47 protein-coding genes and 6 pseudogenes are annotated in these 57,671 nt (G+C 42.7%); 35 read left to right on the top strand and 18 right to left on the bottom strand.

Going from position 1 to position 57,671, the window contains the following annotated elements:
* Positions 1–211 precede the first annotated feature (211 nt).
* A complete protein-coding gene (locus tag HXY43_RS00915; protein ID WP_290878813.1) occupies positions 212–667 on the bottom strand; it encodes a hypothetical protein in 456 nt (151 codons plus the stop codon).
* A 788-nt stretch (positions 668–1,455) separates the two neighbouring features.
* On the opposite strand from HXY43_RS00915, the gene HXY43_RS00910 reads away from it, so the two are divergent.
* Complete coding sequence (locus HXY43_RS00910; protein ID WP_290878896.1) at positions 1,456–2,571, top strand: ferrochelatase; 1,116 nt, start codon at positions 1,456–1,458, stop codon at positions 2,569–2,571.
* Between the two features lie 88 nt (positions 2,572–2,659).
* On the opposite strand, the gene HXY43_RS00905 is transcribed toward HXY43_RS00910, so the two are convergent.
* The gene (locus HXY43_RS00905) at positions 2,660–3,205 is read right to left on the bottom strand and encodes an NADPH-dependent FMN reductase (protein ID WP_290878812.1); all 546 of its coding nucleotides are present in this window, start codon (positions 3,203–3,205) and stop codon (positions 2,660–2,662) included.
* A 426-nt stretch (positions 3,206–3,631) separates the two neighbouring features.
* Between HXY43_RS00905 and ftsH the strand changes: the two genes are divergently transcribed.
* The 3 genes from ftsH to HXY43_RS00890 all read left to right on the top strand — a co-directional run bounded on the left by ftsH (position 3,632) and on the right by HXY43_RS00890 (position 6,822).
* A complete protein-coding gene (gene ftsH, locus HXY43_RS00900) occupies positions 3,632–5,536 on the top strand; it encodes an ATP-dependent zinc metalloprotease FtsH (RefSeq protein ID WP_290878810.1) in 1,905 nt (634 codons plus the stop codon).
* A gap of 243 nt (positions 5,537–5,779) precedes the next feature.
* Positions 5,780–6,166 (top strand): hypothetical protein, encoded by a 387-nt coding sequence (locus tag HXY43_RS00895; RefSeq protein WP_290878808.1) that lies wholly within the window; start codon positions 5,780–5,782, stop codon positions 6,164–6,166.
* Positions 6,167–6,387: 221 nt separating this feature from the next.
* A complete protein-coding gene (locus HXY43_RS00890) occupies positions 6,388–6,822 on the top strand; it encodes a DUF4870 domain-containing protein (protein ID WP_016871697.1) in 435 nt (144 codons plus the stop codon).
* 114 nt (positions 6,823–6,936) lie between these two features.
* On the opposite strand, the gene HXY43_RS00885 is transcribed toward HXY43_RS00890, so the two are convergent.
* Positions 6,937–8,247, bottom strand: a complete 1,311-nt coding sequence (locus HXY43_RS00885) for a lipid-A-disaccharide synthase (RefSeq protein ID WP_290878802.1) — start codon at positions 8,245–8,247, stop codon at positions 6,937–6,939.
* 320 nt (positions 8,248–8,567) lie between these two features.
* Here HXY43_RS00885 and HXY43_RS00880 point away from each other — a divergent pair, with 320 nt between their 5' ends.
* Positions 8,568–12,575 carry a magnesium chelatase subunit H gene (locus HXY43_RS00880; protein WP_290878800.1) on the top strand — a complete coding sequence of 1,336 codons (4,008 nt, stop codon included), beginning with the start codon at positions 8,568–8,570 and terminating at the stop codon, positions 12,573–12,575.
* A 424-nt stretch (positions 12,576–12,999) separates the two neighbouring features.
* Here HXY43_RS00880 and HXY43_RS00875 read toward each other — a convergent pair whose 3' ends face one another.
* Positions 13,000–13,464: a hypothetical protein gene (locus HXY43_RS00875; RefSeq protein ID WP_290878798.1), complete on the bottom strand. Its 465-nt coding sequence runs from the start codon at positions 13,462–13,464 to the stop codon at positions 13,000–13,002.
* Positions 13,465–13,620: 156 nt separating this feature from the next.
* On the opposite strand from HXY43_RS00875, the gene HXY43_RS00870 reads away from it, so the two are divergent.
* On the top strand, positions 13,621–13,833 hold the full coding sequence (locus tag HXY43_RS00870; protein ID WP_290878797.1) for a type II toxin-antitoxin system HicB family antitoxin: 213 nt from the start codon (positions 13,621–13,623) through the stop codon (positions 13,831–13,833).
* A 189-nt stretch (positions 13,834–14,022) separates the two neighbouring features.
* On the opposite strand, the gene HXY43_RS00865 is transcribed toward HXY43_RS00870, so the two are convergent.
* Both HXY43_RS00865 and HXY43_RS00860 read right to left on the bottom strand, forming a co-directional pair.
* Positions 14,023–14,214: a PIN domain-containing protein gene (locus HXY43_RS00865; protein WP_290878795.1), complete on the bottom strand. Its 192-nt coding sequence runs from the start codon at positions 14,212–14,214 to the stop codon at positions 14,023–14,025.
* 338 nt (positions 14,215–14,552) lie between these two features.
* Entirely contained in the window at positions 14,553–14,747 is a 195-nt protein-coding gene (locus HXY43_RS00860; RefSeq protein ID WP_290878793.1) for a hypothetical protein, read from the bottom strand.
* Positions 14,748–14,939: 192 nt separating this feature from the next.
* Between HXY43_RS00860 and HXY43_RS00855 the strand changes: the two genes are divergently transcribed.
* From HXY43_RS00855 to HXY43_RS00825, 7 genes and pseudogenes are all read left to right on the top strand, one after another.
* The gene (locus tag HXY43_RS00855) at positions 14,940–15,398 is read left to right on the top strand and encodes a hypothetical protein (RefSeq protein ID WP_290878791.1); all 459 of its coding nucleotides are present in this window, start codon (positions 14,940–14,942) and stop codon (positions 15,396–15,398) included.
* 417 nt (positions 15,399–15,815) lie between these two features.
* On the top strand, positions 15,816–16,151 hold the full coding sequence (locus HXY43_RS00850) for a type II toxin-antitoxin system HicB family antitoxin (RefSeq protein ID WP_290878894.1): 336 nt from the start codon (positions 15,816–15,818) through the stop codon (positions 16,149–16,151).
* A gap of 271 nt (positions 16,152–16,422) precedes the next feature.
* Positions 16,423–16,674, top strand: coding sequence for a hypothetical protein (locus HXY43_RS00845; RefSeq protein ID WP_290878789.1), 252 nt, complete (start codon positions 16,423–16,425; stop codon positions 16,672–16,674).
* Between the two features lie 446 nt (positions 16,675–17,120).
* Complete coding sequence (locus tag HXY43_RS00840) at positions 17,121–18,554, top strand: deoxyribodipyrimidine photo-lyase, 8-HDF type (protein WP_290878787.1); 1,434 nt, start codon at positions 17,121–17,123, stop codon at positions 18,552–18,554.
* 108 nt (positions 18,555–18,662) lie between these two features.
* On the top strand, positions 18,663–22,580 hold the full coding sequence (locus HXY43_RS00835) for a DUF2157 domain-containing protein (protein WP_290878786.1): 3,918 nt from the start codon (positions 18,663–18,665) through the stop codon (positions 22,578–22,580).
* 84 nt (positions 22,581–22,664) lie between these two features.
* Positions 22,665–22,787 (top strand): annotated as a pseudogene (locus HXY43_RS00830) (DUF2887 domain-containing protein); the annotation flags it as partial.
* 96 nt (positions 22,788–22,883) lie between these two features.
* Positions 22,884–23,096, top strand: coding sequence for a hypothetical protein (locus HXY43_RS00825; RefSeq protein WP_290878784.1), 213 nt, complete (start codon positions 22,884–22,886; stop codon positions 23,094–23,096).
* Between the two features lie 385 nt (positions 23,097–23,481).
* Here the strand turns inward: HXY43_RS00825 and HXY43_RS00820 are convergent, their stop codons facing one another.
* Positions 23,482–24,063, bottom strand: coding sequence for a type IV pilin protein (locus HXY43_RS00820; protein ID WP_290878781.1), 582 nt, complete (start codon positions 24,061–24,063; stop codon positions 23,482–23,484).
* A 289-nt stretch (positions 24,064–24,352) separates the two neighbouring features.
* Here HXY43_RS00820 and trxB point away from each other — a divergent pair, with 289 nt between their 5' ends.
* The 4 genes from trxB (at position 24,353) to HXY43_RS00800 (ending at position 28,125) form a co-directional block, all read left to right on the top strand.
* A complete protein-coding gene (trxB, locus tag HXY43_RS00815; RefSeq protein WP_290878892.1) occupies positions 24,353–25,720 on the top strand; it encodes a thioredoxin-disulfide reductase in 1,368 nt (455 codons plus the stop codon).
* Between the two features lie 229 nt (positions 25,721–25,949).
* Positions 25,950–26,846 carry an ABC transporter permease gene (locus HXY43_RS00810; RefSeq protein WP_290878779.1) on the top strand — a complete coding sequence of 299 codons (897 nt, stop codon included), beginning with the start codon at positions 25,950–25,952 and terminating at the stop codon, positions 26,844–26,846.
* A gap of 95 nt (positions 26,847–26,941) precedes the next feature.
* Positions 26,942–27,139 (top strand): hypothetical protein, encoded by a 198-nt coding sequence (locus tag HXY43_RS00805; protein ID WP_290878775.1) that lies wholly within the window; start codon positions 26,942–26,944, stop codon positions 27,137–27,139.
* 74 nt (positions 27,140–27,213) lie between these two features.
* Positions 27,214–28,125, top strand: coding sequence for an ROK family protein (locus HXY43_RS00800; RefSeq protein WP_290878773.1), 912 nt, complete (start codon positions 27,214–27,216; stop codon positions 28,123–28,125).
* A 91-nt stretch (positions 28,126–28,216) separates the two neighbouring features.
* Here HXY43_RS00800 and HXY43_RS00795 read toward each other — a convergent pair whose 3' ends face one another.
* Positions 28,217–30,421: a CHASE2 domain-containing serine/threonine-protein kinase gene (locus tag HXY43_RS00795; protein WP_290878772.1), complete on the bottom strand. Its 2,205-nt coding sequence runs from the start codon at positions 30,419–30,421 to the stop codon at positions 28,217–28,219.
* Between the two features lie 385 nt (positions 30,422–30,806).
* Between HXY43_RS00795 and HXY43_RS00790 the strand changes: the two genes are divergently transcribed.
* From HXY43_RS00790 to HXY43_RS00780, 3 genes and pseudogenes are all read left to right on the top strand, one after another.
* Positions 30,807–31,997, top strand: a complete 1,191-nt coding sequence (locus HXY43_RS00790) for an AGE family epimerase/isomerase (protein ID WP_290878770.1) — start codon at positions 30,807–30,809, stop codon at positions 31,995–31,997.
* Positions 31,998–32,070: 73 nt separating this feature from the next.
* A pseudogene (locus HXY43_RS00785) lies at positions 32,071–32,351 on the top strand (BrnT family toxin).
* Positions 32,335–32,565 (top strand): hypothetical protein, encoded by a 231-nt coding sequence (locus tag HXY43_RS00780; protein ID WP_290878768.1) that lies wholly within the window; start codon positions 32,335–32,337, stop codon positions 32,563–32,565. The pseudogene HXY43_RS00785 and the gene HXY43_RS00780 overlap by 17 nt, the downstream one beginning before the upstream one ends.
* A 714-nt stretch (positions 32,566–33,279) precedes the next feature.
* Here HXY43_RS00780 and HXY43_RS00775 read toward each other — a convergent pair.
* Positions 33,280–33,615: a XisI protein gene (locus HXY43_RS00775; RefSeq protein WP_290878766.1), complete on the bottom strand. Its 336-nt coding sequence runs from the start codon at positions 33,613–33,615 to the stop codon at positions 33,280–33,282.
* Complete coding sequence (locus HXY43_RS00770; RefSeq protein ID WP_290878764.1) at positions 33,603–34,022, bottom strand: XisH family protein; 420 nt, start codon at positions 34,020–34,022, stop codon at positions 33,603–33,605. The genes HXY43_RS00775 and HXY43_RS00770 overlap by 13 nt, the downstream gene beginning before the upstream one ends.
* 176 nt (positions 34,023–34,198) lie before the next feature.
* On the opposite strand from HXY43_RS00770, the gene HXY43_RS00765 reads away from it, so the two are divergent.
* The 4 genes and pseudogenes from HXY43_RS00765 to HXY43_RS00750 all read left to right on the top strand — a co-directional run.
* Positions 34,199–35,317 (top strand): aminoglycoside phosphotransferase family protein, encoded by a 1,119-nt coding sequence (locus tag HXY43_RS00765; protein WP_290878890.1) that lies wholly within the window; start codon positions 34,199–34,201, stop codon positions 35,315–35,317.
* Positions 35,314–35,661, top strand: a pseudogene (locus HXY43_RS00760) (DOMON-like domain-containing protein); the annotation flags it as partial. The gene HXY43_RS00765 and the pseudogene HXY43_RS00760, both read left to right, overlap by 4 nt.
* A 20-nt stretch (positions 35,662–35,681) precedes the next feature.
* Entirely contained in the window at positions 35,682–35,849 is a 168-nt protein-coding gene (locus HXY43_RS00755; RefSeq protein WP_290878763.1) for a hypothetical protein, read from the top strand.
* A 434-nt stretch (positions 35,850–36,283) separates the two neighbouring features.
* Positions 36,284–36,753, top strand: a pseudogene (locus tag HXY43_RS00750) (response regulator transcription factor); the annotation flags it as partial.
* On the opposite strand, the pseudogene HXY43_RS00745 reads toward HXY43_RS00750, so the two are convergent.
* The 5 genes and pseudogenes from HXY43_RS00745 to HXY43_RS00725 form a co-directional block, all read right to left on the bottom strand.
* Positions 36,725–37,030, bottom strand: a pseudogene (locus tag HXY43_RS00745) (SDR family NAD(P)-dependent oxidoreductase); the annotation flags it as partial. The pseudogenes HXY43_RS00750 and HXY43_RS00745 overlap by 29 nt on opposite strands.
* A 51-nt stretch (positions 37,031–37,081) precedes the next feature.
* Complete coding sequence (locus HXY43_RS00740; RefSeq protein ID WP_026733295.1) at positions 37,082–37,699, bottom strand: methyltransferase domain-containing protein; 618 nt, start codon at positions 37,697–37,699, stop codon at positions 37,082–37,084.
* Between the two features lie 41 nt (positions 37,700–37,740).
* Positions 37,741–39,060 carry an APC family permease gene (locus tag HXY43_RS00735; RefSeq protein WP_290878887.1) on the bottom strand — a complete coding sequence of 440 codons (1,320 nt, stop codon included), beginning with the start codon at positions 39,058–39,060 and terminating at the stop codon, positions 37,741–37,743.
* 585 nt (positions 39,061–39,645) lie between these two features.
* Positions 39,646–40,869, bottom strand: a complete 1,224-nt coding sequence (locus tag HXY43_RS00730) for a sorbosone dehydrogenase family protein (protein WP_290878759.1) — start codon at positions 40,867–40,869, stop codon at positions 39,646–39,648.
* A gap of 548 nt (positions 40,870–41,417) precedes the next feature.
* On the bottom strand, positions 41,418–42,179 hold the full coding sequence (locus HXY43_RS00725) for a hypothetical protein (RefSeq protein WP_290878757.1): 762 nt from the start codon (positions 42,177–42,179) through the stop codon (positions 41,418–41,420).
* A 533-nt stretch (positions 42,180–42,712) separates the two neighbouring features.
* Here HXY43_RS00725 and HXY43_RS00720 point away from each other — a divergent pair.
* Together HXY43_RS00720 and HXY43_RS00715 are read left to right on the top strand one after the other, a co-directional pair.
* Entirely contained in the window at positions 42,713–43,291 is a 579-nt protein-coding gene (locus tag HXY43_RS00720; RefSeq protein ID WP_290878756.1) for an FAD-dependent oxidoreductase, read from the top strand.
* Positions 43,225–43,746, top strand: a complete 522-nt coding sequence (locus HXY43_RS00715; protein WP_290878754.1) for a (2Fe-2S)-binding protein — start codon at positions 43,225–43,227, stop codon at positions 43,744–43,746. Before HXY43_RS00720 ends, HXY43_RS00715 begins: the two co-directional genes overlap by 67 nt.
* Before the next feature lie 81 nt (positions 43,747–43,827).
* Here the strand turns inward: HXY43_RS00715 and HXY43_RS00710 are convergent, their stop codons facing one another.
* Together HXY43_RS00710 and acsF are read right to left on the bottom strand one after the other, a co-directional pair.
* Positions 43,828–44,520 carry a hypothetical protein gene (locus tag HXY43_RS00710; protein WP_290878752.1) on the bottom strand — a complete coding sequence of 231 codons (693 nt, stop codon included), beginning with the start codon at positions 44,518–44,520 and terminating at the stop codon, positions 43,828–43,830.
* 334 nt (positions 44,521–44,854) lie between these two features.
* The gene (acsF, locus tag HXY43_RS00705) at positions 44,855–45,937 is read right to left on the bottom strand and encodes a magnesium-protoporphyrin IX monomethyl ester (oxidative) cyclase (protein WP_290878751.1); all 1,083 of its coding nucleotides are present in this window, start codon (positions 45,935–45,937) and stop codon (positions 44,855–44,857) included.
* A gap of 851 nt (positions 45,938–46,788) precedes the next feature.
* Here acsF and HXY43_RS00700 point away from each other — a divergent pair.
* The 9 genes and pseudogenes from HXY43_RS00700 (at position 46,789) to HXY43_RS00660 (ending at position 55,725) form a co-directional block, all read left to right on the top strand.
* On the top strand, positions 46,789–47,355 hold the full coding sequence (locus HXY43_RS00700) for a chromate transporter (RefSeq protein ID WP_290878750.1): 567 nt from the start codon (positions 46,789–46,791) through the stop codon (positions 47,353–47,355).
* 15 nt (positions 47,356–47,370) lie between these two features.
* On the top strand, positions 47,371–47,904 hold the full coding sequence (locus HXY43_RS00695; RefSeq protein ID WP_290878748.1) for a chromate transporter: 534 nt from the start codon (positions 47,371–47,373) through the stop codon (positions 47,902–47,904).
* 5 nt (positions 47,905–47,909) lie between these two features.
* The gene (locus tag HXY43_RS00690; protein WP_290878747.1) at positions 47,910–48,722 is read left to right on the top strand and encodes a hypothetical protein; all 813 of its coding nucleotides are present in this window, start codon (positions 47,910–47,912) and stop codon (positions 48,720–48,722) included.
* A 38-nt stretch (positions 48,723–48,760) separates the two neighbouring features.
* Positions 48,761–49,486 (top strand): annotated as a pseudogene (gene cysC / locus HXY43_RS00685) (adenylyl-sulfate kinase); the annotation flags it as partial.
* A gap of 129 nt (positions 49,487–49,615) precedes the next feature.
* Complete coding sequence (locus HXY43_RS00680; RefSeq protein ID WP_367161444.1) at positions 49,616–50,746, top strand: citrate/2-methylcitrate synthase; 1,131 nt, start codon at positions 49,616–49,618, stop codon at positions 50,744–50,746.
* A gap of 168 nt (positions 50,747–50,914) precedes the next feature.
* Complete coding sequence (locus HXY43_RS00675) at positions 50,915–52,579, top strand: amino acid adenylation domain-containing protein (protein ID WP_290878746.1); 1,665 nt, start codon at positions 50,915–50,917, stop codon at positions 52,577–52,579.
* A 115-nt stretch (positions 52,580–52,694) separates the two neighbouring features.
* Positions 52,695–53,585: a TauD/TfdA family dioxygenase gene (locus tag HXY43_RS00670; RefSeq protein WP_290878745.1), complete on the top strand. Its 891-nt coding sequence runs from the start codon at positions 52,695–52,697 to the stop codon at positions 53,583–53,585.
* A 134-nt stretch (positions 53,586–53,719) separates the two neighbouring features.
* Positions 53,720–55,396, top strand: coding sequence for an FAD-binding protein (locus tag HXY43_RS00665; protein ID WP_290878743.1), 1,677 nt, complete (start codon positions 53,720–53,722; stop codon positions 55,394–55,396).
* Positions 55,393–55,725, top strand: coding sequence for a 4Fe-4S binding protein (locus HXY43_RS00660; protein ID WP_290878742.1), 333 nt, complete (start codon positions 55,393–55,395; stop codon positions 55,723–55,725). Before HXY43_RS00665 ends, HXY43_RS00660 begins: the two co-directional genes overlap by 4 nt.
* A gap of 85 nt (positions 55,726–55,810) precedes the next feature.
* Here the strand turns inward: HXY43_RS00660 and HXY43_RS00655 are convergent, their stop codons facing one another.
* The gene (locus HXY43_RS00655) at positions 55,811–57,427 is read right to left on the bottom strand and encodes an iron uptake porin (protein ID WP_290878740.1); all 1,617 of its coding nucleotides are present in this window, start codon (positions 57,425–57,427) and stop codon (positions 55,811–55,813) included.
* Positions 57,428–57,671 lie beyond the last annotated feature (244 nt).

Below are 57,671 nucleotides of genomic sequence, written 5' to 3'. Positions count from 1 at the left end.
CTTGTGTTTTCCAGCTTGGGGAAAATTGCCATTGACTGAGCGAGAGGATTTAATGATGTAGATTTACTCATGAAGGGAAGCAGCAAACTTCATGGCTTCACGTCAGTAATTTTACTAGCTTATACCAAGTTGCAGTCAAAGAAGTAATCTGTCATGTTAGAAAGCAACTTGGCATTAGACAGCGATCGCTGCTCAATTAAGTATGATTTGGCTAATCAAATCTAATAGTAGCGGCAGCCCAATCTTTTAAATCAGGTGCTAGCCAAACTAATTTTCGCAAGATTTCATCGTTTACCCACAGCACCAAGGGAAACTCAAACCGTTTGGAAAGCTCATCCCGCATCAAATTTGTAGATACGATCAGCTGATTAATTGCCACCACAGATTCTAAACCCTGTACCATCAAAGCTTCGGGTTGAGTAGAACCGAGGGCGCTGGTAATAGTTGTATAAAGCGTTTCCGCAGAAGCAGGGATAGACAATTCTGTGATTGCAAGTGGTAAAAATTCATTTAACAAACTCAATAATTGCTGCTGCTTGTTTGTAGAGTTACAGCAGGCTAAAAGCAGTGAAAATTGCCCTTGGGAAAGCATTATTGCCCTTGCTAACCTCTGGGTGGCAGTGGTAATGTTTATTTTGCTGTCTTGGTTATTAATTAGGCTTATCATTATAAACTTTGAGTTTAGTTTTAATAATTATTTACTATATTCAGCAAAATCACTCAGTGTCTTAAGCGTTATTGCAGCCATTGAGTAGTGTTGGGGAGATTTCGATGGTTTGTATTCCACAATTTTACTTACAGTATATTTCTCTATTTTGTTCTATTTTGTGGTGTATCATCTCATAAGCATCGATAGTTTACGTAATTTTGCTAAAAATACACAATAAATAAACTTTAGTTAAAATTTTCTACAAAAATTGAGTCTATTTTTCTACGTAAGTGTAACTAGACGTAAATAAGTAAGATTATTATGGTAGTTGGTAGAAACTGAGATCTATCTTGAAAGTTGGGCATAGGGCATGGGGCATTGGGCTTTGGAAGAGAGATTTTCATTCTTTGCTGTGCGCCCCGGTGCATGGGAGTCTTGCACCCTTGTTTGAGGGCTATTGCATAGGCGTGAAAGATGTGAATAGAAATTGGTTTAGCTAGATATTCCAGTCTTTTGGTACCACAACAATTAATTACTGAAATAATTACTGAAAATCTTTAATCCCCCATCCCAGGTATGAAATCAAAGCCATGTATTTGTTGTTATATTTATCCTATCCCCCGGGATAGGATAGTATTCTAACTAGTGCAGTGCGGCAAAAATAACCATACAGGTCGAAAGAACGCAGCCATTTTAGGCTACCAGACGAGCATTATTCCCTTATACTTTCTGCCTTCTGACACTAGTAAGACAAACAAAAAAGCTTGCCAAAAGCTTTCTCATTTGGTTGCATTGAGGAACTAATTGTGGTTGCCACGCCGGAAAAACTAGAACACACCCACGAGAAATTGCCAAGTCAACAACGAGTAGCCGTATTACTCATGGGCTATGGCGAAGTTGAAAGCTACGAAGATTTCGCTAACTATAATGAACAAGCTTTACATTTACTAACAGCAAAATTCGCACCAGTACCAACTTGGATTTATCCTCCTTTGGCAAAAATTTTGGCGCTATTTGATCGCCATGAGTGGGGACACCAACACAATGATTTTATTTCTCCGCACAATGCTATCTTTGAAAAGCAGCGTGCTGGTATTGAGAAGAGTTTGCAACAAAAGTGGGGCGATCGCGTCCAGGTATTCAAAGCTTTCAACTTCTGCGCCCCCTTTCTTCCCAAACAAGTCTTGGCAGAAATCAAAAACCAAGGTTTTGACAAGCTGTTAATTTACCCGCTGTTGGTAGTTGATTCTATCTTTACTAGTGGTATTGCGATCGAGCAAGTGAATAAAGCTTTATCGCAGATGTCTGATGGTAATGAACACTGGGTAAAAGGGCTACGCTACATTCCTTCTTTTTACAACGAACCCGCCTATATTGATATGATGGTTCGTCTGGTAGAAGAGAAAATTGCTAGCAACTTAGCCACCGCTTACCTACCTGCGGAAATAGGTATTGTCTTGATGAATCACGGTTGTCCCCACAAAGCCAAAGGCTTTACCTCCGGGATTACTGAAAGTCAAGCACTCTACGATTTGGTACGGGATAAATTAATTAATCGCTATCCTCTGATTTCTGTAGGTTGGTTGAACCACGACACACCCCTAATTGAATGGACACAGCCAAATGTCGAACAAGCTGCAAAAAACCTGATTCAATTGGGTGCAAAAGCGGTGATGTTCATGCCTATTGGCTTTGCCACAGAAAACCATGAAACTCTGTTGGATGTACACCACATTATTCATGCGCTACAGAAAAAGCATCCCACTGTAAACTACATCCAAATGGCCTGTGTCAACGATCGTCCAGAATTCTTGGAGATGGCAGCCGAATGGGCAAATCCTCATATTGCTGAGTTGTTATCAGAACAGGCGATGACGGTTAACCCGCAGCTAGCGGTAGCCCATCATCACCACCATCATTAAGAAGAGGGGGAGATGGGGAGAGGGGGAGAAAGAAGAATTATTTTCTCTCCCACTCCCCCACTCCTACACTCCTCCACTTTCCCACTCTTTAATTCACGCCTCGTAGCTTGCGGCTATTGTCAACTAAACTTTGAGCAAATTGATCAAACCTTTGAGAAAGCTTGTCATCTAACAGCTTACCTTCAGCATTGAAAGCTTTCCACGCTTGTCCAATTGCTACTTGTTCTGGAATTACCCAAGCATGAACCCATCTGAGAATTACTCGTAAATCATTCAAAGCGTTGCTGTTAGGCTGTCCCCCCAACACACTGATTAATCCTGCTACTTTACCAGACAGCTGATCAAAACTCATCAAATCCAAGGCATTTTTCAAGACACCACTGACGCTACCATGATACTCTGGTGTCGCCAAAATTAACCCATCAGCACTACTAACAGCATCCTGCAACCGCTTCACATCAGGGTAATCTGGATATTCATCTCCGCCATCGCAAAACGGTAACTGCATCTCGCGCAAATCCAGGATTTCTACCTCTGCACCTAAAGCTTCTACACGTTGAACTGCCAAACGCAAAGCCATCTGACTGTAAGAGCCAGGTCTTAAACTACCACCGATGCCAACTATTTTCACCATGATTCATTAACCAAGCACTAATTAACTTTAATAACCAGCTACGCTATCTCAAGACAGATTTTTGCAATACGGAATCATTACGACTATGAATAAATTCTAGCTATTTATGACGTAATATGTCAAATTCCGGTTAGACCTCAAATTTTCTAGTAGGAAGATAAAAAATCACCTGACTGCAAGAGGATTTTTGTAAAAAAATTACTAATTATCTACATGTGTGCCAAGTAAAGCGATCGCCCTCCACTTCCTTAAAGGTGAATCAAGAGTCTGAACTCAAAGCAGCATTCAGCGACCTAAGCCGAGAAATTTGGGAATGAGTTTTTATGAAAGCTACACTAGAGTGAGAAAAGGTTATTTCAACTATTTCTAGAAAAAAGCCATAAAAATCAGCGCTCAGCTTATTGCAGCGGACAAAGGGTAATTCTTATGAACAGTTTTGAGAAAAAACCACCGATGAAACAGCGATCGACAAAGCGAGCAGCTTTGACAGGAGCATTGGCAGCCAGCTTGATGATGTTGCCAGGATTTGTTGGGGGTACTCCCGCCTTGGCACAAAAAGCAGAGCGTGACTCCCTTAGCTATGGCGAATTGTTGCAAAAAATTGAGAACAGAGAAGTTCAAAGAGTAGACCTAGATGAAACAGAACAGATAGCAAAGGTTTATCTCAAAGGACAACAGCCAGATGCCCAACCGCAACAAGTGAAGCTTTTCGAGCAAAATCCAGAGTTGATTGCTGCACTCAAAGCTAATGATGTTCAATTTGATGAGGTTTCCTCTGCTAATAGTAGAGCTGCTGTTGGACTTTTGATTAACCTAATGTGGATTTTGCCACTGGTTGCTTTAATGTTATTGTTTCTACGCCGCTCTACGAATGCTTCCAGTCAAGCAATGAACTTTGGCAAATCCAAAGCTCGCTTTCAAATGGAAGCCAAAACCGGGATAAAATTTGACGACGTAGCGGGCATTGAAGAAGCGAAAGAAGAACTCCAAGAAGTTGTTACCTTCCTCAAGCAACCAGAAAAATTTACTGCTGTCGGCGCACGCATTCCTAAAGGAGTACTATTAATAGGGCCTCCGGGAACTGGTAAAACTCTATTGGCAAAAGCGATCGCTGGCGAAGCAGGTGTTCCCTTCTTCAGTATCTCCGGTTCGGAATTCGTAGAAATGTTTGTAGGTGTGGGTGCATCCCGCGTCCGTGACTTGTTCAAAAAAGCTAAAGACAACGCTCCTTGTTTGATATTTATCGATGAAATTGATGCTGTCGGTAGACAAAGGGGTGCTGGTATTGGCGGCGGAAACGATGAAAGAGAGCAAACCCTCAACCAGCTGCTGACCGAGATGGACGGTTTTGAAGGTAACACCGGCATTATTATTATTGCTGCTACCAACCGCCCAGATGTATTAGATGCAGCCTTGCTTCGACCGGGACGCTTCGATCGTCAAGTGATTGTTGATGCACCTGACCGCAAAGGCAGGTTGGAAATTTTAAAAGTTCATGCGCGGAACAAGAAAATAGATCCGTCTGTTTCTTTAGAAGTTGTTGCGCGTCGGACACCAGGTTTTACAGGCGCAGACTTAGCTAACCTCCTCAACGAAGCAGCAATTCTGACAGCACGGAGACGAAAAGATACAATTACCCAGATAGAAATTGACGACGCTATTGATAGACTAACAATCGGATTAACGCTGAATCCACTCTTAGATAGCAACAAAAAGCGATTGATTGCTTATCATGAGGTCGGACATGCTCTTTTGGCTACACTTTTGCCACACGCAGATCCTTTAAATAAGGTGACAATTATTCCCCGTTCTGGTGGAGTTGGTGGTTTTTCTCAACAGATTCTCAATGAAGAGATGATTGACAGTGGTCTTTACACTCGCACTTGGATACAAGACAACATTACTATGACTTTGGGAGGAAAAGCTTCAGAAGCAGAAGTTTTTGGAGAATCTGAAGTTACGGGTGGAGCCAGCAATGATTTAAAAATGGTAACAAATCTAGCCCGCAAGATGGTGACTATGTATGGTATGTCTGACTTAGGGCTAGTAGCTTTAGAAACTCAAAATAGTGATGTGTTTCTCGGTAGAGATTGGGTAACTCGGAATGAATATTCCGAAGAGATGGCGACTAAAATTGACCGAAAAGTGCGAGAAATTGCAGTTTATTGTTACCAAGAGGCTCGTCGTATTATCCGTGAAAACCGAGCGCTGGTAGATAGACTTGTAGAATTGATAGTAGAACAGGAGACTATCGAAGGAGAGCAATTCCGACAAATTGTTGCTGAATATACCAAGTTACCTGAGAAACAACAATTAGCAGTGTTTAGTTAGAGTTAGTTAGTGGTTAGTGGTTAGTGGTTAGTAGTTAGTAGGGGCGCAAGGCTTTGCGCCCCTACAGTGGTTGTTGGTTTTTGGTTAGTTATGAAAATCAACAATCTATTTTTTTATTAAGGGCATTAGCTTTGGTTTGATGATGAGTAGAAATACTATTAACTTTAGGATTAAAATTTCTGAAGAGGTTAAGTGAGCTTAAATAGAAGCTAAATTTCACCCTTTGCAGGACTCACACAAACCATGCTGACTGATATGTTGCCTTTTAGCTTTGAGTTAGATACAGTGGCCATTGCTGGAGCAAGTTTATGGTCATTGGCGCTATATCTGGGTTTTTCGCCAGTCAGTGAATGGGTGATCGAGCAACTCAACCGCTGGTTTAACTTTGCGGAGCGATCGCTTTACACTAGTAAGTCAGAATTTGAAAAGACTCGTCAGGCGAGAGAATCACAAAATGCTTTTTACGCCTCAGTGTTTAGCATAATTCCTTTTCTTGCGTTTGGTGCTTTATGTAACTGGGGTGTAGAAGTAAGTTTAGGTCGCAGCTGGGCGATTAGTATGGGGATACTCGCCTGTATTGGTTGTGGTGTTTACGAACTGGGACGACGGGACGGCAATTCTTCTGACTAAAAAACAGATAAGTACATAATGCGACCCGGAGAAATAAAAATCTCCGTGTCTTTGTGTCTTGGTGTTTAAAAGGTGAAAATAGAAATAAACACCATGAATATTAATATATATTACAAAAATTACAATTATTACCAATCACTAACTGAAAAATATATGTAGATGATCTTTATTGATTAACTCTATTTGCATCAACTCTTTAGCATCAAAAGGCAATTATAAAGATGCATAACCCACTTGATGAAACAACTCGTGCTTGGGGAATGGCTTGTCATCTTTCTGCACTAGGAGGGTTTATTATCCCATTTGGCTCGGTTTTAATTCCCCTAATTATTTGGCTGACTCAAAAAGAGAAGCACCCATTTATTGATGAACAAGGAAAAGAATCTGTTAATTTTCAGATTTCACTGATAATTTATTTATTATCATTTTGCTTGATTTTAGTTTTGTTAATAGTACTAATACCTTTCATATTAGGTCTTTTATCAGAAGATAATTCACTGAGTTTTTTATATTTATTTATACCTTTGCAAATCTTACCAGTATTTGTTGTTATGGCTGTGATGCTTTTTCAGTTAATCATGGCGATTATTGCAGGAGTTAGAGCATACAACGGTCAATCTTACCGCTATCCTTTTAATTTACGACTTTTGAAGTAGTCACTTAAATATAATTGTTTTTCCATAGCAATCCTAAATCATTCGTGAGAGGCGAGATCCCTGACTTCTCTAAGAAGTCGGGGTATGAGAATCAAATCCAAAAATTTTAATCACCTAGCCTTTTATTTCTTCATACACCAATTTTGCTAGTTTATCGGCTGCACCTGTTTCTCCTCTAATGCTTTGTAGTTTTGCTCGCATTTTGTCCAATTTTTCTGGGTGATTTAAATAATCAAGAACAATTTCCCCAACTTCTTCAGGTTGAAGTTTTCCTACTAATTCTGGAACAACTTCTGATTTTGCCCAGATATTAGGCCATGCTAATAAGCCTTTACGCTGTAAAAATATCCAGTTAATTAATTTGGCAAAACTTGAACCTACTCCTGGTAAATTTGCCAAAATTCCCGGTAAACCATCCCATGATTTCATAGCATCCAGTTGTTGAGTTGGTAGTAAGACAATCATTGGTACAGCTAAAGAACCGAGTTCGGCTGTATTTGCGCCTACTGTAGTTAAGCAAATATGACACTGGGACAATTTGTCGTAGGCTGGATGATTGGTGATTAATTCCACTGTTAAACCACTTGAGGTTTTCAGTATGGGAGGTTGAGAATTAATTAGTTCGGCAGATATACCACCGAAAGTTTTTACGTAAGGGTTTTTATCAGGATTGCCAAAACTAGCTAAAGTTTCTAATTCCAAAGTCGGTGCAACAGGAATAAAAAACTTTGTTTGCGGTCTTTTTGCATGAACATACTCTGCGATCGCCAAAGTCAAAGGTACTCCCTGGGATAATTTTGCAGGCTTTGATCCAGGGAGTAAACCAATCAATTCGGTCATTTGTCCTACCCTGCGGGAAGCTGCTAGCGCATCTATGTCATTTGTTATTTGTTCTTGGTCTTTTACCAATGACGAATGACCAATGACTGATGAAGCAGACGCAGCTGCTTCAGCCATCAAATCTCCCACAACTGTAAATTTGTGAGCATATTTAGGTGCTACTCCGGCAGCAACTTCTGGTTTCATCACCCCAAAACGGTCAATGAGATTATGCCAGCGTGCTTCCCATTCTGCATAAACAACAGTGCGATAACCTAGTCTTTTGGCGATCGCGACAGCAAAAAATTGGTCGCCGCCAAGAAAAACAACTACGCCACGACTTCTCCAATCCCAGTTTTCCTGAGTTTTTCCCCAGAGCAAAAATCGCCAAAAATGCTCTGCTGACTGGACTCTGTCTACTTCTGGGTAAGAACTAACTATATCTGCTTCTTTGCCACTAGCGTTTGGGCAAGGGGATAAAACTACTGAGATTCTAACTTGCGATCGCTCTTGTGGAAGTTTTTGCCTTAATGCCTTTACTACCGGGCGAACCCACGTAGTTACCTCTCCAGGCCCATTTGAGAGAATCAAAATGTCAAAAGTCATTGGTCATTAGTCCTTAGTCATTGGTTAGTGGTTAGTGGTTAGTGGTTAGTGGTTAGTAGTTAGTGGTTAGTGGTTGGTGGTTAGTGGTTAGTTGTCTCCACATCTCCCCATTTCCTGATATTTTGTAAAGAAAAATTTACATTTATGTGAGCATATACTTGTTAATTTTGTAAAAATTTGTAACAAAAAATTTCATTGTTTATATCGTTTTGTGTCAGATAGGCGACAAAATCACCATCCAGTAAGCTTTTTCTGATAAAAAAAAGACTGAAGATTTCCTAAAGAAGAGTCAAGAACACGCATCAAAGGAGCCTATCTGCATGTTCACCCACGTCAAGTCCACCATTAGACACATAGCTCCTGATAACCTAAAGGGGCGTCATTTAATCAAGGTGGTCTATGTCGTGTTAGAGTCCCAGTACCAGAGTGCATTGTCACAAGCGGTCAGGGCAATTAACGCAAACAATCCCAACGTGGCGATTGAAATCAGTGGCTACTTGATAGAGGAACTCCGTTCGCCAGAGAACTACGATGAGTTCAAAAAAGATGTCGAGAGTGCCAATATCTTCATCGCCTCACTAATTTTTATAGAAGACTTAGCCCAGAAAGTAGCAGCAGCAGTACAACCGCATCGCGATCGCCTTGACGTTGCGGTAGTTTTCCCATCGATGCCAGAAGTAATGCGCCTCAATAAAATGGGCACCTTTTCAATGGCACAGTTAGGGCAATCTAAGAGTGCGATTGCCCAATTCATGCGTAAGCGCAAGGAAAAATCCGGCGCTGGGTTTGAAGACGCGATGCTCAAGCTACTAAGGACTCTGCCCCAAGTGCTAAAGTTCCTACCGATGGACAAAGCACAGGATGCCAGAAATTTCATGCTCAGCTTTCAGTATTGGCTGGGGGGTTCGCCAGAGAATCTGGAAAACTTCTTGCTGATGCTAGCTGATAAATATGTATTGAAAAATGTAGAGACGTTAAATTTAACGTCTCTACAATACGATGCACCGGTTGTTTACCCAGATATGGGAATTTGGCATCCTTTGGCAACAACAATGTACGAGGATGTCAGAGAGTATCTCAACTGGCATAACAGCCGCAAGGATATTCCCAAAGATTTGAAAGACCCCTTAGCACCCTGTATTGGCTTAGTGTTGCAGCGCACTCACCTAGTTACAGGTGATGATGCTCACTATGTGGCAATGGTGCAGGAATTAGAAGCGATGGGGGCAAGGGTAATTCCTGTGTTTGCTGGTGGTTTGGACTTTTCCAAGCCGGTAGATGCTTATTTTTATGAACCCACTACCAAGACACCCTTAGTAGATGGTGTAGTATCTTTAACTGGTTTTGCTCTGGTAGGCGGCCCGGCACGCCAAGACCATCCCAAAGCAATTGAAGCCCTCAAGCGCCTAAATCGTCCTTACATGGTAGCTTTGCCCTTGGTATTCCAAACTACTGAAGAGTGGATGGATAGCGATTTAGGCTTACACCCAATTCAAGTGGCGCTGCAAATAGCCATTCCTGAATTGGATGGGGCAATTGAGCCGATCATCTTATCAGGAAGGGATGGGGCAACAGGAAAAGCGATCGCTCTCCAAGACCGGATCGAAGCAGTAGCACAACGCGCTTTAAAATGGGCGAATCTGCGTCGCAAACCCAAGCTACAAAAGAAAGTTGCCATCACAGTTTTTAGTTTCCCACCAGATAAGGGTAATGTCGGAACTGCTGCTTACTTGGATGTATTTGGTTCCATCTATGAGGTGATGAAAGCCCTCAAGAACAACGGGTACGACGTGCAGGACTTGCCAGAAAATGCCCAGGCGCTGATGCAAGAAGTTATCCACGACGCCCAAGCACAATACAGCAGTCCAGAATTGAACATTGCCTATCGGATGTCAGTACCTGAGTACGAAGCACTTACCCCTTATTCCCAACGCTTAGAGGAAAACTGGGGGCCACCACCCGGACACCTCAACAGCGATGGGCAAAACCTGCTGGTTTATGGTAAACACTTTGGCAACGTCTTTATCGGTGTCCAGCCTACCTTCGGTTACGAAGGCGATCCGATGCGGCTGTTATTCTCTCGTTCCGCCAGTCCCCATCATGGTTTTGCAGCTTACTACACCTACCTAGAACAAGTTTGGAAAGCTGACGCCGTGCTGCACTTCGGGACGCATGGTTCCTTGGAATTCATGCCAGGTAAGCAGATGGGCATGTCTGGAGAATGTTACCCAGATAACTTGATTGGTACAATTCCCAATCTGTATTACTACGCAGCTAACAACCCCAGCGAAGCGACAATTGCTAAGCGTCGCGGTTACGCAGAAACTATTTCTTACCTAACTCCGCCTGCGGAAAATGCCGGACTGTATAAAGGTTTGAAGGAACTCAGGGATCTAATTGCTTCTTACCAAACCTTGAAAGACACCGGACGCGGTATTCCCATTGTTAACACCATCATGGATAAATGCCGGATGGTGAACCTGGACAAAGATATTAACTTGCCAGAAATCGACGCTAAAGATATGTCTGCTGAGGAGCGGGATAATATCGTTGGCATGGTGTATCGCAAGTTGATGGAGATAGAATCGCGACTGTTGCCTTGCGGTTTACACGTAATCGGCAAACCGCCGAGTGCAGAGGAAGCAATTGCCACGCTTGTTAATATTGCCGAGTTGGATCGTCCAGAAGGTGTAGAGACGTTAAATTTAACGTCTTTACAAAGCTTGCCCCGGATTATTGCTAATAGTGTTGGACGGGACATCGACGAGATTTATAAGAACAGCGACAAAGGTGTTTTAGAAGATGTCCAGCTGCTGCAAGACATCACAATGGCAACTCGCACCGCTGTTTCCGCCCTTGTTAAAGAGCAAACCGACGCTGAAGGACGAGTTTCTTTCGTTTCCAAACTCAACTTCTTTAATATGGGCAAAAAGGAACCTTGGGTGGAAGCATTGCATCAAGCAGGTTACACCAAGGTTGATCCTGCTGCACTCAAACCGCTGTTTGAGTATTTAGAATTCTGCTTGCAGCAAGTTTGCGCTGATAACGAACTCGGTGGATTACTCCAAGGTTTAGAAGGTGAGTACATTCTTCCCGGCCCTGGTGGCGATCCCATCCGCAACCCGGATGTATTGCCTACAGGTAAAAATATACACGCTCTCGACCCGCAAGCCATCCCCACTACTGCGGCGGTACAGTCAGCCAAAATCGTTGTAGACCGACTGCTAGCACGCCACATGGTAGAAAACGGCGGCCAGTATCCCGAAACCATTGCCTCTGTGCTTTGGGGAACCGATAATATCAAAACCTACGGAGAATCGCTGGCACAAATCATGTGGATGGTGGGTGTGCGTCCGGTTCCCGATGCCTTGGGACGGGTGAACAAGTTGGAATTGATACCTCTAGAAGAGTTGGGACGCCCAAGAATTGACGTGGTGATCAACTGTTCTGGCGTATTCCGCGACTTGTTTATCAACCAGATGAACCTGCTGGATCAAGCAGTAAAAATGGCGGCGGAAGCGGATGAGCCTGTGGAAATGAACTATGTCCGCAAACATGCTTTGCAACAAGCTGAGGAAATGGGGATCAACCTGCGTCAAGCAGCAACTCGTGTATTTTCCAATGCATCTGGTTCTTACTCGTCAAACATCAACTTGGCGGTAGAAAACAGCACTTGGGAAAGCGAAGCTGAGTTGCAGGAAATGTACCTGAACCGCAAATCTTTTGCCTTCAGTGCCGATAACCCCGGTACGATGGAAGAATCCCGGCAGATTTTTGAACGCACCTTAAAAACTGCTGAGATGACTTTCCAAAATCTCGACTCTTCCGAAATTAGCTTAACGGACGTTTCCCACTACTTCGACTCCGATCCCACCAAAGTTGTAGCAAGTCTGCGCGGTGATGGCAAAACACCAGCATCTTACATTGCAGATACAACCACCGCCAACGCCCAAGTACGGACACTATCAGAAACCGTACGTTTGGATGCCCGTACTAAATTATTAAATCCCAAGTGGTACGAAGGGATGCTGTCTCACGGTTACGAGGGTGTGCGGGAACTCTCCAAGCGATTGGTAAATACAATGGGTTGGAGTGCAACTGCTGGCGCTGTTGATAACTGGGTTTACGAGGATGTGAACACCACGTTTATCCAGGATGAAGAGATGCAAAAGCGGTTGATGAACATGAACCCCCATTCTTTCCGCAAGATTGTATCAACTTTGTTGGAAGTGAATGGACGCGGTTATTGGGAGACGAGTGAGAGTAATTTGGAAAAGTTACGGGAGTTGTATCAGGAGGTTGAAGATCGGATTGAGGGAATTGAGTAGGTTATAACTGTGTAGAAACGCCCAATGTAGAGACGCGCCATGGCGCGTCTCTACACCAACCCCAAACGCAGCCAATAGACCAATCCAATAAATTCGCCCCTCTAAAACCTGGTTCATTACAGGCTATTATTAACGCCTATAAATCATCTGTAACCCGCTGGTGTAGAAAGAATGAGCAACAAAATTTTGGCTGGCAATCTAGATTTTATGACCACATTATTCGTGCTGATGGTTCTTTAGATCGAATTCGAGAATACATTGTCAACAATCCTATCAAATGGGAAGATGACAAGGATAATCCAGCAAATTTGTGGATGTGACCAATGAACAGATGTCGATTATCAATACAGAAAATTTTGTAGAGACGTGCCATGGCACGTCTCTACATTTTTATCGTATACAAAAAAATTAATTAAGCCTATTTTCAAGATAAATTGAGTATAGTACAAACATGATTTTTAAACTTATCGAAACCATCGTTAGTATTCCAATACTTCTGAAAGGTAGGCAGAGTTTTTAACTCCATTACATCACCACTCTCATATCGAAGAACTTCATCGTAGCCAAATACCTGATTTGCTTTAGCTGAAGTAGGTGGACTTTCCCAGTTAATAGCCCAAATTGTTTCAACAATTCGATATATGTTAAAATCGCCTGGCCAAATATCATATTCTGATTTGTAATCTAGAACTTTTACCAAGTGAGTAACGTGACCTCTTTGTCTCAACAGAATTAAATCATCTTTTTGAGGTTTATCAGCGTTGGTTTTATTGTCTCTCCAATGGAGTTTGAAAAGATATCCAGCATTAAACTTTGAGTAAGCCCACCACTCATTGCCTTGAGGTGTTACGTTTTTAGTCCACTTTAGATTTTTTAAGTCCATCATCATCAAATCCTAAGATAAAAAAGATTCCCTTTATAGATAGTTCCCAAGTTTGGGTATGTAGCTAACTAGAGAATCCAAAAAATTAAATCAGGTTTAATAGCTTAAAAATACGTAATATAGTTGCATACAGAGAAATCAACTTAATCCAGGGACATAAATATGACGCTTCGCTATGAAATAATTCTCTACTGGAGTGAAGAAGATCAAGCATTTATTGCCGAAGTACCAGAATTACCAGGTTGTGCTGCTGATGGCGAAACCTACCAAGAAGCACTACACAATGTAGAAATTATTATGCAGGAATGGATAGAAACTGCTCAAGAATTGGGGCGTTCTATTCCTGAACCAAGACAGCGTTTGATGTCTGCCTAATTGATGAATACTAAAGTGCGATCGCTCTTCTTTCCCAAAATGCGATCGCCTTGTTTTTGAGGTTTTCTGCAAGGCGATCGCAGTATTAGGTATCGAAGCATAAAATCCAAGCATGACCTAACAATAGGGTATTTTTTGCGATCGCTCATCTTCCCCACAACGCGATCGCATTTTTACCACAAAATTAATTCAAGGCAAAATCTCAAAACTATCGCAATCTTTAGGTCTAAATAATCTAAAATCACGCTGATCTAAAGTCAGTATTTTTGTAATACCATAGCGTTCAGCTACAGCCATAACAGTTGCATCTACAAAATCAATCCGGGTATCTCCATAATCTTCCAATATTTCCGCCACACGCATTACATCTTGATCTGTCATTGGCAGTTGCAAATAAGCCTACTAATGGGTCAGAATCAGACGTAACATTCGATTTTGGCGATTCGGTTTCCAGGTATAGCTTAACCGCTTCATTGACTATTGATTCAGGAGATTGACCTCGTTGATGAGCAAGAGTGATTAATTTTTCTAGTAAAGTCTGTTCTGGTTTCCAGTTAAATGTAGCGTCCACAAGATAAACTTTTTTTCACTAACAACAAATTGATCATAACAATAAGGCAAGATGAGAGCGATCGCTCTCATCTTCTCCAAAATGTGATCGCCTCAATGAAATAAATCTAATTTCTTCCACCTTGAAGGCTCGTTCAGAGTTGGGGATGCTAGCAACTTATTTCGGCAGTCGCAATTATTGATTGTGTGAGTGCCATTGCTATTTCAGCGATCGCCATTGCTATTTCGACAGTCGCAATTATTGATTGTGTGAGTGCCATTGCTATTTCGGCAATTGCATTTATTGATTCAGCGATCGCCATTGCTATTTCGGCAATCGCATTTATTGATTTTGTGAGTGCCATAATCATTTCGGCAAGTGCCGTTACTGATTGTGTTCATCCCGAAACAACAAATCGACACAGATGAATGTGTATAAACACAGACAAATTCCCAATCATTGCGTTAAACCGTAGATTATTAAATCCACAAAACTACTCATCTCAGGTACAAGGGTATCCCATTATCTTGAAAGAGATGATTCAAGGAATACTCCCATGTCTCTAAAAACTCGCGGTTCTGCTGCTGTGGACAAAGCCCAACGTCGTCTCGCCCTGCTTAAATCCATTGATGAGCATCTGGATTTCGGACACGGATTAACCATTGAAGCCTACAGCCGCCTAATCGATGCCACCCGTGCCATGCTGGAAGCCCATAATACGCTGCTGTCCAATCTTGATGAATCTCGTAAGACGTTAACCCAGATGGACAAAGCACTCTCGCAAATGTCTGAACGGATGCTGAGTGGAGTCGCGACTATCTACGGCAAAAACAGCATCGAGTATGCAAAGGCAGGCGGTTCTAATCGCAAGCGGAGTAAAAAATCTATTTCACAAGTTCCTCCAGTTGTAGCGGTTCTTGCCACTCAATCAGCCCAAACTGCAACTGCGAACAAGTTAACTGACGGCAACGGCAGCTTGGGCGATCGCTCCGTCAGTCATGCGGATTCGGATTGAAAGGTTACGTGCCAAGCATTGACTGAGTTGTTGCGCTCAAGAATTAGGGCGTTCAATTCCTCAACCAAGACAAAGTTTGATGTCTGCTTAATTGATGAATACGAAAGTGCGATCGCTCTCATCTTATCCAAAATGCGATCGCTCTTGTCAAGATATCATATTGTGATATCATTTAATTAACTAGTAAAGAAACGGATAAAGGAGCAGTTAAATCGGTGAGAGAATTTTTGATCGAAGCAGGAATTGAACCTTTATAAATTTATGGCTAAACCTTGAAAATACTGAAATATAGTAACATACGTTAAACATTGCCCATATTCATAAAATTTTTAAAGCTTATTTATCTCATACAAAACGCTCAAAAATCAGAAACATTCCACAAATTCAGATAGATTTTTATTTACTGATAAAGCCATGATGACTTACAAAGGATACACAGCCAGTATTGAAGTAGATATAGAAGCCGGAATCCTTTTTGGACGTGTATTAGACATTAAGGATGTAGTGACATTTAAGGCGAAAACTATTGACGAAGCGCGTCAAGAATTTGAAAATTCTGTTGATGATTATCTAGCTTTTTGCGAAGAATTAGGAGAAGAACCTGATAAACCTTTTTCTGGAAAACTTCCCTTTCGTACTACCCCTGAAAAACACCGAAAAATTTTTATTGCTGCCAAAAAGGCTGGTACAAGCATAAACGCTTGGATGGATCAGGTTTTGACAGTAGCCGCAGATCAAGCCATTAATACTTAGTACAGCTTTGCATAAAATCGTAGCTTTTTTAAACGCACGCCTGTAGCGGAGTAAGCGCACTAGGGCGTGTTTTCAAACTCTTAGATCCCCCCTAACCCACGGCAGTCGCTCATGGGGGAAACCCCCTGTTCTGCGCGCTGCCTCCCCTTCCCAAGGGGGATTTAGGGGGATCTGAAAATCTGGGATAGTGTTAGGAGTAGTTTGAAAACAGACCCTAGGGGCGCAGAGTCTTTCTTTGACCTAAATTTGAAATAATTGAAGAGGTCTGAACATGAAAACCAAACGCGAGAGAGAAGAAATTAAAACTATTAACGAAAATCTTAGAGCTATTGCCTACAGTATGGACTTGCTAATACCAGGATTTTATTTTTGGTGTCCATATTTCACTATTAGAATTGGCGGTGCAAGACCCGATGATAACCCTTACAGATATCCCGGCAAAATTCACAGTTCTGTAGGTATCGGAATAGTGCTACCAGGATACAAAATATTTACGACGTACCAGGGTAGCTATGACGCTTGATAAGCACACGATACAAGGTTTAGCTGCATTTACGAGTAAAACTTTATCGTCAAACGAGTTTGAAAAACTGATGGTTAATGCTGGATATTTTGAAATAGGAACCGCACCCGCGCAAGGTGGAAGAATAAAAATATGGTGGTCACACGATAGTTATCCAAGAGTCGAATCTATCTACAGTCCCGATAAAAGTACTGTAATAAAAATATGAAAAATCCTAGTGTTCCATTTGTTTGTATTTACTGTAATAGTCCAAATTTTGAATACATACAACGCGAAAATATTAACTGGCAAATGCGAACGTTTATCCATCTAATCACATTGATAAAGCTATGATGACTTATATTGCGATCGCCCTACCCCCAACCCAGTAGAATTTTCCAACAGACTGATGCTAACTAGCACTATTAAGTCTAATCTAGTACAGGTGAACTATGTAATGTAAATGCATGTCTGACTTAATTCTGTTTTGGCATCGTCGCGATTTACGTATCTCTGATAATACAGGACTTGCTACTGCACGACAACGCAGTGCAAAAGTTGTGGGTGTGTTTTGCCTCGATCCAAATATTCTCGAACGGGATGATGTAGCGCCTGTGCGAGTAACTTACATGATTGGCTGTTTGCAGGCACTACAAAAGCGATATGCTCAAGCTGGTAGCCAGTTGTTGATACTCCACGCCAACCCGACGCAAGCAATTCCTGCACTGGCGGCGGCATTGGGTGCAAAAGCTGTATTCTGGAATTGGGATGTTGAACCCTACGCCCAAGAACGCGATCGCAGTATCATTGATGCACTCCAAGAAAAAGGAATCGAGTTTCTAGAGAATAACTGGGATCAGATTTTGCACCCACCAGAAGATATCCGCACTGGTTCCAATCAACCTTACACTGTTTATACTCCCTTCTGGAAGAATTGGATTAGCAAAGCAAAAGCGAAACCAGTAGAAACTCTGGAAAATGCCGAGGGTTTAACGGAAGCAGAAAAAGAAATTGCCAAGACTGCTGGAGTGATTGAACTGCCTTCAGCCAAAGACTTAGGATTTGTCTGGGATGGAGAATTAATTATTGCCCCAGGGGAGGAAGCCGCGCAAGAACGTTTAGAGGAATTTTGCGATCGCGCTATTAATGAATATCAAGAACAGCGGAATTTTCCAGCGATTGATGGCACATCGCGACTGAGTGCAGCATTAAAATTTGGGGCGATCGGCATTCGTACTGTCTGGCAAGCGACACAGGAAGCCTTAGAAAACAGTCGCAGTGAAGAAACAGAAACTAACATTCGCACCTGGCAACAAGAACTGGCGTGGCGAGAGTTCTATCAACATGCTATGTATAACTTCCCAGAATTAGCAGAAGGTGCTTTCCGCGATACTTTCAAAAACTTTCCTTGGGAAACTAATGAAGAACATTTCCAAGCTTGGTGTGAGGGTAGAACAGGTTATCCTATCGTTGACGCAGCGATGCGTCAGTTGAATGAAATTGGATGGATGCACAACCGTTGCCGAATGATTGTTGCCAGTTTCTTGACAAAAGATTTGCTGATTAATCCTCAAATGGGTGAAAAATACTTTATGCAGAAACTCATTGATGGGGATTTATCTGCAAACAACGGCGGTTGGCAATGGAGTGCTTCTAGTGGGATGGACCCTAAGCCAGTACGTATTTTTAACCCTGCCAGTCAAGCGCAAAAATTCGATCCAGAAGGTGAATATATTCGGCAATGGGTTCCTGAATTAGGTTCTCTGGATACAGAATACTTAATTACTGGTAAAATTACACCTTTGGAGCGTCGAGCTATTGATTATCCCCTTCCCATTGTGGATCACAAACAACAACAAAAACTGTTTAAAGAACGTTATCAACAGCAAAAAGCTGGATAACGAGTTTGGAAATAATCATTAAGTCAGCGGCACAAGTGGCACAGCTAGAGCGAAAATATAGTTGGAGAAAATGATGATTTAAGTATCTTAGCTGCATTGCTACTACTTATGTCATCCCCCCTTGACCGCTCACTCAAAATTGAAGTCAGGCTGCTATCCTACCATCCGCAGTTATTGCAAGGACTTGATATCTGGCTGCGCTTGGGCTTGATATCTGATGCCCAAGTTCGGCAGCTATGTCGAGAGTTTCTTGTCTGTGCAGTGGTGTTAGAACCTCGGGTGCAACCGGAACCTGAAAAAGCAACTGTTACTTCCGAATCTGTAATTTCGCCACCAGAACCGACACAACCCAATGTCCTAGCAGAAATATTGCAGTCACTGGTTTCAGAATTAAGTGTCCGCTGGCTGCTTTTTTTAGGGGTATTTCTGGTAGTGCTGTCTTCTGGGGTACTTGCAGCCAGCCAGTGGGAAAGATTCCCTGCATCAGGACAGTATGGCGTTTTGTTCGCTTATACCCTGAGTTTCTGGGGAATGAGTTTTTGGACAGCTAAGCAAAGTAACCTGCGATTAACGGCGCAGACATTGCTGATTGTCACGCTTTTATTGGTGCCAATAAATTTTTGGGCAATGGATAGCTTCGGGTTGTGGCAGAATCCTGTGAACTGGATAGTAGTGGCGATCGCTTCTATTTGCCTAACAGCTATTACAGTATTTACCAGCAAAATTCGCTTGTTGGCTGCTAATTTCCCCAATCAGAAATTATTTTTGGTAAACATTCTTGGACTGAGTTATCTGCACTGGGGTTGGAATTTACCAGGATTTCCCTTTATTTCCCTTTATTTGGCAGTGGTGGGAACTACTCTCATTACTGTTTATCAAACTCGTTTGCCATCACAACAAATAGATAGACAGAGTGGTAATGGTATTAGTTTGCCTGCCTCTGTCGTAATTTATGCATTACTAGTGTTGCTAGCCCGGGGGATTTTTATTGCCCACGTAGATGTTACGCGGTTGGGTTTAGCTGTTGGTATTTGCGGTTGGCTGCTAACTTGGTTGGCACTATCGAAAGGTGTAGAGACGCGCCATGGCGCGTATCTACAAGCCCCATCTGTACCTTGGCAACTCATCGGCGGTATTTTATTATTCCTCGGTTGGTTAATTACAGTAGCATCTCATCCTTGGCAGGCAATAGGTGTAAGCGGTTTGAGTTTGTGGTTTTTCAGTCGTCGCTTGCAACTGTATAACCTCAAATGTGACTTTGTAGCTATTTTTGCCATTGGTTTAGAGACACTTTGGCTGGGTTGGCGGTTAGTACCTTACGGAGTGCAAAAATGGGCGATCGCCACTGCAACTCAACTCACCAATTCGCACAATCATCCTTGGGCGTTACTAAGTATTGCTTTATTTCCCTATGTAATTTTAATGGTGGCGTTGACAGATAAGCTGTACTGCACTCGTAGAAGAGAAATAGCTAAGTTTGGTGAACAGCTAACATTGGCTTTTGCCTCTGCGTTAACCGTAATTGCTTTAGTTAACCCAGCATTGCGATCGCTAAATCTACTTCTATCCACAATTACTTTAGCAATTGTCACACAAAGGTACATGTATCGCGACAGAGGAACAAGGGAACAAGCAGATATTGTTGCAGATCCCTCATCTTTGTCCTTCCCTGTCTCCCCAACCTTAATATTTCTCACTCATATCACCGGAGTGTTGACGCTGTGTTCGATCGTTGATTGGGTGTTCCCAAATCTGAGTAATGAAATCTGGGCAACTATTTTATTAGTCATGATGGTAGCCGAGTGGCTATTTAGTCTTGGTTATGGTTGGTGGCAACGTAGTGCTTGGTATATTGGGTTGGGACTAGCTGCAATTAGTTTTTACCTACTTTGGGTAAATGCTGACTTAGCCTGGAGAAACTATGCTGCTAGTAACGCCAGTTGGGGGTTGATTTGGTTGATTACTCCCCTAACTCTTACAGGTGTCGCTAGTCGTAGTGGTGGAGAAAAGCGAGATTTTACCACTGTCTTGAGTGTCATCGGGTTGGGAATTACCCAGTTACTAACTTTACCTGTAGCTACAGCCAGATTAATCGGTTTGACAGTTGCTGCGGCTTTGATGTTTGTCAATACTAGTTTTTTAAGAAACAATCGCTTTGCGGTAATTACAGTTGGCTTTGTTCTGAGTGCGATCGCCACCTTGCTGTGGGAAGGCGTACCCGGTTTCCCGAAACTATCAGTACAAGGGTGGTTTGTAGTCGGGGCAATAACTATCTTATGTTTATGGTTGACTCGCACAGCACTGCGGCAAAGAAGTAATGAATTAGCAAATATTTATGCAGTTGCCACAGATAGATTGGCGATCGCATTAACTGGTGTAGAGTTATTGAGTTTGACACTGCACTCTGTCTGGGTTTACCAACAAGTTACAACTCCTGGATTGTTGTATGTAGCTGCTAATGTCATCATGCTGGCAGCCATAATTTATCGCAGTTGGCGAGAACCAACAAATTTTGCCTTTTATGGCATTGGTTGGTGTTTAGAATTGATAATTGCCGAGTTGCTTGCTTTTGGTGAACGTTCGACTATTCAAATTGCGATCGCTAATATTGCTTTAGGTTTGATAACTCAGCTATTTGGAGAATGGTGGCAAAGGCGACACCGCTTAGATAACCTTCCTAGCAGCTTTCACATTCTACCCCTCATCTATGCAGGCTTTAGTATAGTCCTGCGCTTGAATACGTTTACCAACTGGACGGGTTTGGCTTCTTTGGGTGTAGCTGTAATTGCGATCGGGGTAGGGCGACGCCGCCAAGAATTTAAACCTCTGGTGTACCTAGGAGTTATTGGCATATCAATTTCTGCCTATGAACTTTTGTTCTATCAAATGCTGCAAGCTTCGGGGGGTGCGTGGGGCGATGGTTTAATTGCGATGTCAGCTTTAGGCACAAGCATCATGTATGCCTATCGTATATTGTCCCCTTGGCTGGTCAATTATTTACGACTGACACGACAAGAATTAAAAGTGATTGCCCATCTGCATTGGGCTTGGAGTAGTTTTTTGCTAATAGTTGCGATCGCCGCACCCATCCAAGTTAACCGCCTCTTGGGTTTAGGAACAGGCATATTTTTGATTCGTTACGCCATCTTTCAAGGAAGATTTCCACAGCCAAGAGAAAACAACAGTAACTTTGCGTCAGTCGTTACACCTGATGAAATCTGGGTTTACCTGGGGTTATTAGAAGTAGCTGCGATGAGGGTTTTTTGGCGAGAAACGGCTGTGGGACAATGGTTTGCTGGGCCGTTAGTACCTTGGAATGCTGCGATCGCCTGTGTGGTTGCCTATTTCCTCTACATCTTACCTTGGGAAACTTGGGGTTGGTCGAAAAGACCTTGGCAAAGAGCCGCCTACATCATACCACTAATACTTTTATGGGAAACCAGGCTGCTAATTCATCCAATTGCTTTGCTGTTAACAGCTGGGTTTTATGCCTTCCTCGCCAAATTTAGCAATCAATTCCGTGTCACTTACATCAGCGTAGCGTTGATTGATTGGGCTATTTTCCGCTGGTTTGCTGAGTTGGGTTTGAATGATAGTTTATGGTATGTGACAGTAATCGGCTTATCCCTACTATATGTTGCCCAATTTGATCCCCAACTAAGACAACCAGAAATGAAAGCCAGCCGTCACTACTGGCGATTGCTAAGTAGCGGCTTAATTTGTGGGTGGGCAATTTTATTTCATCAAGATACAGCCCTGATACCAGGAATCTTCAGTCTGATCGCCATCTTTGCAGGCTTAGGTTTGCGAGTGCGGGCTTTTCTTTACGTTGGTACAGCCACATTTATCATCACCGCTTTTTATCAATTGGTTCTTTTTAGTTTGCGCTACCCATTCTTTAAATGGATTATTGGCTTAGTAGTAGGTATCATGCTAATTTCCATCGCCGCCAACTTTGAAACTCACCGCGCCCAGTTAAATTCCCTACTTCGCAGTACCAGCGATAAATTTCAAGATTGGGAGTAGGTGAATAAATAGACAACTGCTGCATCAAATCAAACATCAAGTAAAATCAAAAGTTATGCCACAAACCCCATCCGATCGAGCAACGTGAAAACAGATACAATATTTTATCGCTTGTTCCAAAGCTTCCCCAGTATTTTCTTTGAACTCATCAACCAACCACCCGAAACTGCGATCGCTTACCAATTTTCAAGCGAGTTAAAGCAAACCAAGGTTTATCAAGAAGCCAAATTAGAGGGTAATACCGATTTAATAAATGTTTACAACACATCCTGATGTAGAGACGCGCCATGGCGCGTCTCTACAATGTCTATTTGTCGCATTATTTTTTCAAAATGGTATAAGTTAGAGGGCAAGTTAGAGGGTAAGTTAGAAGCAGTTCCTTTTATGTTGAGCTTAGGTGCAACCGTAGAACAAATAGCAGAGGCACTAAAGTTAGATATAGAGTCAGTGAGACAGGTAGCAGAATCTACAAAAACAATACAGGAAAAAAGTAGCCAGTCGGACACTGCTAAATAATTCATCTTTGCTTATTCGTCTTTACATCTAGAATAGGCTTTTGAACTTGGTGTAAAAAATTTTTAGCCAAGACGATAGTTTTTGGATAGGGGTAAGTACCTTCATGACAAAAGACTTGTTGGTACTTAAGTCTTTATCCCAGGTTGGACACTGTAAAATGAAAGATTTGGCATGGTTTTTTGCCCATTGATTCCCCAGTGTGAGGGAAATAAAATTGAGTGAGCAGTCTACACTACCCACTCTACTGAAAAACTTATTTTCAATTAAATGCTACTTATGTAGTTAATAAGTAGTATGGTTAGTATTCAAGAGTCAAGGATAATATTTGGACAGTGGATTTTTGGTTATTGACTCCAGATAATGATGTTTATTGACTCCCATTTACTTACTTAACTGTTTTCATCTTAGGAGTTGCAAACTTACTACAATCTCCTGCCCCAAAGTCAGGTACAGTTACTGTCTCGGGTTTTTTATCTTTATCTCCTGCGTATGGGGTGTCAGCCTCACATACGGATGCTTGAGTAAGTGGTTCTTTGATACCATTTACATCCTGCTCTATGGTATAAAGCAAGCCAACGTAGGACTTAATTTTAGCAGCTCTAGAAGCAGCTACATTAGCAGCAGCTTTTGATGCATCTTTAGTAGCGCCAAGGTCAATGGTGTATTTATAGTTATCAGTCTCTTGTTTAAGACCAATACCTAACAGCTCAAACTTATCGGCGAATTGATTAGCATTCTCCAAATAGTATGCCTGCTGGGCTCGGTTCATAGCACCAACGTTCTGCTTGGCTTCCGACTGTCTGGCTTTGCTAACTTGGTTGAGTAGCGAGGGCAGAGCAATAGCCGCTAATACACCGATAATAATTACTACCACCAATAATTCAATAAGTGTAAAACCTTCATCGCTTTTTTTCTTACGGCCGTTGAGATGTTTCAGGAATTTGGTTTGCAGTTCTGGCTTGAGCATGTGTTTCTCCTTACAGTGGGTATGTTATAGGCGATTGCTGTGTTATAGATGTAACTTACCCACGCGCGATCGCTTTCATATCACTGTGGTAAAAAATATTTCACGTCACCGCGGAAAAGGGAGATGGGGGAGGTGGGGAGATGGGGGCTGTGAAGGTTGGGGGAGTGTGAGGAGTAGTAAATAACCAACCAACAACTAACCACTAACCACTAACCACTAACCACTAACCAAAATCTTTTGTTATGATAAATTATACGTAGTCGTCATGAGTTTGTTTATTTTAGCCATCATGACCAACCCAAATGTAGAAAACGTGGTAATTATAGGTTCTGGGCCAGCAGGGTATACAGCTGCTATATATGCGGGACGCGCCAACCTGAAACCAGTTGTATTTGAGGGCTTCCAAGCCGGGGGTTTGCCTGGTGGACAGTTGATGACAACGACTGAAGTTGAGAATTTTCCTGGGTTTCCCCAAGGGATTACCGGGCCGGAACTGATGGATCAGATGAAAGCTCAGGCAGAGCGTTGGGGAGCCGAGCTATATACTGAAGATGTGATTGAAGTAGACCTACGCCAGCGTCCGTTTACTGTTCGCTCAGAGGAACGAGAATTTAAAGCCCACAGTTTAATTATTGCCACAGGTGCAACGGCAAAACGGTTGGGACTACCTTGTGAGGGACAATTTTGGAGTCGGGGTATTTCTGCTTGTGCGATTTGCGATGGTGCTACGCCGATTTTCCACGGAGCTGAATTGGCTGTAGTGGGTGCTGGCGACTCAGCAGCAGAAGAAGCGATTTATCTGACCAAGTATGGTTCTAAGGTAAATTTGCTGGTACGTTCCGACAAGATGCGGGCTTCTAAAGCCATGCAAGACCGTGTTTTGAGTAACCCAAAAATCCAGATACACTGGAACACCGAAGCCGTGGATGTGTTCGGTAACGGTCACATGGAAGGGGTGAAAATCCGCAATAATAAAACCGGCGAAGAAAGCGAATTGCACGTTAAGGGTTTATTTTACGCGATTGGTCACACTCCCAATACTTCTTTGTTTAAGGGACAATTAGAACTGGATGAGGTGGGTTACGTTGTTACCAAGCCTGGTTCACCAGAAACAAGTGTAGAAGGCGTTTTTGCTGCTGGCGATGTGCAGGATCGCGAGTATCGTCAGGCAGTTACCGCTGCTGGTAGTGGTTGTATGGCGGCGATGTTGGCAGAACGTTGGTTGTCTGCTCATGGTCTAATTCAGGAGTTTCATCAGGTGTCGCAAACTCCAGATAATGAATTACAGCCTCAGCCAGCTGCAAACAAAACTCCCACTGACACCGAATTTGATATTAATGCGACGCGCCATGAGGGAGGTTATGCTCTCAGAAAGCTTTTCCACGAAAGCGATCGCCTTATTGTTGTCAAATATGTCGCCCCTGGTTGCGGCCCTTGTCACACCCTCAAACCCATATTAAATAAAGTGGTAGATGAATTTGACGGCAAAATTCACTTTGTCGAAATTGACATCGACAAAGACCGAGATATTGCTGAGAATGCAGGTATCACTGGCACACCAACAATCCAGTTCTTTAAAAATCAGGAACTGTTAAAAGAACTCAAGGGGGTAAAGCAAAAGAGCGAGTATCGGCAGTTGATTGAAAGTAATTTGTAGCCGCTGCGCGGAGTCAAGAATCAAGAGTCAAGAGTCAAGATTTGAGGCTCTTGACTTTTTACTGTATCTGTATTGTATGGTGGTCGAATTTTATTAAAACAGAAATGAAGGTGCGTTAAACTTCGTTAACGCACCCTACTTTATACTTGACAAAATTGCTCTCAAGCCTCAACACTCATAACTCAAATCTGATTTTTCAGACGCGTCATGGTGCGTCTTTCCCAAACCTATGACTGTTGTAAAAACTCAACTGCCAAGATTTTTTAGTTTTGTTAAGAATCCCAACCTTTCTCAGCAATTGATGCTTGTGGGGTTAGTAATAACAATTTTATTTATATTCCTGGCGGTGTTTGCTCCTCTATTTCAGGCTTGGGGATGGCTGCAAGATCCCACAGATTTCTTAAGTAACCCCATTCACAGCCCACCTTCATCCAAGCATTGGTTTGGTACCAGTCGCCTTGGCTATGATGTTTTCTCGCGTACGCTATTTGGCGCACAAGCAGCATTGCAAGTGGTTTCGCTGGCAACAGCGTTGAGTATGGTTGTTGGTGTGCCTTTGGGCATGGTGAGTGGCTATGTTGGCGGTAGATTAGATAAGATACTGCTGTTTCTGATGGATAGCATTTACACTCTACCGGGGCTACTACTTTCGGTAACGCTGGCATTTGTGGTGGGACGAGGGATATTCAATGCAGCGATCGCCATTAGTATTGCTTACATTCCCCAATACTACCGTGTCGTTCGCAATCACACGGTGAGCGTGAAAACAGAAGTATACATAGAAGCTGCCCAAGCGATCGGCGCTAACACCTGGCAGGTGCTTTCTCGCTATCTATTTTTCAACGTCATTCAAAGCGTACCCGTACTATTTACCCTCAACGCCGCCGATGCAATTCTGGTTTTAGGAGGTTTGGGCTTTTTAGGTTTAGGATTACCGGAAGAATTCCCAGAATGGGGACGCGACTTAAAACAAGCTTTAGAAGCCCTACCTACAGGGATTTGGTGGACTACCCTCTTCCCTGGATTAGCGATGACATTGATGGTGGTAGGGTTATCACTACTAGGTGAGGGGTTAAATGAATTTGTCAATCCTCGTTTAAGGAAAGAAAATGGAATTCGGAAATAGTCAAGGGATTGGGGATCGCGGATCGGTTATTTTCTTTCCAATCCCCAGTCCCCAGTCCCTAATCCCTAATCCCTGTATATTTGTGAGAGATGCTTGTGAAAGATAACCTTTCTTTAGTTGCTGCCGCTGCTGGTGGTTTTATGCTTTCCGTCGCTCTAGCTGGTATCTTACGAGGAGCACCAGTTACATCTTGGCAGGTGCAAGCAAATGTCGGTTCAACTCCAGTAATGTATGTAAGTCAAGCTGAACCAATTAAAAACGAAATTAGTCATAAAAAGAGTAACCACAAATAGTTGCTTGTTGTTCGTTGATTGTTGTTTGGATAACTAACCACTAACTACTAACCACTAACTACTAACCAAAAAGTGTGGTGATACCAGAAGTAATTGGCATTGACTTAGGGGGAACGGCGATTAAACTGGGGCGATTTACGGTTGATGGCACTTGCCTAAAATCTTTAACTGTAGTGACTCCCCAACCAGCAACCCCAGAAGCAGTAATAGCAGTGATGCTAGATGCGATCGCGCAACTCGATCCCGAAAATCAAGCTGTTGCCATTGGTGTTGGTACTCCTGGGCCTGCGGATGCAGCTGGACGCATTGCCAAAGTCTCCATTAACCTGCCAGGATGGCACGATGTCCCCCTTGCTGATGCTTTAGAAGCGAAATTTGGCAAACCTGCTATTGTTGCTAACGATGCCAATTGTGCAGGTTTAGGGGAAGCTTGGTTAGGAACCGGTCGCCACTTTCAAAATTTCATCATGCTGACTTTAGGAACAGGCGTTGGTGGTGCGATTATCCTTGATGGCAAATTGTTTATAGGGCATTACGGAGCAGCTGGCGAGTTAGGTTTAATCAGCTTCAACCCTGATGGCCCAATATGTAATAGTGGCAACCAAGGTTCTTTAGAACAGTATGTCTCTGTCACCGCAATCCGCCGCCGCACCGGCAAAGAACCAGCCGAATTGGGAGCTTTAGCAAAAGCAGGAGACGCCAAAGCTTTAGCATTTTGGCAAGAATACGGTAGAGATTTGGGTATCGGTTTAACAAGTTTAATGTACGTGCTGACACCAGAAGCGATCATCATTGGTGGCGGTGTCAGCGCTAGCGCCGAATTTTTCTTACCAGCTGCCAAAGCCGAAATTGAAAAGCGAGTTTTGCCCACCTCTCGCGTAGGTTTACAAATCTTGCCAGCCGAGTTAGGTAATTGTGCGGGCATGTTGGGTGCAGCGAAATTGGCATGGCAAGTGGTAGAGATGGGGAGATGGGGAGACAACTAACCACTAACCACCAACCACTAACCACCAACCACTAACCACTAACTACTAACCACTAACCACTAACCACTTACCACTAACCACTAACCACTAACTAATGACCATTGACCAATTCAATTTTTTGCAAATCTTGCAGTACTTCGGTGGCTGATTGATAGCGATCGCTAAAATGGTAGCGCACCATCTTATCTAAAATCGCTGCCAATTTTTCGCTAACTTTCGTCCCATGACGCCATTCTATAGTGCCAGTTTCGGGATGGGGATGAAGTTCGTGTGGCATTATCCCGGTTATTGCTTGAATGGCAATCATCCCCAAAGCGTAAATATCGCTGCACAAGCGGGGATGACCTGCAAATTGTTCTGGTGGTGCATAACCCCGCGTACCAATAGCTACTGTTGCCAATTCGGTCTGTTCCGCTGTTGGTGGTTGCATCATCTTGACTGCACCAAAGTCAATTAGCACCAAGCGATTATCTGTATCGCATCTAATAATATTACTCGGTTTGATATCTCGATGAATGACGCGATGTTCGTGAACAAACGCCAGAACTTCTAAAATCCCTTTAAGCATCTCGATGACAAAAGTTTCATTTTGTACGTCATGATTTGGTGGTAATTCTTCACTGAGGGCATGTCCAGAAATATATTCTTGTACTAAATAAAATTCATGATTTTCTTCAAAATATGCCAGTAGTGCTGGAATTTGATGATGTTTACCCAAAACTTCTAAAATTTCTGCTTCTGCATCAAATAATCTTCTGGCAACTTGCATAAATTTTGTATCTCGGCGGGCTGGCATTAGTTGTTTCACAACACAAACAGGACTGCCTGGACGCTGCGTATCTTTTGCTAAATAAGTACAACTAAATCCACCCGAACCGAGTACTTTTGTGATTTGGTAACGTCCACCTAAAATAAAGTCACCAGTTGTTTTTTCCGTGTTATCAAGCGTGGCAGAAGAGTGAACGTGCTTGTCGTAGATGTGTGTAGTTTCTTTTAATAGTGTATTTAAATGTTCTATGGCTTCTTTTTGTTTTTCAACTTGCTGGATAATTACTTTAGTTTGTTGTTGAGTTTGGTAGCTAGTGTAAGCCATAACACTAACACCACCCAAGACAACAGCTAGGGCAGGCGGTATCAAAGGCATCCACACCCCTTGCAAAAACAACAAATAGCACACACCCACCAAGCCACTCAAAGATACGCCACCAGCCAAACCCAGGCGCAAGGGATATTGCAACTGCCATGCTAAGACACTACCCACTAATGCCCAGCCTAAAATCCATACAGCTTCTACCCAGTCGGGTAAGTACCAAATAAGGGGTCGCTCATTCAGTACTGCACTGATAATCTGACTCGCCATCTGTGCATGAATGAAGACAGCTGGCATTCTCGGTGGATGCTGTGGTGAAGCGCTGTAGGGTGTATAAAAGCCCGGATGGAGGCTACGGGCAGTAGTACCGACGATAACGAGACGATCTTTTACCCAATTGGGATCTACCCGACCTTGCAAAACTTGTGTAACAGTTACTTGTTGGGCAAAATGAGAGGGATCGCGGTAATTTAGAAGTATTTGATAGCCCCTTGCATCTATGTTTTCATAGCCACCTGAATTCTCTTGCAAAGGTGGAAATGAATTTTTACCCAAGTAAAAATGTCCTGTGTCGGTAAAATCGAATTCGATACCTTGTCTTTCTAAATAATTAATTGCTAGTAAGGCAGCAAATGAAATTTGTGTTGTACATTTTTTGTCATTGGAACCAGCAAATAACAAACTGCGACGAACAACGCCATCATCGTCAGAAATTACATCGCTAAAGCCGACTTGGTTAATTGGGAAATTTGGCGGCGGTGGAATTTCTGAGCTATCTATGCTGCTGAATGTACAATAAGTAATAACGTTATCCAGATTTTTAAGACTAGCCCCCAAATTTTTCTGTTTAGAACGGTCGATACTTAACCCAATCACACGCGGTTGATAGGATTGTAATTTCGCCAACAATTGATTGATAGTGTTATCTGGCAGAGAAATAGCTTCTGACTTTAAATCATCTTCAGTAACGGTAACTAATAAAATCCGAGGGTCTAATGCTTCAGGGGGGCGTAGCTGCAACATCTGGTCATAAGCGCTTAATTCCCAAGCCTGCAACCATTTTAGATGGCGAACACCTAGTATTAACATGGTGACTCCCACACTGGTTACAAGAATAGTTTGCAGCCAGTTTTTAGTGGTAGTGTCCTGAGGACGCTTATCTTTTGTGAAAGTAGCATGAAATTTCCTGAATAGTCCTGTAATCACAGTTTTGTGGCAAGTAGCCCAAATTTGGTAGATGGTGCAGACAGGGAATTACCCCAAGTATTCTCAATGTAGCAAGTTGTTGGTGGTTAGTAGTTAGTGGTTAGTTGTAGAGACGTGCCATGGCACGTCTCTACATTGGGTAGTGGTTAGCAATTGGCCATAATATCAAGTCTGGATAATCAATTTATGTTCCTACTGCGATGCTCCGAAGGAGCGGTCTTTGACCATCGCAACTATTAGGTAATACCCCAATTACCAATTACCCATTACCACACGGGCGGATAGTATAAGTGTTCAAACGGACATGATATCAGTCACTTGTAGTCTATCCACAGCAAGGCGATAATTAATGCTGTTGGTTTTGGCACAAAAAGGGAGAAAATTTATGGAGCACGACTTTAAAGCGCTGGCTGAACTTTACAAAAACGCGCTCCTCAACGACGTACTCCCATTTTGGGAAAGACACTCGCTCGACTGGCAGCAAGGCGGCTATTTCACCTGTCTGGATCGTGAAGGCAAGGTTTATGACACAGACAAATTTATCTGGCTGCAAAACCGCCAAGTTTGGACTTTTTCCATGCTTTGCAACCAGCTAGAAAAGCATGAAAATTGGTTAAAAATTGCTAGCAACGGTGCTAATTTTCTCGCCCAACATGGCAGAGATGCCGATGGCAACTGGTACTTTGCCCTAACTTGTGAAGGCAAGCCACTGGTTCAGCCCTATAATATTTTTTCTGATTGCTTTGCCGCAATGGCATTTAGTCAATACGCCCTCGCCTCTGGTCAAGATTGGGCTAAGGATGTGGCTATGCAGGCTTACAACAACGTTTTGCGCCGCAAAGACAACCCAAAGGGCAAATATAACAAGAGCTATCCCGGTACACGCCCGATGAAATCATTGGCTGTGCCGATGATTTTAGCCAACCTGACTCTGGAAATGGAATGGTTGCTGTCCAGCGAAACTCTTGAAAATGTTCTAGCTGCAACTGTTCAAGAAGTGATGACCGATTTTCTAGACCAGGAACGGGGACTGATGTACGAAAATGTTGCTCCTGATGGTTCGCACGTTGATTGTTTTGACGGACGGTTAATTAACCCTGGTCACGGCATTGAAGCGATGTGGTTCATCATGGATATTGCCCGTCGGAAAAACGACACCAAAACTATTAACCAAGCCGTTGATGTGGTGCTAAATATCCTGAATTTTGCTTGGGACAGCGAATACGGCGGATTATATTATTTTATGGATGCAGACGGTCATCCCCCGCAGCAACTGGAATGGGATCAAAAGCTGTGGTGGGTGCATTTAGAATCTTTGGTTGCCCTGGCAATGGGTTATCGCCTGACGGGACGTGAGGCATGTTGGGAATGGTATCAAAAGATGCACGATTACGCTTGGTCGCATTTTGCCGATGCAGAATATGGTGAGTGGTTTGGCTACCTTAATCGGTGTGGGGAAGTGCTGTTGAATCTCAAAGGTGGTAAATGGAAGGGATGTTTTCATGTGCCGCGTGCAATGTATCTTTGTTGGCAGGAGTTTGAGGCGTTGAGTGCAAATTCTGGAGTGTTATTTTAGACGACCAAGATTTTCGATCAAGTAGTATTTAGCTGATAAGCTGATTCCAGCAATGACTAATGCACCTTTGGGCATGGAATTTGAGTGGAATCCTGATAAAGCTGACAGAAATCTTAAAAAGCACGGCGTTTCATTCCAGGAAGTTGCCACTGTCTTCGGCGATGCCTTATCGATAACCTTTCCAGATCCTGACCACTCGATAGCAGAGAGCCGATACGTTACTATACTATAGGATTATCCAGGCATGGTCGCTTGCTACTGGTTTCTCATACTGACCGAGATGAGCGTATCAGGATTATCAGTGCAAGAGAAGCAACACGGCAAGAGCGGAGGTTTTATGAGGAAGGAGATTGACAACGAGTTTGAGGATGAGCTACGCCCTGAATACGACTTTTCCAAAATGACAGGTGGTGTTCGGGGAAAGTATGCAGAACGCTACAAAACTGGAACTAATCTCGTGTTGCTTGATCCTGATGTAGCACAGGCATTTCCAACTGATGAATCTGTCAATGAAGCATTACGTTTATTAATGCAAATAGCTCAACGCCAACGCACCCAACACCAATAAGCCTTAAGACTTTGTGCGAGCGTATTCTAACACTTCGTTGTACGGGCAAAAGCTCAGGTATTTGTTAGTGCGATTTAGTGCGATCGCTTTTTCTAGAGTGAGTTAAGCTACGTAGGTCTTGCCTTCCAATAGCGCAACCCAACACCCCAAAAGCCCGTATATTGAGCATTAATTATTAGAGTAAGCTGATGTGCATTTAAGTTGTATAATCAGGGCGGGCGAGACGCCCACCCCACAAGAGTTTGATTTTTTTGAGAATGCAAATTAAATGCCTTTTAGCTTATGAATTATTATTGAAATCCAATATGATGCTTAGTCTCAAAGAAGCAGCCAAAAGGTTAAATGAAAGGTTAGGATCTGAAACTCATGAGTTTACCTTAAGTAAAGTTACTGATTTAGCTAAGAGCGGGAAACTTCCCGGTGCTTATCAGAAGAGATTTGGGGGGTGGTAGATTCCGAAAGAAGCTATTAATAACTACATAGAAGAACAAGAGAAGCAAGCAGTAACGCAATCACGACAGCAGAGATGTAAGTTTGTTAATGTAACAATAGTTGTAATATTTACAATGTTGGCAGCAATTCCAGCATTTCAGTATTTGCATCTATTTCAAGCGGGTAGGTGATAAAGCGAGCTAAAGCTAGTTGGATATTATTGATGCGATCGCAGATTATAGTGTTGCTTAAGAAAGGAAGTTGTACAATATTTGGTTACTTCTACGCCACACCATACCCTGTATATTCTCTTGCATAGGCGGGCTGTAAGCCCAATACAATATCGTTCTTTGGCACACCCATTGCTACTAATTCATCAGCAAGCAACTTATCAGTCTGATTGCGTTGAATCCAGATTTTACCGTCTTTAATATCCAAATGCATCACGCAATTATATATACGGCGATGTTTATCCCATCCCAAATCAACAATTTGATAATGGTCGTGTTCTGTATCAAAAATTGTTTGCACCTCTATTTCGCCATTTATGGGTGTACTTTTACTATATTCAGTTAATAGTTTTTGAATACACTGACGATAAAATGCTAGCTTATCCATCTGACTATTACCTCATCCACAGGATCGTATACAATTAGCTTGACTTGATATTGCCGTATTGATGCTTGGGGTAAATCACGTTGAAAAAACGACTCATAAGCGGCAATTGGTACTGCTAAATATAAGGTGCGTTCCTTTTCACTTCCTTCTAAAACTAAACGGTAATTCAAAAATTGACCCAACGCCATGTGAAAATCAAACAATGCTGAGTCACTCAAAAAACTTTTGACTTCTACTGCTATCTTTTCTCCTGCTTTTTCAGCTGCTAACAGCCGTTCTGCACCCAAATCAATTCTAACTTCATCCTCCTCGCCAAACTCAATCCTCAAAGGGTCATGCGTAATCACCCATTGCTCTTTCTGAAGACCTTTTTTGACTCCTTCATGAAATCGGTCTTTTGCTGACATTTCTCCTCACACACTTATTAACCTGATTTTAAATCAGTAGCGTATCGCAAGAATCTTTGACTCAGCCCTAGGATGTGAGTGCTTTATTTATACAGACCTGATGCGACACTTACGCTACGATATCCCCTATTACCTTCGTGCGATCGCGTGGGGAGTAGTACAGGTCAAACATGAACATGACGGAAAATCTCAAAATACAAGACACCGATCATCTTGTTGCTATTGCCGAGCAATTCACCCGATTGGAAAACGTTACAGGCATTCAAGCATTTGGAAGTGGCAATATCAATGATACCTTCCTAGTCACACTGGATTGTCCAGAGGAAAAGCATTTTGTCCTGCAACGCATCAACACGCAGGTATTTGTTCAGCCCCAACTGATTATGCATAACATGCGTATCTTCACTGAGCATGTTCGGGAACGCCTGCAACGCACCCCCCTCAACCGTCGTTGGGAAGTGCCGCGCGTGTTATTAACCAAGGATGCTCAAGACTATTGCACCGATGCTAAAGGCTCTTTTTGGCGGGCGATTAGCTTTATTGCAGACTCACAATCTTTCGATACGATGCGTGATACAGAACATGCGAAAGAAATCGGCTACGCCCTAGGCATGTTCCACAATCTGATCAGCGATCTACCTCCAGAAAAACTTGCCGACACCCTGGAAGGATTCCATATTACCCCGCTTTACCTTCAGCAATACAACGAAGTTCTGGCCAAAACCAGTCCTCGCCAATCCCCAGAAGTAAATTATTGCTTGCAGTTTGTTAGCGATCGCCAAACTTTTGCCCATGTTCTGGAAAATGCCAAAGCTACAGGCAAGTTACCGATGCGTCTGATGCACGGCGATCCCAAAATAAATAATGTTATGTTTGATACTGTTACCAAGCAAGCCGTCAGTGTGATAGACCTCGATACTGTTAAGCCTGGTCTAGTACATTACGACATCGGCGACTGTTTGCGCTCGGGTTGCAACCCCGCCGGAGAAGAAACCGAGCAGTGGCACAGCGTTTATTTTGATACTGACTTGTGCCAGGGAATTCTTCAAGGCTATCTCTCCGTAGCAAAAGCATTTCTCACCGAGAATGACTATGCCTACATGTACGACGCCATCCGTCTCATCGCCTTTGAGTTAGGACTGAGATTCTTTGCTGACTATTTAGCAGGAAATGTTTACTTCAAAGTCAAGCACCCGGAACACAATCTTACCAGGGCGATCGTCCAGTTTAAGCTCACTGAGAGCATCGAATCCCAGGAAACAAAGATTCGCGCCATTATTCAAGACATGAAATGAACGAACAGACATTTTCTCTGCAACCTTTTCCCTCTACCAAGCCGCTGCCTAATTTGAAAATAGCAGGCTGTATCGCCCGACACGCTAATCAACTTAATCTCCGCTACACGCTTTTCGGCGATCTAACAGAAGTCGCGATCGCCCCATCATCAGACACACCAATGCGAAAGCACGAATTGTGGGAAGATACCTGCTTCGAGTTCTTTCTTGGCATTAAGGATTCCCAACGGTATTGGGAATTCAACCTCTCCCCCGCTGGACACTGGAATGTCTATCGCTTTGACGGGTATCGTCAAGGAATGCAAGAGGAAACAGCCTTTATGAGGTTCCCGTTTAGCGTTCAGAAGCGGAAGCTCAAGCTGATTTGCAGCAAGCGCAAGCTGACTTAAGGCTAGCTCAGCAAAATTACGATCGCTATCAGCAAATAGCCGCAGCTGAAATCGCTCAAGCACAGAGCCAAGTTGCATTTGCTCAAGAAAAGTATGATAAAGACAAGCAAAGGAAACCGCAGCAGTATTGGAGTGGTAAATAAATATGGTTTTTCTAAAAAACTGGCTCCCAAGTACAAGAAATACCCCCGAAATACTCCCGATTTACTCTCGGTTTTTTAACTTCTTAAGAATAAAGTCAGATCTTACGTTGTAGAACTTCCGCCTGTTGGCGTTTTACCATCTGACGATAGATGTGTGGATTGGAGAAATCAAAAAGTGGGTTTTCGGACATTGGCTATAGAGTTAGTATTTCATAGTATAGTAATCATATTTGATTAATGAACTTTCTCATGATGATAGGGAATGGGGAACGGGGAACTTTTAACAGAAAGTGTACTCAGTTCTATTCAAAAATAAAATAGGAGTCCTAATTTTTATAAAAAATGTAGCTTATACTATTTTAGATTTTTGAGCCGCTGTGTTGGAGGGGTCTCCCCCCAATCCCAAGGATTCCAAAGCAAAACTGCGCGATCGCAATTTCACTATACCTGTACTGATGCTAACAGCTCGTGACACCGTTGCCGATAAAATCATTGGCTTAGATGCTGGTGCTGATGCATACATGGTAAAACCCTTTGACTTGGAAGAACTGATGGCTCAGGTTCGTGCCCTTTTGCGACGAAGAGTTAATGGGGCTAGTTCTAAGCTGTGTTGGGGAAGTCTATGTCTGAATCCAATTACCTATGAAGTTACGTATGATGATAAATTTTATACTTTACTCCCAAAGAGTATGCCTTGCTGGAGTTATTGGTTACGAATGGGCGGCGAGTATTAAGCAGACCGGGAATTATTGAGCGTCTTTGGTCAGTAGATGAATTTCCCACCGAAGAAGCTGTGAAAACCCATATCCGAACTTTGCGTCAGAAACTGCGATCGGTTGGTGCGCCCGGTGATTTCATAGAAACTGTTCATGGGCTTGGCTATCGAATGAAGCGACTCGAATAATCCCCCCGATTTCTCCCCGATTTCTCTCCGAATTTTTGACTTTATCTTCTTCCTTGGAGACATCGCCCTGTACCAGCATTGACTTAACACCACAATTTTCGATATCTCCACAGGCTTTTTGCAAAGCCATTTCTTCAGTATCTTCCGCAGCTTCGGGACTTTTACGATAGTTAATGGCAATATTACAACCTTCTTGGGCAAGACGGATGGCGATCACCTGTCCAATACCTGAACTAGCACCTGTAATCAGGGCACTTTTACCTTTTAATCCTTTCATTGCATTTTCCTCCATCAACAGTAACAAACCAACTATTTCTATGATTTATATCTATGAGCGTAAATTTGCCGGAACTTGCTCCGGAACAACCCACAGATAGATAGTTCTGCCGTCCACCCGTTCCACTTGCTGTGGTTTCCACTCACCCATGTCGAAGGCATGGGAAACAATGCGAGTGCCTGGTTTAAGTTCCTGCAATAGTTTGGGACGAAGCTTGAGATTGATATCGGGTAGTAAGTAGAGCGTTACTACTGTGGCTTCACTCAAATCAGTTTGAAACAAGTCTTGCTGGCGGAATTCCACCTGGTTTGTTACTTTTGCTTTTTGAGCATTGGCGTTTGCTTCTCGAACACGTTGAGGGTCAATGTCTACACCAACACCTCTAATACCGTATTTTTGCGCCGCAGTAATCGGAATCCGTCCATCACCACTACCCAAATCGTAAATCACATCATTCGGCCCGACGTTTGCCAGTTTCAGCATGGCGTCTACCACAGGCTGTGGTGTTGGTACATAGGGAACATCAGCAGGACGTTCTTGTGGTGCGGTTGTCGGAGCAGATACTTGTGCGTCTGCCTCAAAGTTGCGTGTTGGCGTACATCCCGCAAATCCTAGACTAGCAAAACTTATACTTGCAAGAATTCCAAGTAGTATTTTGTGTAGGTGCATATTTTTCTCCTTTATTATTTGTCCTTTGTTAAAGCCAATGACTAATTAGGGCGTTGTCGGTAACGATTCCATAGCAACAAGGGAATACCTGCTGCTACAACCAAAACACCCATAGTTGCCCCTACTCCCGTATACGCCAAGCTGGAGTAGAGTAGGTAGCCGCAAATCAGACAAAACAGCAGTGGTGTCCAAGGATAAAATGGCACTCGGAACGGACGCTGTACGTGGGGTTCCCGTCTTCGCAGCACAAACAACGATATGCCCGAAAGCAGGAAAAAGAACCAAAACACTGGGGCAGTATAATCCACCATAGTTTCAAAACCTTTGCGGGTGAAAGTACCGACCAACACCAGTGCTAGAGCAATCCCGGTTTGCAGTATAAATGCTTCTTTAGGCGCGCTGGGGCGTTTCTGCCAGCGTCCCATAAAGGCAAACACAGAAAAATCTTGCCCCAGAGCGTAGTTAGTGCGTGCCCCAGTAAAGATAGTAGCGTTGAGTGCCCCCAAGGTAGAAACAGCAATGAGTAAGCTAACGAATACAGCTCCGCCTTCACCCCAAAGACGGCGCATTAAATCTGCTGCCACGGCTTCTGATTGTGTCATACCTGCCAATCCCAGTCCGCGCAGGTAAGCAAGATTGATCAGCAGGTAAATAGCAGTGATAATACCAATACTTGCAAGTAGCGATCGCACTATATTACGTCTGAAATCCTGAATTTCCGCTGATATGTAAGCTGCCTCGTTCCATCCACCGTAGGATAATAGGACGAATACCATCGCCAGTCCTATCGCTCCTCCAGAGGAAGTATCAGGAACAGAGGGAACTTCTGAAGCAGAAACTGTCAATCCAATTACCACGATCAAGAGCAAGCCGAGGACTTTAGCTGCGGTGAGCAAATTTTGTGTCCACTTGCCCTGCTGCAAACCGATGATATTTAAAGCGGTAAGGAAGAGAATTGCCGTTGCAGCATAAACTGAGGATGAAAACCCACCCAGTCGCCATATTTGCGAGGCATAATCGCCAAAAACAAATGCCAGCAAGGCAATAGAACCTGTTTGAATTACCGTCATCCGCGCCCAAGCAAATAGAAAAGCAATGATCCGCCCAAAGGAACGCTTCAGGTAGTAGTAGGTTCCTCCAACATCGGGATATGTTGTTGCTAACTCTGCATAGCACAACGCTCCCACAAAAGATGCCGCGCCACCAGCTAGCCAGAACAGCAATACTGCAAGATTGCTGCCTGAATTTGCAGCGACGAGTGCCGGAGTTTGAAAAATACCCGCCCCAATGACAATACCGACAATCAGCGCAACTGCATCAAAAAAAGCTAAAGATGGCTTTGGTGCTGCGACTTCAGTCATTGCTGCCTGCGCTGGGGTGCTGTTGTAGTTTTTTTTTCTATTCACATCAATTCCTTGTTAGCTTACCAGTTCTGACTTCAGCACTACTTCTTATACTGTTTCTCGAAAAAATGACTACAAATTTTCTTGGCTTGTAGTAAGCACGCTTTGTGCTTACTATACCCCTGTCAAGGTGTGAGTCTTGGAAATGGATTTTTCTTGGTGTCTTAGTGTCTTTGTGGTGAAAAAAGAATTATTTAAACACCAAGACACTAAGCTTGCCCTCGAGCGCAGCGTAGACGACCGCAAGGGCGGCTTCCCGTAGGGTAGGGACACAAAGAGGAAGATAGTCTTCTCTACTAAGATAATGGTTCGTTTTTTACTCACCTTGACAGGGCTAGTGCTTACTACAAGCCATTTACGCTTTGGGCTTGTGCAAGGCTTGGAACTGTCATTGCAGAAATTGTTGTAGCCAAAGTCAAGCCGAAGAATACTCTTTTATTCATCGGTAATCACCTTTGAACTCTGCTTTCTTTACTTTAAGTGTGAACACAAAATGTGATGTGAAAGTGACAATCACTTGGACTCTGCTCGACATCTTAATCTTTACCGCGTAACGCGTAGGATTTTATCCCGCTGTGATGGGCAATCCCCACGTCCGTCGCAGTTACTGGTTGTCACGTACAATTCGCCGTCTGGCCCCATTATCGCCTCCCTGAGCCGCCCATACTTACCTTGCAAGTACACCTCATGTTGCCGAACTTGCTGAGGAGATTGTGGATCGAAAACAACACGCTGCAAGTGTTCGGAACGGAGGGTGGCAATGATTAAGCTGCCTTTCCACTCAGGAATGGCATTTCCTGTGTAAATTGTTGCTCCGCCTGGAGGCAAAGCTTGACGCCAGACAATAGACGGTGTGACGAGTCCTTCCTTTGATTCGCAGCGGTAGATGGTGGGCCAACCAAGATTATCGCCCGCTTGAGCTACACTGACCTTATCATGACCACTTCTATTTAACTCCCCACTCGGGCCGTGGTCAGTAACCAAGAGTGTGGATGCATCACGCCAATCAAATCCCTGAGTGTTGCGAATGCCTGTAATATAGACCGGGTTGCCTGGAAATGGATTATCTTGCGGTACTTGTCCATCTGGCGTGACGCGCAGGATTTTACCAGCCAGAGATTTAACATCTTGAGAAATTTGTGGCTCCCGTGCATCACCTGTACTGATGTAAAGCATTCCATCAGGGCCGAAACGAATGCGACCACCATTATGATATAAGGCTACTGGAATATTATCGACAATTACCCGATCTGACGAAGCGCTTTGTCCGTCCGACGATAACCGCCAGCGTTCCACACGATTGACCTGCGACCCATTTCTATCAGCAGTGTAGTACAAGTAGAAAAAGCGGTTATTGGCGAAGTCTGGATGTGCCGCAATACCGAGTAAACCACCTTCGCCACTGTCTGTAACTTTGACTGTAGCTACAGGTTTTTGCACAAGTTTGCCATCCCGCACAAGTCGCACTCGCCCCGGTCGTTCAGTAACCAGCATATTTCCATTTGGTAAAAACGCAATTCCCCAAGGTACTTCAAGACCTGTTGCTACCTCTTCCACTTGTACGTTTACCTGTCCTTGAGATCCGAAGCCTTCTTTAACTAAGGTACATGTCTGATTATTAGAGTTCTGTTGCTCAGATTGTGCAGATACTGTTGTATCTTGATCGTTTGGAGTTGCTGATTCAGATGTTGGTACAGTGCAAGACACAAGCCCTAATAAAACCATGCTTCCAACTAATTTATTAGAAAATATACTTGTGATTTTCATAGTTTTTATTTCTAATTATTATTGCTTTATGCACGGTTTTATAAGTTGATATAGCAGAGATTAGTTGACTGGAATATAGGTTGTTTTAGGAGCAAGAAATTTATTTCTTTAGTTATGATTTTTGTCTGTGGTTAAAGCAGAATTCCATAATTTTTACGCGTCAAAACCCAATTCCCAATCCCTTTTACATCTCATGACCGAACAAGGCACTCATTAAAAAGTAAAAAGGCATTCATAAAGAAAAAGAACAATGGTCACGCTTCACCATTATTTATTTATGGAACGATCGGGAAAACATTCCCAATCGAGACGCATAGCGCGAGAAATAATACGTCCAAATCAAGTTAAAAGTTAAAAGTTAAAAGGCACTCATAATAAATTGTTTTACTTTTTACTTTTTACTTGTTTTATGGTGATTATCTTTTTACTTTTTACCTTTTACTTTTTACTTCTTAATTATTACTCTGAACTCATGATTACTGCCAATGATAAATTTGAATTTTGTACACACATCAAGCTTGGCAGTAATCACAAAGGATTTTGAATTCTTAGAAGTTATAACCAACGCCTAGTAGCACGCCGATATTTGTGTCATCAAGAAAACTGACGTTTAAACCAGCGTTCGCTGTCAGGCGATCTGCGATTGGCACATCCACACCGCCAGAAACTAGAAAGCCAACATTGCTATCATCTGCTGTTGAAATCGAAACTCCGGCCCCTAGATAAGGCGCAGCACTGATTTGGGTTTCTCCTGTCTGCGTAATGGACTCAATCGGAAAGTCCAGCGTTACGGGAATCAGAAAAACTGCATCTTCACTAATTAAAGCTGCGGGACGCACAGATAAGTTATTCGTCAAACCAAGTTTGCTGATGACTGCGAAAGAACCTTCACTTAATGTTGTTTCACCTGTTATACCTATATTTCCACCGACACCAATGTAGCTAGGGCCACCACGCGTGGCTCTACCCGGTTGTACTGTTGGCGCTGGTGTTTGGACTGGTTCTTCCGCAGGTACTGGGGTTTGTATTGGTGGTTGGTATTGTTCTTGCGTTGGGGTTGGTGGTTGCGTGGGTTGTGGTGTTAGTGTCGGGGCTGGTGTGAGCGGGTCTTGCTGTTGGGTTGGCAATGGTGCTTGTTGAGCAAAGATTGAAGTTTGAGAGGAGTTTTGCAAATCAGCAGCTTTATTGCTAATGTTCTGACGAACAGCTCCGCTTTGTGCTTCTTGAGCTTGTGCTGAAAATCCGCTAAAACCAACAATTGCAGATGTAATACCTAGTAAAGAGAAAGTTCGTAAAAAATGAGAATTCATAATTACTCCTGAGCAATAATCTGGTCAAAACAATAAGGTCAAAAATTCAAAGTCCGTACAATTTTGAGAAAGTTTGCTCTATCAGTAACTACTCTCAATGCTGATTTAACAAACTTACTTTGGCTCTAGGAAGTGGAGCAGTACTGATTAATCACCGTATTTATAACATCAACAATAAATGTGACTGAAAAGTGACAATATTTTGTTTTTTAGCGCGTAAGTACGAATATTTGATAAATTAATTCGCTGGTCTTATGCCAATTGATAGATATTGATTCTAGCTTTATATGACTTGAGAGAGTGATATAACGTTTCTCATCATGCCAGCGATCGCCTTCACCAATCTATATATTTAACTGTTTCCAATGAGTTATTGTTTGGTTCACTCCCAACGTATTTGAAACTGGAAATTATTTAGGTGGAAGGATCAAATTTTGCCATTCTTAATCTGAGATCATCTATCTTAGTTAAAAGATTTAAATTTTTGCTAATGCTAACTTCGAGAGTAGGGTTGGGATGGTTTTGCATCCAATTTGCCATTTGCGATCGCCGGGGCTGTTAAATTTGACAATCAAGCTCAGTTTCATGCTCGTAAATATTTACTGCATCTTGCTAAACTAATTGATGGTAATGGCAGTTACGTGTTTGAAAACACACGTGTAGAGAAGATCGAAGAAGGAACTCCCTGTCAGGTAGTCACAGCAGCAGGAATTGTCAAAGCACGAGATGTAATTGTTGCTACTAATTTACCCATCCTGGATCAAGGGCTATTTTTTGCCAAGAATTATCCCAAGCGTTCGTATATTATCGCTGCTCGCATCGACTCAGCAAGAGCACCAGAAGGGATGTACATTGGTACTGGCAATGATTACCACTCGATTCGGACAACTCCCACCCAAGATGGAGGATTGCTGTTATTAGTAGGTGGTGGTGGGCACAAAGTTGGTACTGTCACTGACACTGAGGAACGTTACCAAAAGTTAGAAGCTTATGCTCGTTCTCGTTTTAGAGTAGAGCAGTTTGAGTACCGTTGGTCTACTCAAATATGGTTTCATTTGATCGGCTGCCTTACATTGGCAAGCTTACTCCCTTTAACAAGCATGTCTACGTAGCAACAGGGTTTAGCCTCTGGGGTATGAGCAAAGGCATGTTAGCGGGAATGTTGCTTTCAGATTTGATTTTGGGAGTAGATAATCCTTGGCTGAAACTTTACGATTCTACCCGTACAACCCCGTTTTTAACTACCGAATCTCTGAAGAATAACCTAGAGGTAGGATTTCACTGGGTTGGCGATCGCCTCAAAGGATTAGAGAATTCTTCTGTAACTAACGTGGCACGAGGCGAAGCTAAGTTACTTACTATTAACGGTAATAAGGTAGCCGCCTACCGTAACGAACAGGGAGAACTGCATGCAGTCTCAGCAACATGTACCCATCTCGGCTGTATTGTTAATTGGAACAGCGCCGAGAAAAGTTGGGATTGTCCCTGTCATGGCGGGCGTTATAGCTATGATGGCAAAGTATTGCACGGGCCACCAGTGAAAGACCTCGAACGTTACAAAGTTTAAATCTAAGCTAAATAAGGCAAAATCTAAAAGTCAAAAGAGCAACTCTATTCTTTTGACTTTTGACTTTTGACTTTTGACTTTTTAAGGCATCCACTCCAAAACTAGTCCAACACGACTATCTTTGTCTTGGCGAGAGTTCTGTAGTTGAATATCTGTTGAGAAACGCATGTGAGGAGTAAAAGCATAGCCAGCTGACAGCGTTGTTAAACCCACTTCTTCCTCACTACCAACAGACAGCCAACTTTGAGTTAGAGAAATATCTGCCGCACCGCCACGAGATAATACCAACAGCACCTTCACGCCCAGATTCACCCCATTTGTTGAATAATCGTTACTTTGCAAATACCGATATCCTAGCAATGGTGCAAAGTTAACATAGCTACCCAAAGGACGTAGATAATAATATAAATCCGCACCGTAAGCTTCACGTTCACCATTAAACGCTGCTTGATAATCAGCACTCACTGTCAAACCATTTTGACCAATAAACACGTCCTCTACACCAAAATTTATTCCTCCTGCTTGTCCTGTGGAGGGAAACTGAGAATAACCCAGGCGTATCTTAGTGCGAAAACTGGGTTCATTTTGAATTTCCTCCAATACATTCGGTACTTGCCGTCGCCACCGCTGCAAAACTGGACTTTTTTTAATAATTTCTGGGCTTAAATCCAAATCTTGGGCAGATGTGCTTGGAGTTTGACTCCAAGCAGGGCTAGCTGCCAAAAGCAAACTTATACCCAGCCCAACACAGAAAATTGACAACTTGCCTCTCATTCTTTGGCGTCCTAATCTACCTTGAAGCCGCTGATGCTTCTAATACCATTTCTCTAAATACTTGATACAAATTATCCTTTACAGCCCTGCTTAAAAAGGGGGTTGGGGGGATCTAAGCTCAAAGGAATTGGTATAATACCAAGTTGTTTTCAGATATAGCAATTCGTGCCCTCTCCCCCTCCCCTGTTCCCAATTGGGAGAGGGGTGCCGGCAGGCGGGGTGAGGGAAGTACTATCTTTGACTGCAACCTAGTATAAGGCGTCTATGGCGGCTCACAAAAAAAGTGGTTCTGCTTTCAGCAAAACCACTTAATTTTTAACAAAATCTCAAGAACTTAGCGCACACTACCTTGAATTGCAGTTACGTCAATGGGTTTCATCAAGTACAACCGCAGGAACTGCCAACCATTGGAGATGTAAAGGGGCAACTTCTGGAAGAATTGCAGGAATTTGGGGGTGTTGGAGTTGGCGTTGGCGATCGCTGTCAATTTTTCGTTATTCTTGACACAAATTTCCAACCGTTCGTAAAACTCTGGATTTTCTACATTCAGAATTACCGGGAACACCCGCGCTGAAGTCTCATTAGTTTTTTCAATCACGTATTTGTCGTATTCTCGTGCATCCAGCCCAATCGAGGCATAGAAGCCACTGCGCTGAATGTCGTTGAGATACATCGTCACAAATACTGACAATAAGAAGAACCGACACCACAACCGCGCCTTCCAGTCATTCAACATTTGCGGCTGGGATTTCATCACAGCGTCAAAGAAATCCCCGTGGCGGTTTTCATCCTGACACCAGTTTTCAAACCAGCGGAAAATTGGATAAACCCGGTCTTCGGGATGTGCTTCTAGGTGACGATAAATTGTGATATACCGCCAATAACCAATTTTTTCGGAAAGATAAGTGGCGTAGAAGATGAATTTCGGCTGGAAGTAGGTGTAATTTTTGCTCTTAGTCAGAAATCCTAAATCCAGAGACAGATTAAAATCTGCCAATGCTTTATTCAAGAAACCAGCATGACGCGCTTCATCCCGCGACATCAGAGCAAAACACTCTGCCAGGACGGGGCTTTTGTCCTTAAGACGACGGCTAAGTTCTTTGTATAGTAAAAAGCCGGAAAACTCTGCCGTACAAGAACGCTCTAGAAATTCAACGAATAATCGGCGAGTTTCCCCGTCAATATGATCCCAGGATTGTTCAAATTCCTCGTCCCGAACAAAGTGATGGCGGTTATAGTCAGCGCGGAACTCTTCCAGGATGGCTCTTAACTCGTCTTCGTTGACGGAGATATCCATCCGCGCCATCGCATCAAAATCAGTGGTGTAAAACCTGGGTGTTAACAGGGTTTCTTTGGCTGGGGCTTTTATTCCCGGGCGCAATTCTTCAAAACCTGGTTTTTTTAGGGAATCTACCATGTTGTGATTGCTCTTGTGTCTTTTTATTGTTCAATGCCCTAGAAAGCCAAGGTTTTTGCTTTCAGGCGGTGCAACAGATCAGAATAATGCATTTGTGTATTAAAAATCAGTCTACCAAGGCGCGGTGTGGGAGCAGAGGGATAAAACATTAAGAGTTGCAACAAATCATCAATTTCTTCTCTCGAATAAAATTCGCGTGCTGTTAGCGCGCCTGCGGCTCAATGTAGAGCTTGTATGCGCTAGTGCTGCTAACGCATTTTTGCAAATCGAACGGTCTAGCTACCATTATTTGCCCTATATAAAGTTAGTTAATATATTGCATTAATTGCTTGACCGTTATATATTTTTAGAGAAAGAAAAATAATCATGCTCTCACCTTGCACCTATCCCCATGTCTGTGCATGAAAGTTTTGAAACGCATGCTTTGCTTCATGAGGCTATGGTGTTCAGTTAAGAAGTGTTCCCTTAATTTTGTTGCAAGACAGCAGGAGGATGTGAAGATGCCCGTGACTGTTGTTACACATATGCTTGCATTGGAATGGGTTGCCTATAGGACAGCTAACAGCTTCAATGCAGGTATCCTAATATAGCTTTTTCTCTCAAAAAATCGCTTCTTCCTTGCTTGAGACTGCCCTTCACTGAACTGTATTCAGACTATCAGCATCCTGTTCCTTCAAATAAACGACCAGATAATTAGGGTCATATCGCTTGCAAACATCAAGTATATGATAGACAAACTCTGCGGATGCTTTTGGGAATGATTCAAGATTACTTTCACCAAGGCTTAAATTTGTTTTTTTACGTTTGGCAATTCATTATCAATAGATGCATGTGAGGACAATCATAAATATATGTCGAATGCATCAACAAAACAAGTGCAACAAACCAATTCTCCTTCCCTCCGTGTACTAGTTGCTTTTTTTGCAGGGATTGGAGCAAGAGCTTTCGGTGGTGCAATTCCCACCCACGTTTTACCTATTTGCTTAAAGCAAGGTTGGCTGACAAACAGCGAAAGCTTAGAAGCTTTGAATTGGTGCCGATTCCTTCCAGGAACTGGAGGTACCAATATTTCAGCATATTTAGGATATTACTGGCGAAAAACTGAAGGAGCAATACTGGCGACACTCGCTGTGGTGCTACCTGGTTCTGTGGCGATACTGGTGGGATCAAAGTTGCTATCGCAGCTACCCGAACAGATCGTTCAAGCATCTCTGACCGCAGTCGTAGCGGCCAGTATTGGAATACTTTTAGAGTTAACCTGGAAACTGGCTAAACCTACTATTACCGACTATATTCGATTTTTAGTGGCGATCGCTGCGTTTATTCTAGTAGGGATTTTTAGAGTTCCTATTCCCTTAGCTTTGGTTGTAGTTGTGCCCTTTGCTTGGCATTTGAATAGCAAAACTCAAAAAAAATAACTGATTTTGCTGCCGATGCACGTCTTACTTGATTTATTTTTCACATTTGCTTATTTGGCTCTGATTAGCGTCGGGAATTCAAGGGCTGTCATCACAGAGATGGAACGCCTGGTTGTTACTGTCCACGGGTGGATGAGTCATCAAGCATTTGTCGAAGCTTATGCACTGGGATTGTTGGTACCAGGACCGAATATGCTTAATGTTGTGCTGATTGGCAATCATGTAGCTGGTTTAGCAGGAGCAGTAGCTTCTGGGTTAGGAATGTTTGGTCCCACTTCCTGTTTGTTAGCAGGTGTAGCTTGGTTCATAAAACAACCGAATCCTCCCGCCTGGATCAAACAATTTCATGCTGCTTTGGGCCCAGTAACAATTGGTTTGATGTTGGCAACTGCTTGGAATCTTGGTAAGGATATATTCCTAAAGGATATATTCGGCACTGCCGTCTGCTTTTTAGCACTACTCTTATCTGTTCTAGGCTTACTGAATACAGGCTGGGTAATAGTGTTGGCGTTATTGGCAGGAGCCATTAAGGGTTTTTTTTCTAATTAATTGTTATGGAATTTAGAAACGATAATCTATTTACGTTTTTTGCCTTAAAACGTAGCGGACATCACGCTGTCATGGTTTGGCTAGCTTATCACTTTAATCTGCCTATCTTTGTTTTGAACAATATAAAACCCTATACAGATCCATTCCTGACTAGTGGGTTTAACAATAACTGGGGCAAGGGATCAGACTGGTTGGTTTACGTTGAAGATGTTGAACAAATTCGGAATGTACATAAGCACTGTTTAATGCTCAGTGTTCAGGATTTTAATATCACCAGCCTGGCGGATGGAAGAGATTTTATCTGGGAACGTCAAAGAACAGTTGGTGAAAGCTTGAGATTTTTTAACATTTTAATCCTAAGAGATCCATTCAATATGTTGGTGAGCCGTTGGCATAAACCAGGTCTAATTCCTAAATTAATAGATGATTCAGAAATTTTAGACATGTGGGAAATTTATGCTGAAGAATATCTAGGAATAACTAATTATATCAAATCCAAGATAGCGATAAATTATAACTTATGGTTTTCAAGTATTGACTACCGCAAAAAATTATCCGCACAGTTTGGACTTGATTTCACAGATACTGGACTCAATGTTGTTCCAAAGACGGCAGGTGGTACTGGAAGTAGTTTTGATAGAACTTCTTATGATGGCAGAGGAAATCAAATGAAAGTGTTAGAACGTTGGAAAGTTTGCCAGCAAGATCAACGTTTCTGCGAAGCATTTCGAGAGCGAAACAGACTAGCTAATCTTTACCGAAAAATTTTCCCTCATGACTCAGAAATTGAGGCATTTATGCAGGCAATAGGAATTTAGATAAAACTCAAATAATGACGAAAAAGGAAATCTGAAGTATGAGAGATAAAGGTGTCATCTTGTGGTTTACAGGTCTTAGCGGTGCCGGTAAAACTACGATTGCTAGAGGAATAGAACGTGAACTGAAGGCACGTAATTGTTTAGTTGAGGTTTTAGATGGTGATGAAATTAGAAAGCATATTTCAAAAGAACTAGGATTTACTAGGGAAGATAGAGATACTAACATTCGCCGCATTGGATTTGTAGCGAATCGGCTGAGTCGAAATGGAATTGTGGTGATTGTCGCCGCAATCAGTCCTTATCGGACTACTCGCGATGAAGTTCGGATGATGAGTGAGAACTTTATAGAAGTTTATGTTGATGCACCACTTGAAGTTTGTGAAGCACGAGATGTAAAAGGTTTATATGCTAAAGCTCGCTCTGGCAAGATAAGGAATTTTACAGGTATAGAAGATCCCTACGAGCCTCCCATTAATCCAGAGATAATTTGCCACACTACAAAAGAAAGTATCGAGAAATGTATTAATAAAGTTATTGCTGAATTAGAGCGGTTAAACTACATTCCCATAAACCAAAGTATTGAAGATATTGTTTCTCAAGTATTAAATCTACCTAAGTCAGCTATTAGAGATGATTTAGAATACCAGTCGATCGCAGAATGGGATTCCCTAAGTCATATAGCTCTCATGCTTGCTATTGAGAAAGCGTACAATACTCAAATTAGCGAGGATATGATGTTAAAACTAACATCTATCGCAGCTATTCGGGAATATGTTTTACAACAAAAATCATCTTTATTTGTAATAAAAAATCAGTCTTTAATAGATAAGCAAATAGAAACACTAAACATAAGTGCTATAAAAGATAAAAATAACATAACTAATCAAGATAACTTGAACCGGGTAGTAATTCATAGAGGACTCAATGGAGTATTATTCGACAATACCCGAACAACATTAATTGATGGTCAATTTGGCAAGCTATTACATTGTGGCTACTCAATTCAGGAGTTAGCTGAACACTCTAACTTTGAGGAAGTTACTTACCTTCTAATCCACAAGAAGTTACCAACATCTGCTGAGTTAGAAGCTTTTGATAATCAACTTAAAGAAGCTCGCTCTATTCCCGAACAGGTAGTTGAAGTTATCCGTATTGTACAAAATTCACACCCAATGGATGTGCTACGTACAGCAGTTTCTGCGCTCTCTACTTTTGAAGCGGAACGAGAGAACAATACAGTTGAAAAAACCTTAAGTAAGGGAATCAGGCTAATTGCTCAAATGCCAATTATTGTGGCTACCCACCATGCAATTCGTACTGGTCGTGTACCTACTCAAGCTAGCAAAACGCTTTCACATGCAGCAAATTTTCTTTACATGCTTCATGATAAAACTCCATTGGAACAAGAAGTAAAAATTCTAGATCGGGACTTTGTTCTTCACGCCGATCATGGTTCCAATGCTTCTGCCTTCACTGCTCGCATAGCCACAGGAACTCAGGCTGATCTACACTCAGCAATCACCGCAGCTATTGCCACATTCTCCGGTTCACTGCATGGTGGCGCTGTAGAATTTGTGATGAAAATGCTCCAAGAAATCGATCAGCCAGAATTGGCAGCCCAGTACATCAGAAAATTGCAAAAAGAAAATTTGCCCATCTTTGGATTTGGTCATCGTGTTTATCGAACCGAAGACCCCAGAGCTTTTCATCTTCGAGAAGCAGCCAAATATTTAAGTTTTGAACGGGGAGAAACTAAGTGGTTCAGAATTCTTGAAGCCATAGTTGATGAAATGAGTTCGTATATTGATCGTGGTGTTAATGTGAATGTCGATTTCTACAATTGTGTTACTTATCATTTGCTAGGTATTCCACATGACCTATTTGTTCCAGTCTTTGCTATTAGTCGTATTTCTGGTTGGATAACGCAAGTACTAGAACAATTAGAGAACAACATTCTCATTCGTCCCGTTCTAAATTATGTTGGAGAGAGTGAGCGTCCCTACATCCCAATTGCAGTTCGCTAATTGTAAGTATCTGGAGATGAGAATAAAACAGTTATCTATATAAAGATAACTGTACTGTAAAGCTTACTTATGTTTTTTATTCGACTGATATAATTTTTTGCCTCTATACCTTTAGTTTTATGAAATCAATAATTTTGAAAATTTTTCAAGTCATTTCAGAAGGTAGCTATGGAACAAACTGTACAATTGAACAAAACTCATAATTCAACACAAAGTAAGAGACTTCACACTTTCTTTTTGGAGAGTGCTGCGCGTTATCCAGAAGTTCCAGCCATCTCTGTAGGCGTTCGCGAACTGACCTATGCAGATGTGGAAGATACGGCTCGACGCTGGGCATCATCTCTTTTAGAAGCTTGCCCCACAGCACCTAAACGAGTTGGCATTTTAGCTTACCGTAGTGAAGTAGGTTATATCGGTGTACTTGCTACCTTATTTGCTGGAGGCACCTTCGTTCCTCTTAACCCAACCTTCCCTGCACAACGAACTCGTTCCATGATGGAACTTGCCGCTCTTGATGCACTCATAGTAGACGGAAATTCTCTCAAGCAACTGACGGAAGTTATTGAAAGTCTGCGGCAAATACAGGTAGTGCTTCTACCTGAAACTGATACGTTTTGTATTTCCCCTATTGGTGTTAGGGTTCTGAATCAAGCTGACCTAGAGAAGGCAAAACCTCTACAGCAATTGCCCTCTGTACCAGATTATGCACATGCCTATCTACTCTTCACATCTGGAAGTACAGGTCAACCAAAGGGTGTACCAATTACCCATGCCAACGTTGTGCATTTTCTTGAAGTCAATCAACGACGCTATCAACTTACGCATGAGGATCGACTTAGCCAGACCTTCGATCAAACTTTCGATCTCTCTATTTTCGACCTCTTCATGGCATGGGGAAGTGGTGCCTGTGTGTGTGCCATTCAGCCCATTCAACTACTTTCGCCATTTCGTGTTGTGCGGGAAAAAAACATAACAGTGTGGTTCTCTGTGCCATCAGTTATCAGCCTCTTGCGTAAAAAAAATTTGCTCAAACCTGGTAGCCTATTAAGTTTACGTTTAAGTCTCTTCTGTGGTGAAGCCTTAACAAAAGATTCAGTAGAAGCTTGGCAGTCTGCCGCACCTAATTCCATTATTGAGAATCTCTATGGACCAACTGAGCTAACTATCGCTTGTGCAGCTTATCGATGGCATCCCGAACACTCTCCAACAGAGTGTTTCAATGGGATAGTACCGATTGGTCGCGTGTACGAAAATCTTCATGACCTTGTAGTAGATGAAAATCTTCAGCCTGTGCTATCTGGTGAAGATGGAGAACTATGTGTTGCTGGTGCTCAAACATTTCCAGGGTATTGGAATGACTTTCAAAAAACGGCCTTGAGTACGTTTACACGTTCCGATCAACATGGCAACAAGCTACGTTACTACCGTACTGGTGACCGAGTCAGACTTGTAGAAAATAATTATATCTACCTTGGTCGCATGGATCGGCAAATAAAAGTGTTGGGGTATAGAGTTGATCTAGGGGATGTTGAGGCGACATTACGCGCAGTACCTGGCGTGATAGAGGCAGTAGCTTTAGGGTGGCCTGTTAATAATGAAGGTTGTGAGGGCATAATTGCCTTTGTATCAGGTAATTTGCTGAATGTTGAGTTGCTTACAGCTAAAGCTCGCAATTGTTTACCTGCCTATATGGTTCCGCGTACCATCCACGTCCTTGATAATATGCCACTTAATGCTAATGGCAAAGTTGCTCGAAATCTATTGTATGAAAAATTAGGTTCTTCAGGACTTAGCATACCAACAAAAGCAACTCCGTATTTCCATAATTGCTAAAAGCTTTTTTGGTAAAAATTGCAGAGTTTTATAGCATAGCTGAATAACCACTTACAAAAGCGATCGCGTTCTGTCTTCTGATGAGTCAACTTAAGTAGAAGAAGGAGTTTGGACGATGCTAACTGATAAGATCCAAATGGTTAACACAGATGATTTGGAAGCTAATTTAGATGTTCAAGAAACCATTGAACCTTCCAAAATCAATATTAATCAGGTCACATTAAAAGTTAGTAAAGTTACAGAAATTTTAGAGCCAGAAAGACAGAGGCTATTTGAGATATTCAACAAATTTAAATTTATCATCCTAGAATGCGATCCTTTGCCAAATCTTCAAGACAATTTATTAGATTTAAAGAAATTTTTTGGTTCTGTATTGAGACATCGCCGCTCTGACGAACATGGTATTGTTGCGGTTGAAAATTTATACAACTCCCCTGCTAATAATGTTTCACGTTCTGCCACTAATCGAATGCATCCCATGCATACAGATGGCACAGCTGATATAGATCCTCCTAAAGTTGTTGCTCTGCAATGTGAAATAAATTCTCACAATGGAGGATATTCTCAAATTGTTTACGGTGAATCTGTCTATGATTATTTAATGAAAAATCATCCCCAAGAATTGCAGAAGTTATTTACTAATCCAGTAAGCATAACTAATCTAGGCGGTAAAACAGATACACGACCAATATTTATTGAGAAAGAAGGCAGAATATTAATGAGTTTCAAAGCAGATTCAGTCGTCACAATTACAGTCCCGCCTCCAATCGAAAAGGTTTTCAATATTATCAAAAACTATGTTAATGACCCAAATAATCAATTTATATTTAAGCTGAAAGCTAATCAAATTCAGATAATCGATAATATGAGCGTGCTACATGGAAGAACATCTTTTCCAGAGAATGAGATTCGCAAGATAAATAGATTATGGTTTGATGGAATTTCCGAATATACTCATCAACTACAATTTGGTTTTATCCCTAAATCCAAATTGTTAAATCCTTAGACACTAGGTTGATACTTTCATGCTACAGTTTCAACCATTTGCCCCCGAGATCAGACGCTTTTCCCAGGAAGTCATGTCGCGAGTTCGTTCCCTACAAGTGGTGGCGTAAAAAGACCGAGCAAAGGAGATTTACCGTGAGCACAAATTTATCTCAAACGGGGAAAATATCTACCAGTTCTTCTCAGTTGGAATTGGAGACTGATGTCCTGGTCATTGGCGGTGGTCCAGCTGGGACTTGGGCGGCATGGAGTGCTGCTGTTCAAGGTGTGAGAGTCATACTTGTAGACAAAGGCTACTGCGGTAGCAGTGGAGCCACCGCTGCTGCTGGAACTAGTGTGTGGTATATTCCACCCGATCCACAGCAACGCGAAGCAGCAATAGCTTCTCGGGAACCTGTTGGAGGATTTCTCTGCGATCGCCGTTGGATGGCTCGCGTTCTAGATCGGACTTACACAAACCTAAATATGCTGGCAGATTGGGGCTACCCCTTTCCCGTTGATGATGAAGGTCGTCCCTACAGGCGATCGCTCCAACAAGGTGCGGAGTATATGCGCCTGATGCGGAAAAAGATTAAAAAAGCAGGAGTGCAAATCCTTGACCATAGTCCAGCCTTGGAACTGCTTGTAGACCCAGAAGGTATGGTAGCAGGGGCTGCGGGTGTTTGTCGTCAAATCGGGGAGCGCTGGAAAGTCCGAGCGGGAGCTGTTGTGATTGCTACAGGAGGTTGTGCTTTCCTCAGTAAAGTTTTGGGCTGTAATGTCCTGACAGGGGATGGTTATCTCATGGCAGCAGAAGCAGGTGCACAGATGTCGGGTATGGAATTTTCCAATGCCTATGCGGTTTCTCATGCTTTTTCTTCAGTAACAAAAAGGGGTTGCTTTCGCTGGGCAACCTTTACCTATGAAGATGGAACAGTCATTGAGGGAGCAGATGCTCACAAAGGTTATCCTGTCATTGCTCGTGTCTTACTCACTCAACCTGTTTACGCCTGCTTGGACAAAGCTACTCCAGAAGAACAGGAGATGATGCGAACTGTCCAGCACAACTTCTTCCTGCCATTTGACCGCATGGGAATTAATCCGTTTACTCAACGCTTCCCCGTGACCTTGCGTTTGGAAGGAACTGTACGCGGGACAGGCGGTATTCGGATTGTAGATGATACTTGTGCTAGCTCTGTACCTGGTCTTTATGCAGCTGGGGATGCAGCAACACGGGAATTAATCTGCGGTGCTTTTACAGGCGGTGGAAAATATAATGCTGCTTGGGCAACCTCTTCTGGATTTTGGGCAGGAGAAGCAGCAGCATCCTTCGCCCGTAAGTTAGGAAATAAAGCAAATCAACGTTCAGTCCAGGGAATTGGTGGGGTTGCTGTGCGTTCTCATAACGACAGCGATCGCAATTTTCCTTCTACTGAGATAATTCGCTCCGTGCAAGCAGAAATACTCCCCTATGACCGCAATCTATTCCGTACAGAGCAAGGTTTATCAGAGTCTCTCAGCCGCCTGCACGATCTGTGGAAGGAAATTCGCAACAGCGAAGTAGTCGAAGAAAGTCAGCTAGTTCAAGCAAGAGAAGCTACTGCTATGGTTGCAACAGCAAGGTGGATGTACGCAAGTGCTTTGGAACGTACAGAAACTCGCGGACTGCACAAACATCTGGATTATCCGCAGCCAGATCCAAATCAACAACACCGCTTGCTTAGTGGTGGATTAGATCAAGTCTGGGTAAAAACAGAACCCTCAGTTATCAAAACAGAAATCACTCAATCCCAAGTCCAAAATCCAAAATCCAAAATCGGAGTAGCGCTGTGATTGAACTTGTTGTTGAATCTCGCTGCATTAAATGCAATATTTGTGTTTCTGCTTGCCCAACTAACGTCTTTGATAAAGTACCAGATGCTCCGCCCAAAATAGCTCGTCAGAGTGACTGCCAAACTTGCTTTATGTGCGAACTGTATTGTCCAGTAGATGCACTGTACGTGGCTCCACAGGTAGATGAGTCTGTTCCTGTGGATGAAAACACTCTCATGGAATCGGGGTTATTAGGTAGTTACCGTGAAAATGTTGGTTGGGGACCAGGACGTATCCCAGCAGGACATAGAGAAAAATCAGCGCGTCTTTTCGGAAATATTAGTAAATAAGAAAAAATATTCTGGCTCACCTGAACCTCAAGCAGAATCTTGGATTATGTAAAGTAGGCAATAGAATCGCATTGGAAGAATATCTCTAAAACTTGAAGCTAGTCCGGATTGTTCCTACAAATATGCTGTCGTTGTTATCGTTATGTTCTGTATTGGTAATGACAAATAAACCAGGGGTAATAGCAATATTATCTGTGACTTGTAACCGATAAAAACCTTCTATATGCAAAGAGGTATTTTGATCTTCTACCAAGCTACTTTCTATAACTTTTGGCGGCATACCAAAGACAATCCCGGCTAAATTACCTTTTCCTCCCAAGTCTGGAAAAGCTAAAGTTAGAGCATAGTTCAAGATATCTGCGCTATCATCGCTGACTTCCGACTGTGCAGATGAGTAGCCTAACCAACCAGAAACAGTAAATAGAGGATTCACTCGCCAGCTGGTTTCTAAGCTAAAGGAATCTGCTGAAGTAGCAATATTACCAAACGGTCTCCTGGCATTGGCACTACCTGTATTACCTGTAAGGTTGACGCCACTATTGCCACCTCCCGCATAATAGGAGCGCACATAAGTCAAGCCTATATCTAAATTTTTGATCGGCTCAAAAAAGAATTGTGCCAAAGCGCTGTAATTACCATCAAAAAGCCCATTTTTATCGGCAGGATCTTCAGCATCACTAACCATGTAGGCTAAAGTGAGATTGACGCGATCGCTAAACTCGTAGTTAATACCTAACCCTGCACCGTCACTGGTTCGGTAAATAGGGTTATACCGCCCAAAGCGGGAAATGCTACCGGTAGCAGCGTTTTTGATGGGACTGAGTGGTTCCGCAAGGTCAGTTAACTCCGTTTCAGCAGCAGCAAGGGTGAGTTTCACCTTATCGCTTAATGGAAAGTAATAGTACAAATCATCTATCCCAACCTGGTTGTCATCATCGCCATCAAATCCCAAACGGGTCATTCTAGTACCTGTGACACTACCCTGAAACTCAGTGATGTTTCTGCCTTGCAAGCGGACTTTTAACAGGTCTTTACCAGTAAAGCTAGTATCAAAATTCAGACGCGCGCGGTATGCTAGGATAATATTATCTTGCAAGTCTGGGTTGTTATTTGCATCGTCGTCTGTATCAGCTGCATCCTCACCAAAAACACCAGCTACTGCAAAGATAACTTCACCTGTAAGTTTTGTAGTGGTAGAAAACTGATTTGCTTCTATTTCAGCTGTACGAGCTTCTAACGCATCTATACGACCGCGCAAGGTAGCCAGTTCTGTTGCAAACTCCTCTTGTAACTTTTGAAGTGTCGCTAAATCCGCTTTGTTTACCAAATCACTTGTAGCGGTGGCAATAAGTTCATTCACTCGGTCTAAACAAGCATTCAAACCAGCAGCAAATTCGTATCGCGTCATGGGTCGATTGCCTCGATACGTACCATTTGGGTAGCCAGCAATACAACCATACCGTTCTACAAGAGATTGCAGTGCACCAAATGCCCAGTCTGTAGGCTGTACATCGGACAATTGAGAAACGGAGCTAACTTGTCCCTGATTGATTTGAGAAAATTCAGGTAAAACACTAGATTCAGGCTGAATTTGGTTATTTACCGATACTTCAGCTCTAACTGTTGAGGGTAAGAGAACGAAAGTTGCTACTATGACAGCAGGGCTAAGTAGCAAAGAATTTAATTTTATTCTTGATATCACTTCTTCACACCTAATCTATTTCTAAAGACTTGCTTCCTAAGCAGAGTGACACGCCGTTATTAATGACTAATGTTTCTTTTATTTGCTTTCGTGTATGCAATGGAAGAGGCTGTTCTGTATAAATCCCCAGGGTAAGAGCATCTCAATCAGGCTTGACACAAGGAATCAGAAGAATCTAAAGTGTTGCTAATGAAAAAACAATTGAGAACCTGAACCATATAATTGTTATCCATAGCAGTGCGTT

It is taken from the genome of Fischerella sp., from assembly GCF_013388695.1.
Taxonomy (GTDB): Bacteria; Cyanobacteriota; Cyanobacteriia; order Cyanobacteriales; family Nostocaceae; genus PCC9605.
The sequence above is the reverse complement of the archived record's forward strand: the minus strand, read 5'-3'. Positions and strand labels throughout refer to the sequence as shown.

Excerpts from the sequence above, each read along its gene's own strand:
- HXY43_RS00915 (WP_290878813.1), bottom strand. The coding sequence starts at position 667 with ATGATAAGCCTAATTAATAACCAAGACAGCAAAATAAACATTACCACT.
- HXY43_RS00905 (WP_290878812.1), bottom strand. The coding sequence starts at position 3,205 with ATGGTGAAAATAGTTGGCATCGGTGGTAGTTTAAGACCTGGCTCTTAC.
- ftsH (WP_290878810.1), top strand. The coding sequence starts at position 3,632 with ATGAACAGTTTTGAGAAAAAACCACCGATGAAACAGCGATCGACAAAG.
- HXY43_RS00895 (WP_290878808.1), top strand. The coding sequence starts at position 5,780 with ATGCTGACTGATATGTTGCCTTTTAGCTTTGAGTTAGATACAGTGGCC.
- HXY43_RS00890 (WP_016871697.1), top strand. The coding sequence starts at position 6,388 with ATGCATAACCCACTTGATGAAACAACTCGTGCTTGGGGAATGGCTTGT.
- HXY43_RS00885 (WP_290878802.1), bottom strand. The coding sequence starts at position 8,247 with ATGACTTTTGACATTTTGATTCTCTCAAATGGGCCTGGAGAGGTAACT.
- HXY43_RS00880 (WP_290878800.1), top strand. The coding sequence starts at position 8,568 with ATGTTCACCCACGTCAAGTCCACCATTAGACACATAGCTCCTGATAAC.
- HXY43_RS00875 (WP_290878798.1), bottom strand. The coding sequence starts at position 13,464 with ATGATGATGGACTTAAAAAATCTAAAGTGGACTAAAAACGTAACACCT.
- HXY43_RS00870 (WP_290878797.1), top strand. The coding sequence starts at position 13,621 with ATGACGCTTCGCTATGAAATAATTCTCTACTGGAGTGAAGAAGATCAA.
- HXY43_RS00865 (WP_290878795.1), bottom strand. The coding sequence starts at position 14,214 with ATGACAGATCAAGATGTAATGCGTGTGGCGGAAATATTGGAAGATTAT.
- HXY43_RS00860 (WP_290878793.1), bottom strand. The coding sequence starts at position 14,747 with ATGGCACTCACAAAATCAATAAATGCGATTGCCGAAATAGCAATGGCG.
- HXY43_RS00855 (WP_290878791.1), top strand. The coding sequence starts at position 14,940 with ATGTCTCTAAAAACTCGCGGTTCTGCTGCTGTGGACAAAGCCCAACGT.
- HXY43_RS00850 (WP_290878894.1), top strand. The coding sequence starts at position 15,816 with ATGACTTACAAAGGATACACAGCCAGTATTGAAGTAGATATAGAAGCC.
- HXY43_RS00845 (WP_290878789.1), top strand. The coding sequence starts at position 16,423 with ATGAAAACCAAACGCGAGAGAGAAGAAATTAAAACTATTAACGAAAAT.
- HXY43_RS00840 (WP_290878787.1), top strand. The coding sequence starts at position 17,121 with ATGTCTGACTTAATTCTGTTTTGGCATCGTCGCGATTTACGTATCTCT.
- HXY43_RS00835 (WP_290878786.1), top strand. The coding sequence starts at position 18,663 with ATGTCATCCCCCCTTGACCGCTCACTCAAAATTGAAGTCAGGCTGCTA.
- HXY43_RS00825 (WP_290878784.1), top strand. The coding sequence starts at position 22,884 with ATGTCTATTTGTCGCATTATTTTTTCAAAATGGTATAAGTTAGAGGGC.
- HXY43_RS00820 (WP_290878781.1), bottom strand. The coding sequence starts at position 24,063 with ATGCTCAAGCCAGAACTGCAAACCAAATTCCTGAAACATCTCAACGGC.
- trxB (WP_290878892.1), top strand. The coding sequence starts at position 24,353 with ATGACCAACCCAAATGTAGAAAACGTGGTAATTATAGGTTCTGGGCCA.
- HXY43_RS00810 (WP_290878779.1), top strand. The coding sequence starts at position 25,950 with ATGACTGTTGTAAAAACTCAACTGCCAAGATTTTTTAGTTTTGTTAAG.
- HXY43_RS00790 (WP_290878770.1), top strand. The coding sequence starts at position 30,807 with ATGGAGCACGACTTTAAAGCGCTGGCTGAACTTTACAAAAACGCGCTC.
- HXY43_RS00780 (WP_290878768.1), top strand. The coding sequence starts at position 32,335 with ATGAGGAAGGAGATTGACAACGAGTTTGAGGATGAGCTACGCCCTGAA.
- HXY43_RS00775 (WP_290878766.1), bottom strand. The coding sequence starts at position 33,615 with ATGGATAAGCTAGCATTTTATCGTCAGTGTATTCAAAAACTATTAACT.
- HXY43_RS00770 (WP_290878764.1), bottom strand. The coding sequence starts at position 34,022 with ATGTCAGCAAAAGACCGATTTCATGAAGGAGTCAAAAAAGGTCTTCAG.
- HXY43_RS00765 (WP_290878890.1), top strand. The coding sequence starts at position 34,199 with ATGACGGAAAATCTCAAAATACAAGACACCGATCATCTTGTTGCTATT.
- HXY43_RS00740 (WP_026733295.1), bottom strand. The coding sequence starts at position 37,699 with ATGCACCTACACAAAATACTACTTGGAATTCTTGCAAGTATAAGTTTT.
- HXY43_RS00735 (WP_290878887.1), bottom strand. The coding sequence starts at position 39,060 with ATGACTGAAGTCGCAGCACCAAAGCCATCTTTAGCTTTTTTTGATGCA.
- HXY43_RS00730 (WP_290878759.1), bottom strand. The coding sequence starts at position 40,869 with ATGAAAATCACAAGTATATTTTCTAATAAATTAGTTGGAAGCATGGTT.
- HXY43_RS00725 (WP_290878757.1), bottom strand. The coding sequence starts at position 42,179 with ATGAATTCTCATTTTTTACGAACTTTCTCTTTACTAGGTATTACATCT.
- HXY43_RS00715 (WP_290878754.1), top strand. The coding sequence starts at position 43,225 with ATGGTTTCATTTGATCGGCTGCCTTACATTGGCAAGCTTACTCCCTTT.
- HXY43_RS00710 (WP_290878752.1), bottom strand. The coding sequence starts at position 44,520 with ATGAGAGGCAAGTTGTCAATTTTCTGTGTTGGGCTGGGTATAAGTTTG.
- acsF (WP_290878751.1), bottom strand. The coding sequence starts at position 45,937 with ATGGTAGATTCCCTAAAAAAACCAGGTTTTGAAGAATTGCGCCCGGGA.
- HXY43_RS00700 (WP_290878750.1), top strand. The coding sequence starts at position 46,789 with ATGTCGAATGCATCAACAAAACAAGTGCAACAAACCAATTCTCCTTCC.
- HXY43_RS00695 (WP_290878748.1), top strand. The coding sequence starts at position 47,371 with ATGCACGTCTTACTTGATTTATTTTTCACATTTGCTTATTTGGCTCTG.
- HXY43_RS00690 (WP_290878747.1), top strand. The coding sequence starts at position 47,910 with ATGGAATTTAGAAACGATAATCTATTTACGTTTTTTGCCTTAAAACGT.
- HXY43_RS00675 (WP_290878746.1), top strand. The coding sequence starts at position 50,915 with ATGGAACAAACTGTACAATTGAACAAAACTCATAATTCAACACAAAGT.
- HXY43_RS00670 (WP_290878745.1), top strand. The coding sequence starts at position 52,695 with ATGCTAACTGATAAGATCCAAATGGTTAACACAGATGATTTGGAAGCT.